At 71.5% G+C, this 56,204-nt stretch carries 52 protein-coding genes, 1 tRNA gene and 1 pseudogene (1 of these 54 running past the window's edge); 29 read left to right on the top strand and 25 right to left on the bottom strand.

Annotated elements, in window-relative coordinates; translation table 11 throughout:
• Positions 1-142 precede the first annotated feature (142 nt).
• From AC1DQF_RS03510 to AC1DQF_RS03520, 3 genes are read right to left on the bottom strand one after another with little or no spacing between them, the layout of a single operon-like run.
• A complete protein-coding gene (locus AC1DQF_RS03510) occupies positions 143-2,290 on the bottom strand; it encodes an alpha-galactosidase (protein ID WP_477523825.1) in 2,148 nt (715 codons plus the stop codon).
• Between the two features lie 21 nt (positions 2,291-2,311).
• On the bottom strand, positions 2,312-3,118 hold the full coding sequence (locus AC1DQF_RS03515; RefSeq protein WP_477523826.1) for a DeoR/GlpR family DNA-binding transcription regulator: 807 nt from the start codon (positions 3,116-3,118) through the stop codon (positions 2,312-2,314).
• Positions 3,118-5,118: a beta-galactosidase gene (locus AC1DQF_RS03520; protein WP_477523827.1), complete on the bottom strand. Its 2,001-nt coding sequence runs from the start codon at positions 5,116-5,118 to the stop codon at positions 3,118-3,120. Before AC1DQF_RS03520 ends, AC1DQF_RS03515 begins: the two co-directional genes overlap by 1 nt.
• Before the next feature lie 166 nt (positions 5,119-5,284).
• Here AC1DQF_RS03520 and AC1DQF_RS03525 point away from each other — a divergent pair, with 166 nt between their 5' ends.
• From AC1DQF_RS03525 to AC1DQF_RS03545, 5 genes are all read left to right on the top strand, one after another.
• Positions 5,285-6,628, top strand: coding sequence for an ABC transporter substrate-binding protein (locus tag AC1DQF_RS03525; protein ID WP_477523828.1), 1,344 nt, complete (start codon positions 5,285-5,287; stop codon positions 6,626-6,628).
• A gap of 4 nt (positions 6,629-6,632) precedes the next feature.
• Positions 6,633-7,571: a carbohydrate ABC transporter permease gene (locus AC1DQF_RS03530; RefSeq protein WP_477523829.1), complete on the top strand. Its 939-nt coding sequence runs from the start codon at positions 6,633-6,635 to the stop codon at positions 7,569-7,571.
• On the top strand, positions 7,568-8,485 hold the full coding sequence (locus AC1DQF_RS03535) for a carbohydrate ABC transporter permease (protein WP_477523830.1): 918 nt from the start codon (positions 7,568-7,570) through the stop codon (positions 8,483-8,485). The genes AC1DQF_RS03530 and AC1DQF_RS03535 overlap by 4 nt, the downstream gene beginning before the upstream one ends.
• 25 nt (positions 8,486-8,510) lie before the next feature.
• The gene (locus AC1DQF_RS03540) at positions 8,511-9,596 is read left to right on the top strand and encodes an ABC transporter ATP-binding protein (protein WP_477523831.1); all 1,086 of its coding nucleotides are present in this window, start codon (positions 8,511-8,513) and stop codon (positions 9,594-9,596) included.
• A gap of 74 nt (positions 9,597-9,670) precedes the next feature.
• Positions 9,671-10,780, top strand: coding sequence for a UDP-glucuronic acid decarboxylase family protein (locus tag AC1DQF_RS03545; protein ID WP_477523832.1), 1,110 nt, complete (start codon positions 9,671-9,673; stop codon positions 10,778-10,780).
• Positions 10,781-10,928: 148 nt separating this feature from the next.
• On the opposite strand, the pseudogene AC1DQF_RS03550 reads toward AC1DQF_RS03545, so the two are convergent.
• The 3 genes and pseudogenes from AC1DQF_RS03550 to AC1DQF_RS03560 all read right to left on the bottom strand — a co-directional run.
• Positions 10,929-11,453: pseudogene (locus AC1DQF_RS03550) on the bottom strand (sulfotransferase domain-containing protein); the annotation flags it as partial.
• Positions 11,440-12,750 (bottom strand): methyltransferase domain-containing protein, encoded by a 1,311-nt coding sequence (locus AC1DQF_RS03555; RefSeq protein ID WP_477523833.1) that lies wholly within the window; start codon positions 12,748-12,750, stop codon positions 11,440-11,442. The pseudogene AC1DQF_RS03550 and the gene AC1DQF_RS03555, both read right to left, overlap by 14 nt.
• Positions 12,750-13,214 (bottom strand): UDP-N-acetylglucosamine--LPS N-acetylglucosamine transferase, encoded by a 465-nt coding sequence (locus tag AC1DQF_RS03560; RefSeq protein ID WP_477523834.1) that lies wholly within the window; start codon positions 13,212-13,214, stop codon positions 12,750-12,752. Before AC1DQF_RS03560 ends, AC1DQF_RS03555 begins: the two co-directional genes overlap by 1 nt.
• A gap of 156 nt (positions 13,215-13,370) precedes the next feature.
• Here AC1DQF_RS03560 and AC1DQF_RS03565 point away from each other — a divergent pair, with 156 nt between their 5' ends.
• Positions 13,371-15,467, top strand: a complete 2,097-nt coding sequence (locus AC1DQF_RS03565; protein WP_477523835.1) for an aminotransferase class I/II-fold pyridoxal phosphate-dependent enzyme — start codon at positions 13,371-13,373, stop codon at positions 15,465-15,467.
• Here the strand turns inward: AC1DQF_RS03565 and AC1DQF_RS03570 are convergent.
• A complete protein-coding gene (locus tag AC1DQF_RS03570) occupies positions 15,430-16,221 on the bottom strand; it encodes a class I SAM-dependent methyltransferase (RefSeq protein WP_477523836.1) in 792 nt (263 codons plus the stop codon). The two genes, AC1DQF_RS03565 and AC1DQF_RS03570, sit on opposite strands and share 38 nt — an antisense overlap.
• Positions 16,218-17,333 carry a radical SAM protein gene (locus tag AC1DQF_RS03575; protein ID WP_477523837.1) on the bottom strand — a complete coding sequence of 372 codons (1,116 nt, stop codon included), beginning with the start codon at positions 17,331-17,333 and terminating at the stop codon, positions 16,218-16,220. Before AC1DQF_RS03575 ends, AC1DQF_RS03570 begins: the two co-directional genes overlap by 4 nt.
• A 207-nt stretch (positions 17,334-17,540) precedes the next feature.
• On the opposite strand from AC1DQF_RS03575, the gene AC1DQF_RS03580 reads away from it, so the two are divergent.
• The gene (locus AC1DQF_RS03580; protein WP_477523838.1) at positions 17,541-18,947 is read left to right on the top strand and encodes a calcium-binding protein; all 1,407 of its coding nucleotides are present in this window, start codon (positions 17,541-17,543) and stop codon (positions 18,945-18,947) included.
• 39 nt (positions 18,948-18,986) lie between these two features.
• Here AC1DQF_RS03580 and AC1DQF_RS03585 read toward each other — a convergent pair.
• Both AC1DQF_RS03585 and AC1DQF_RS03590 read right to left on the bottom strand, forming a co-directional pair.
• Positions 18,987-19,063, bottom strand: a tRNA-Arg gene (locus AC1DQF_RS03585).
• 312 nt (positions 19,064-19,375) lie between these two features.
• Positions 19,376-20,101: a hypothetical protein gene (locus AC1DQF_RS03590; protein WP_477523839.1), complete on the bottom strand. Its 726-nt coding sequence runs from the start codon at positions 20,099-20,101 to the stop codon at positions 19,376-19,378.
• Positions 20,102-20,477: 376 nt separating this feature from the next.
• Here AC1DQF_RS03590 and AC1DQF_RS03595 point away from each other — a divergent pair, with 376 nt between their 5' ends.
• Positions 20,478-20,723 carry a hypothetical protein gene (locus AC1DQF_RS03595; protein ID WP_477523840.1) on the top strand — a complete coding sequence of 82 codons (246 nt, stop codon included), beginning with the start codon at positions 20,478-20,480 and terminating at the stop codon, positions 20,721-20,723.
• 75 nt (positions 20,724-20,798) lie between these two features.
• Here the strand turns inward: AC1DQF_RS03595 and AC1DQF_RS03600 are convergent, their stop codons facing one another.
• A complete protein-coding gene (locus AC1DQF_RS03600) occupies positions 20,799-21,728 on the bottom strand; it encodes an NmrA family NAD(P)-binding protein (RefSeq protein ID WP_477523841.1) in 930 nt (309 codons plus the stop codon).
• A gap of 50 nt (positions 21,729-21,778) precedes the next feature.
• Positions 21,779-23,467, bottom strand: a complete 1,689-nt coding sequence (locus tag AC1DQF_RS03605; RefSeq protein WP_477523842.1) for a SulP family inorganic anion transporter — start codon at positions 23,465-23,467, stop codon at positions 21,779-21,781.
• Between the two features lie 138 nt (positions 23,468-23,605).
• Here AC1DQF_RS03605 and AC1DQF_RS03610 point away from each other — a divergent pair, with 138 nt between their 5' ends.
• The 5 genes from AC1DQF_RS03610 to AC1DQF_RS03630 all read left to right on the top strand — a co-directional run bounded on the left by AC1DQF_RS03610 (position 23,606) and on the right by AC1DQF_RS03630 (position 27,704).
• Positions 23,606-24,088 carry a MaoC family dehydratase gene (locus AC1DQF_RS03610; RefSeq protein ID WP_477523843.1) on the top strand — a complete coding sequence of 161 codons (483 nt, stop codon included), beginning with the start codon at positions 23,606-23,608 and terminating at the stop codon, positions 24,086-24,088.
• A gap of 252 nt (positions 24,089-24,340) precedes the next feature.
• Positions 24,341-24,937: a LysM peptidoglycan-binding domain-containing protein gene (locus AC1DQF_RS03615; RefSeq protein WP_477523844.1), complete on the top strand. Its 597-nt coding sequence runs from the start codon at positions 24,341-24,343 to the stop codon at positions 24,935-24,937.
• A 139-nt stretch (positions 24,938-25,076) separates the two neighbouring features.
• Positions 25,077-26,453 (top strand): HNH endonuclease signature motif containing protein, encoded by a 1,377-nt coding sequence (locus AC1DQF_RS03620; RefSeq protein WP_477523845.1) that lies wholly within the window; start codon positions 25,077-25,079, stop codon positions 26,451-26,453.
• Between the two features lie 61 nt (positions 26,454-26,514).
• Positions 26,515-26,787, top strand: coding sequence for a hypothetical protein (locus tag AC1DQF_RS03625; RefSeq protein WP_477523846.1), 273 nt, complete (start codon positions 26,515-26,517; stop codon positions 26,785-26,787).
• Positions 26,788-26,792: 5 nt separating this feature from the next.
• A complete protein-coding gene (locus tag AC1DQF_RS03630; RefSeq protein ID WP_477523847.1) occupies positions 26,793-27,704 on the top strand; it encodes a hypothetical protein in 912 nt (303 codons plus the stop codon).
• A 66-nt stretch (positions 27,705-27,770) separates the two neighbouring features.
• Here the strand turns inward: AC1DQF_RS03630 and AC1DQF_RS03635 are convergent, their stop codons facing one another.
• The 3 genes from AC1DQF_RS03635 to AC1DQF_RS03645 form a co-directional block, all read right to left on the bottom strand.
• Positions 27,771-29,156 (bottom strand): dicarboxylate/amino acid:cation symporter, encoded by a 1,386-nt coding sequence (locus tag AC1DQF_RS03635; protein ID WP_477523848.1) that lies wholly within the window; start codon positions 29,154-29,156, stop codon positions 27,771-27,773.
• 172 nt (positions 29,157-29,328) lie between these two features.
• Entirely contained in the window at positions 29,329-30,471 is a 1,143-nt protein-coding gene (gene rlmC, locus AC1DQF_RS03640) for a 23S rRNA (uracil(747)-C(5))-methyltransferase RlmC (RefSeq protein ID WP_477523849.1), read from the bottom strand.
• A gap of 14 nt (positions 30,472-30,485) precedes the next feature.
• The gene (locus AC1DQF_RS03645) at positions 30,486-31,895 is read right to left on the bottom strand and encodes an aminopeptidase P family protein (RefSeq protein WP_477523850.1); all 1,410 of its coding nucleotides are present in this window, start codon (positions 31,893-31,895) and stop codon (positions 30,486-30,488) included.
• A 50-nt stretch (positions 31,896-31,945) separates the two neighbouring features.
• Between AC1DQF_RS03645 and AC1DQF_RS03650 the strand changes: the two genes are divergently transcribed.
• The 5 genes from AC1DQF_RS03650 to ettA all read left to right on the top strand — a co-directional run bounded on the left by AC1DQF_RS03650 (position 31,946) and on the right by ettA (position 38,958).
• Positions 31,946-33,064: a PrsW family intramembrane metalloprotease gene (locus AC1DQF_RS03650; protein ID WP_477523851.1), complete on the top strand. Its 1,119-nt coding sequence runs from the start codon at positions 31,946-31,948 to the stop codon at positions 33,062-33,064.
• A complete protein-coding gene (locus AC1DQF_RS03655; protein WP_477523852.1) occupies positions 33,061-34,854 on the top strand; it encodes an ABC transporter in 1,794 nt (597 codons plus the stop codon). The genes AC1DQF_RS03650 and AC1DQF_RS03655 overlap by 4 nt, the downstream gene beginning before the upstream one ends.
• A 40-nt stretch (positions 34,855-34,894) precedes the next feature.
• A complete protein-coding gene (locus AC1DQF_RS03660) occupies positions 34,895-36,550 on the top strand; it encodes a GTPase (protein ID WP_477523853.1) in 1,656 nt (551 codons plus the stop codon).
• Between the two features lie 148 nt (positions 36,551-36,698).
• Positions 36,699-37,172, top strand: coding sequence for a single-stranded DNA-binding protein (locus AC1DQF_RS03665; RefSeq protein ID WP_477523854.1), 474 nt, complete (start codon positions 36,699-36,701; stop codon positions 37,170-37,172).
• A 103-nt stretch (positions 37,173-37,275) separates the two neighbouring features.
• A complete protein-coding gene (gene ettA / locus AC1DQF_RS03670; RefSeq protein WP_477523855.1) occupies positions 37,276-38,958 on the top strand; it encodes an energy-dependent translational throttle protein EttA in 1,683 nt (560 codons plus the stop codon).
• Between the two features lie 95 nt (positions 38,959-39,053).
• Here the strand turns inward: ettA and AC1DQF_RS03675 are convergent, their stop codons facing one another.
• From AC1DQF_RS03675 to AC1DQF_RS03685, 3 genes are all read right to left on the bottom strand, one after another.
• Entirely contained in the window at positions 39,054-39,563 is a 510-nt protein-coding gene (locus AC1DQF_RS03675; protein WP_477523856.1) for a MarR family winged helix-turn-helix transcriptional regulator, read from the bottom strand.
• A gap of 104 nt (positions 39,564-39,667) precedes the next feature.
• On the bottom strand, positions 39,668-40,885 hold the full coding sequence (locus AC1DQF_RS03680; protein WP_477523857.1) for an acetyl-CoA C-acetyltransferase: 1,218 nt from the start codon (positions 40,883-40,885) through the stop codon (positions 39,668-39,670).
• Positions 40,886-40,977: 92 nt separating this feature from the next.
• Positions 40,978-41,568 carry a TetR/AcrR family transcriptional regulator gene (locus AC1DQF_RS03685; protein WP_477523858.1) on the bottom strand — a complete coding sequence of 197 codons (591 nt, stop codon included), beginning with the start codon at positions 41,566-41,568 and terminating at the stop codon, positions 40,978-40,980.
• A gap of 108 nt (positions 41,569-41,676) precedes the next feature.
• Between AC1DQF_RS03685 and AC1DQF_RS03690 the strand changes: the two genes are divergently transcribed.
• On the top strand, positions 41,677-41,859 hold the full coding sequence (locus AC1DQF_RS03690) for a hypothetical protein (protein ID WP_477523859.1): 183 nt from the start codon (positions 41,677-41,679) through the stop codon (positions 41,857-41,859).
• Positions 41,860-41,927: 68 nt separating this feature from the next.
• Positions 41,928-42,788: an acyl-CoA thioesterase gene (locus tag AC1DQF_RS03695; RefSeq protein WP_477523860.1), complete on the top strand. Its 861-nt coding sequence runs from the start codon at positions 41,928-41,930 to the stop codon at positions 42,786-42,788.
• A 21-nt stretch (positions 42,789-42,809) separates the two neighbouring features.
• On the opposite strand, the gene AC1DQF_RS03700 is transcribed toward AC1DQF_RS03695, so the two are convergent.
• Positions 42,810-43,184, bottom strand: a complete 375-nt coding sequence (locus AC1DQF_RS03700) for a globin (RefSeq protein ID WP_477523861.1) — start codon at positions 43,182-43,184, stop codon at positions 42,810-42,812.
• 104 nt (positions 43,185-43,288) lie between these two features.
• Here AC1DQF_RS03700 and AC1DQF_RS03705 point away from each other — a divergent pair, with 104 nt between their 5' ends.
• Entirely contained in the window at positions 43,289-43,714 is a 426-nt protein-coding gene (locus AC1DQF_RS03705) for an OsmC family protein (RefSeq protein ID WP_477523862.1), read from the top strand.
• Positions 43,715-43,755: 41 nt separating this feature from the next.
• Here AC1DQF_RS03705 and AC1DQF_RS03710 read toward each other — a convergent pair whose 3' ends face one another.
• Positions 43,756-44,781: a mechanosensitive ion channel family protein gene (locus AC1DQF_RS03710; protein ID WP_477523863.1), complete on the bottom strand. Its 1,026-nt coding sequence runs from the start codon at positions 44,779-44,781 to the stop codon at positions 43,756-43,758.
• Positions 44,782-44,884: 103 nt separating this feature from the next.
• Between AC1DQF_RS03710 and AC1DQF_RS03715 the strand changes: the two genes are divergently transcribed.
• Complete coding sequence (locus tag AC1DQF_RS03715; RefSeq protein ID WP_477523864.1) at positions 44,885-45,265, top strand: hypothetical protein; 381 nt, start codon at positions 44,885-44,887, stop codon at positions 45,263-45,265.
• Complete coding sequence (locus AC1DQF_RS03720) at positions 45,252-45,650, top strand: DUF5130 family protein (RefSeq protein ID WP_477523865.1); 399 nt, start codon at positions 45,252-45,254, stop codon at positions 45,648-45,650. Before AC1DQF_RS03715 ends, AC1DQF_RS03720 begins: the two co-directional genes overlap by 14 nt.
• 175 nt (positions 45,651-45,825) lie before the next feature.
• Here the strand turns inward: AC1DQF_RS03720 and pepN are convergent, their stop codons facing one another.
• Complete coding sequence (pepN, locus tag AC1DQF_RS03725) at positions 45,826-48,369, bottom strand: aminopeptidase N (protein ID WP_477523866.1); 2,544 nt, start codon at positions 48,367-48,369, stop codon at positions 45,826-45,828.
• A 65-nt stretch (positions 48,370-48,434) separates the two neighbouring features.
• Here pepN and AC1DQF_RS03730 point away from each other — a divergent pair, with 65 nt between their 5' ends.
• Positions 48,435-49,034: a mycothiol-dependent nitroreductase Rv2466c family protein gene (locus tag AC1DQF_RS03730; RefSeq protein ID WP_477523867.1), complete on the top strand. Its 600-nt coding sequence runs from the start codon at positions 48,435-48,437 to the stop codon at positions 49,032-49,034.
• Here AC1DQF_RS03730 and AC1DQF_RS03735 read toward each other — a convergent pair whose 3' ends face one another.
• Entirely contained in the window at positions 49,035-49,709 is a 675-nt protein-coding gene (locus tag AC1DQF_RS03735) for a GOLPH3/VPS74 family protein (protein WP_477523868.1), read from the bottom strand. It abuts the gene before it with no gap.
• A gap of 59 nt (positions 49,710-49,768) precedes the next feature.
• On the opposite strand from AC1DQF_RS03735, the gene metG reads away from it, so the two are divergent.
• Positions 49,769-51,571 (top strand): methionine--tRNA ligase, encoded by a 1,803-nt coding sequence (metG, locus tag AC1DQF_RS03740; RefSeq protein ID WP_477523869.1) that lies wholly within the window; start codon positions 49,769-49,771, stop codon positions 51,569-51,571.
• Positions 51,561-52,031, top strand: coding sequence for a GNAT family N-acetyltransferase (locus AC1DQF_RS03745; protein ID WP_477523870.1), 471 nt, complete (start codon positions 51,561-51,563; stop codon positions 52,029-52,031). Before metG ends, AC1DQF_RS03745 begins: the two co-directional genes overlap by 11 nt.
• A 25-nt stretch (positions 52,032-52,056) precedes the next feature.
• On the opposite strand, the gene AC1DQF_RS03750 is transcribed toward AC1DQF_RS03745, so the two are convergent.
• From AC1DQF_RS03750 to AC1DQF_RS03760, 3 genes are read right to left on the bottom strand one after another with little or no spacing between them, the layout of a single operon-like run.
• Positions 52,057-52,647, bottom strand: a complete 591-nt coding sequence (locus AC1DQF_RS03750; RefSeq protein ID WP_477523871.1) for a TetR/AcrR family transcriptional regulator — start codon at positions 52,645-52,647, stop codon at positions 52,057-52,059.
• Between the two features lie 11 nt (positions 52,648-52,658).
• Positions 52,659-53,669, bottom strand: a complete 1,011-nt coding sequence (locus AC1DQF_RS03755; RefSeq protein WP_477523872.1) for an aldo/keto reductase — start codon at positions 53,667-53,669, stop codon at positions 52,659-52,661.
• 40 nt (positions 53,670-53,709) lie between these two features.
• On the bottom strand, positions 53,710-54,297 hold the full coding sequence (locus tag AC1DQF_RS03760) for a TetR/AcrR family transcriptional regulator (RefSeq protein ID WP_477523873.1): 588 nt from the start codon (positions 54,295-54,297) through the stop codon (positions 53,710-53,712).
• A 94-nt stretch (positions 54,298-54,391) separates the two neighbouring features.
• Between AC1DQF_RS03760 and AC1DQF_RS03765 the strand changes: the two genes are divergently transcribed.
• The 3 genes in view from AC1DQF_RS03765 to AC1DQF_RS03775 are tightly spaced (at most 29 nt apart) and all read left to right on the top strand, a layout consistent with a single transcriptional unit that may run on beyond the window.
• Positions 54,392-55,057, top strand: coding sequence for an NADPH-dependent F420 reductase (locus AC1DQF_RS03765; RefSeq protein WP_477523874.1), 666 nt, complete (start codon positions 54,392-54,394; stop codon positions 55,055-55,057).
• A 19-nt stretch (positions 55,058-55,076) separates the two neighbouring features.
• Positions 55,077-55,943, top strand: a complete 867-nt coding sequence (locus AC1DQF_RS03770; protein WP_477523875.1) for an alpha/beta hydrolase — start codon at positions 55,077-55,079, stop codon at positions 55,941-55,943.
• A gap of 29 nt (positions 55,944-55,972) precedes the next feature.
• Positions 55,973-56,204: the beginning of a ribose-5-phosphate isomerase gene (locus AC1DQF_RS03775; RefSeq protein ID WP_477523876.1), read on the top strand. It continues 278 nt past the right edge of the window; only the first 232 of its 510 coding nucleotides appear in the window; its start codon is at positions 55,973-55,975; its stop codon lies off the right edge, out of view.

A 56,204-nucleotide genomic window follows, 5' to 3' on the forward strand; every position in this document is an offset into this window, starting at 1 on the left:
GCGTAGAACGGACCCGTCGGAAGGACTCCGGTCCGGATGACACGAAGGCCCATCACCTCATACGTGATGGGCTTTCGGCTGTGTCCGGGCTCTGTTCTAGTGGCCCACGCCCGGTCCCGGGCGGAGGCGCGCCGGACGAGGCTCAGGCGCCGGACGCGTCGACGTGCAGCACCAGCGCCGACTCCGGTCCCAGCACCGGAAGGGTGACGCCCGCGACGGCCAGAGGACGTCCGGCCACGACCTGACCGCTCCCGGCCGCCCACCAGGGCGCCAGGTCCGCGGCGTGCCGGTCCGCGGTGGCGGTCTCGTCGCTCAGCCGGTAGGCCCGGTCGGGATCGAGCCCGGTGAGCCGCAGCGGCGCCGGGTGCTGGGTCGCGGTCGCGGCCACCGTCGTGACGACGTACCACGCCTCGGAGCGGTCCGCGGCGACCAGCCCGGTCACCATGACCGCCGGGTCGGGATGGTCGGGATGGACCAGGGAGCCCCGCGCGACGAGCGGGCGGACCCGCTTGTGCAGGGTCAGCCAGCGGGTCAGCTCCTCGAGGGTCGCGTCGTCGAGGCCGGTGAGGTCCCACTCGATGCCGAAGGAGTAGAGCAGCGCGGTCGCGGCGCGGTAGCCGAGGGGGTGGGAGCGCCCGGTGGTGTGGGCCACGGGCCCGCCCACGTGGGAGCCCATGAGCTCGGGCGGGACCAGGAGGGACGTCCAGCGCTGGAGGTGCTGGCGCTCCAGGGGGTCGATCGTGTCGCTCGGCCAGATCCGGTCGGTGCGGGCCAGGACCTCCGCGTCCACGCGGCCACCGCCCGAGGCGCACGACTCGATCTCCAGACCGGGGTGGGCGGCGCGTACCTCGTCGAGCAGGCGGTAGAAGGCGCGGGTCTGCCCGTGGACGGCGGGCACCCCGTCGTGGGTGGCGTCGGTGAGGTCGCGGTTGTGGTCCCACTTGAGGTAGTCGACGTCGTACTCCTCGACGAGGTCCAGCAGGCTGTCCCGCACCTGGGCGTACGCCGCCTCGTCCTGCAGGTCCAGCACCTGCTGCGTGCGCCACGCGAGCGGCAGGTCGTGGCGACCGCGCAGGATGCGCTCGGGGTGGTCCCGGGCCGTGTCGGAGTCGACGTTGATCATCTCCGGCTCCACCCACAGCCCGAACTGCATGCCCAGGCCGCGCACGTGGTCGACCAGCGGGTGCAGCCCGTCGGGCCACACCTCGGCGTCGACCCACCAGTCGCCCAGCCCGGCCGTGTCGTTGCGCCGCCCCCGGAACCAGCCGTCGTCGAGGACGAAGCGGTCGACCCCGACCCGGGCCGCCACGTCGGCGAGCGCCGTCAGCCGCTCCAGCGCGTGGTCGAAGTAGACGGCCTCCCAGGTGTTGGCCACGACGGGGGCCTCGCGCGGGGGACCGGACGCAAGGGAGCGCAGGTGCGCGTGGAGGCGGTGGCTCATCGGGTCCAGCCCGCCGTCGGACCACGAGCCCAGCAGCCACGGGCCGCGGTAGGTCTCGCCCTCGGCGAGGGACACCTCGCCGGGCGCCAGCAGCTCTCCACCACCGAGGAGGCAGTCGCCCTCCGGGGTGCGCTCGGCGTACGTCGTGTGGTTGCCGCTCCACGCGGTGTGCACCGACCAGACCTCGCCCCGCGAGAAGTCGAAGCCGGGTGTCCCCGCCACCATCAGCAGGGTGGCGTCGTGGCCGGTGCGTCCGTGCCGTGCGTCGCGGCGGTGGGTGCCCTGCACCCAGGGGTGCCGTTGCGGGGCGCGCTCCTTGCACCACCGGCCCGTCAGGTCGAGCAGCTCGGTCGCCCCGGCACCGACGGGCAGCGCCGTGCGGGCCGCGGCGAGGTGCAGGGTGCCGCCGAGGGTGTTGGTCACCGACGTGCGCACGCGGACCAGGCCGGCGGAGCTCAGCGCGAGGTCGACGTCGACGGCCCAGCCCGCCTCGTCGTCGGTGCCCGAGAAGCGGGCGGTCGCGTCGCCGCCCTCGGGAGGGTCCTCGACGTGCGTCGACCACGCCGACGGGCTGGGGGTCGTCGCCGAGGCGGTCCCGCCGACGCGGTGGCCCTCGAGGACCGGCGTGCCCGTGAAGCCGCGGACGGGGTCGGGCACGAGTCCGGTACGGCGTGCCGTGTTGAAGGCCGAGTGTGAGATGCCCGGGCGCCGCGCGGCGACGAGGGCCGCCAGGGCGGCGTCGTCGAGGTCGCCCAGGTCGGCGCCCCAGTGCACCACCACCGGTACGCCGTCGTCGTCGGGTGCCACGAGGAGGCTCACGCCGGCCCGGCGGAGGTGGACGGTGCCCACGGAGATGTCGTCCGGCACGGCTCAGGCGTCCCTGCTCGCCTCGGACGAGGCGTCGTCGACGTCGACGAGGACGAGCTCGCCGACGTGGTCGGACAGCACGCCACTGGCCTGGGCGGAGAGGCCGGTGTCGGTGACCAGGACCGAGGCGTCGGAGAGCGAGGCGATGCTGCTGAGCCCGACCACCCCCCACTTGCTGGAGTCGGCGCACACGATCAGGCGGCGGGAGCGCTCGATCATGGCGCGGTTGGTCTCGGACTCGAGGAGGTTGGGGGTGCTGAAGCCGGCGCGCAGGTMCATGCCGTGGACGCCCATGAAGAACGCGTCGACGTGCAGGCTCCGCAACGAGGACACCGCCACCGGTCCCACGAGGGCGTCCGAGGGGGTGCGCAGCCCGCCGGTGAGCAGCACCGAGGTGGTGCTGTCCCCCGCCCGGTGCAGCAGGTCGGCCACCCACACCGAGTTGGTGACGACCGTGAGGTGGGGGATCTTCGCCAGGTGCGCGGTGAGCGCGTGGGTCGTGGTCCCCGCCGAGACCGCGATGGCCATGCCCTCGTGCACGTACTGCGCAGCCCGGGCGGCGATCGCCTCCTTGTCGAGGCGGTGCTGGACCGACTTGGCGGCGAATCCCGGCTCCGCCGACGACGGCTCGGCCACGGCCAGCGCGCCTCCGTGCACCTTCTCCAGGAGCCCGTCGCGGTGCAGCGCGACGAGGTCGCGACGCACGGTCATGTCCGAGACGCCCAGCAGGTCGACGAGGTCGGTGACGCGCACGGTGCCGTCCCGGTCGAGCTCGGCCAGGATGCGACTGCGACGTTGGGCGGCCAGCATCAGTGCTGCTCCTCGCGTACGACGGCGACGCCTCCGGCGGGGACGACGAGGTCCCCGGCCACGGAACGGCCCGAGACCAGGTCGGTCCCGGTCACCGGCACCGGCGCGTCCTCGGTCCCGTGGTTGATGACGAACAGCCAGGATGCGTCGTTCCCGACCCGCCGCGTCACCTCGACGTCGGCGGAGGCGCCCGGCAGGCGGTCCAGCCCGAGCTCGCTCACGAGCCGCTCGGTGAGGTGGTCCGTGCCCTCCGGGGCCAGGCGCGTCGCGACGTACCACGCGACCCCGTCGCCGACCTCGCGGCGGGTGACGGCGGGGCGCCCGCGTGCGGGGCCGTCGGCGTGGTGGGCGACCGCCTCGGCGCCGGCCAGCTCCAGGTCCTCCGTCCACACGTCGGCGCGCACGCCCTCGCCGAGACCCTCGACCGCCACGGACTCGCCCTCGAGGAGCGGCAGGAACTCCGTGGTGCGCACGCCCAGCAGGTCGCGGAAGGCACCGGGGTAGCCGCCGAGGCGGATGTGGTCGTGCTCGTCGACGATGCCGCTGAAGTAGGTGACCACCACGGTCGCGCCGGCCTCGGCGGCCTCCGCCACGGCGGCCGCCGTCTTGTCCGAGACCAGGTAGAGGGTGGGGACCACGACGAGGCGGTAGCGGCTGAGGTCGCTCCCGGGGTGCACGACGTCGACCCCGACCCCGGCGGCGGACAGGGAGCGGTGGAAGTCCTCGGCCCGGTCGCGGTAGGTGACGTCGATGCTCGGGTGCGAGTCGAGCTCGCAGCCCCACCACGCCTCCCAGTCGTAGAGGATGGCCGCCCGGTTGTCGGCACGGCTGCCGCTCACCTCCTCGATCGCGTCGAGGACCTCGGAGAGCTGCACCACCTCGCGCCACAGTCGCGAGTCGGTCCCGGCGTGGGGGAGGAGTGCCGAGTGGAACTTCTCCGCGCCGGCCCGCGAGGCCCGCCACTGGAAGAAGAGCACGGCGTCCGCGCCGTGGGCCACGTGGGCCAGGCTGGAGCGGATGGTCTCGCCGGGCGCCTTGGCGCGGTTGCGCGGCTGCCAGTTGACGGCGCTGGTGGAGTGCTCCATCAGCAGCCAGGGCTTGCCGTCGGCGGTGCCGCGGGTCAGGTCGGCGCTGAAGGCCAGCTCGCGGTGCGCGTGCGGGTCCGACGCCATCAGGTAGTGGTCGTTGGAGACCACGTCGAGCTCGCGGCCCCACCGCAGGTAGTCCATCTCGAAGGTCTGGCGCATGACCATGAAGTTGGTGGTCACCGGCACGCCCGGCGACACCTCGTGCAGCACGTCGCGCTCGACGACGAAGTTGTCGAGCAGCTGGTCGGAGGAGAACCGCAGGAAGTCCAGCTGCTGGGTGGGGTTGGGGAAGGCCGGCGCGGAGCGCGGGGGGAGGACCTCGTCGAAGTCGCCGTACCGCTGGGACCAGAACGCGGTGCCCCACGCCTCGTTGAGCCGGTCCACGTCGCAGTACCTGGCGCGCAGCCAGTCGCGGAAGGCCGCCGCGCTCACGTCGCAGTAGCAGCGCGCGTTGTGGCAGCCGAGCTCGTTCGACACGTGCCACAGCGCGAGGGCGGGGTGGTCGGCGTACCGCTCGCCCATCGTGCGGCACAGCGTCAGGGCGTGCTCGCGGTAGACGGGCGAGCTCGGGCAGAACGCCTGGCGACCGCCGGGCCACAGGGTGCGGCCGTCCTGGGTCACCGGCAGCATCCCCGGGTGCCGGTGCGCGAGCCACGGCGGGGGCGAGGCGGTGGCCGTCGCGAGGTCGACGCGGATGCCCGCCGCGTGCAGGTCGTCCATCTGCGTGTCGAGCCACGCGAAGTCCCAGCGGTCGGGTGCCGGCTGCAGGTGGGCCCACGAGAAGACGCCGAGCGTCACCAGGTCGACCCCCGCCTCCTGCATGAGTTTGCGGTCCTCGGCGTGCACGTCGGAGGACCACTGCTCGGGGTTGTAGTCGCCACCGAGGGCGAGGCGAGGCAACGAGGTGGGCATGACGTCACTGTGACGAGCGTCGCACGTCAAAGTCAACGGATCCGATCGAACTTCCGTTGGAAAATGTCTATATCGCGACCAAAGTGAGACCTCAGACCCTTGACGGGGGTGTGTCGGCCGTCACATGCTGTCGACCTCTGTTCGGTTCTGTGCCCAGGAGGCTGTTGTGTCCCGACCCCGATCTGCCGGTATCCCCGGCGGCAACGCCGTGCCGCGTTCCGCTCTGACGACCATGGCGGCGTCCCGCCGCTCCGTGCTCCGTGGGATGGCGCTGAGCGGGCTCGCCCTCGGGTCGGGCAGCCTGCTCGCCGCCTGTGGCGGTGACGACTCCGGTGGGTMCAGTGGCTCCGGGTCCAGCGTCAGCTTCGGCATCAACGAGGCCGAGGGCTCGGGTCCCGCCTACGACCGGCTCGCGGCCATGGCCAAGAAGTACGGCACGGAGACCGACACCAAGGTCTCGGTCAACGCCGTGGACCACAACACGTTCCAGGAGAGCATCAGCACCTACCTCCAGGGCACCCCGGACGACGTGTTCACCTGGTTCGCCGGCTTCCGGATGGCCCAGTTCGCCGAGGCGGGGCTGATCACCGACCTCAGCGACGAGTGGCCCATCGAGGGGATGGACGACTCGTTCAAGCAGGCGGCCACCGCCCCGGACGGCAAGCAGTACTTCGTGCCGGTGAGCTACTACCCGTGGGCGGTCTTCTACCGCAAGTCGATCTTCGAGAAGAACGGCTGGAAGCCGCCGACGAGCAACGACGACTTCATGGCGCTGATGGACGACATGAAGGGCTCGGGGATCACGCCCTTCGCGTTCGGGGACAAGGACGGGTGGCCGGCCATGGGCACCTTCGACATCCTCAACATGCGCATCAACGGCTTCGACTACCACATGAGCCTGATGGCCGGGGACGAGCAGTGGGACAGCGACGAGGTCAAGGCCGTCTTCGAGAAGTGGCGCACGCTGCTGCCCTACAACCAGGCGGACCCGCTCGGCAGGACGTGGCAGGAGGCGGCCACCGCGATGGGCAAGGGCGAGTGTGGGATGTACCTGCTCGGCACCTTCGTCGTGGACGCCATCAGCGACGTGGACGACCTCGACTTCTTCACCTTCCCCGAGCTCGACTCGAGCATCGGGGCCGACGCCCTCGACGCCCCGATCGACGGCTTCTGCGTCGCGGCGGGCGGCAAGAACCAGGACGGCGGCAAGGCCATGGCCAAGTGGCTGGGCAGCGCGGCCGCCGCCGACGCGGGCAACAACGGTGCCGACGCGCCGTTCATCGCGGCCAACTCCGGCGCGAGCACCTCGACGTACAGCGACCTGCAGAAGAAGTCGGTCGAGGTGGTGGGAGCGGCCGCCAACATCGCCCAGTTCATGGACCGCGACACCAACGCGGACTTCGCCAACACCGTGATGATCCCGTCGATCCAGGAATTCTTGAAGAACCCGGACGACATCGACGGCATCACGTCCAGCATCCAGGAACAAGCCGCCTCGATCTTCGGCTGAGTCGATGGCCACCACCGATGAGGCACCTCGGTCCGCGGAGGCCGAGGGGCCACCGACCCAGCGCCGGGAGAAGCGGCTCGCCCCGCGGGACCGGCTCGTCGTCACCCTGATGCTGCYGATCCCCACCCTCTTCGTCATCGGACTGGTGTGGCTGCCGGCGCTGGGGTCGGTGGTGCTGTCCTTCGGCAAGTGGAACGGGTTCGGCAGCCTCGACACGATCGAGTGGGTGGGGGTGCAGAACTACAAGGACATCGCCACCATCTACCCGCCGTTCTGGCCCGCCATCCAGCACAACCTGATCTGGCTGGCGTTCCTGTTCGTCTTCCCGACGCTGCTGGGCATGCTGCTGGCCGTCGTCCTGGACCGGGAGATGCGGGGCAGCCGCTTCTACCAGACGGCGTTCTACATGCCCGTCGTGCTGTCGGTGGCGCTCATCGGCTTCATCTGGCAGCTCTTCTACTCCCGCGACCAGGGCCTGATCAACCAGGTCTTCAACACCGAGGTCGACTGGTACGGCGACCCGGACATCAACCTCTGGGCCGTCCTGGTGGCCACCGCATGGCGGCACACCGGCTACATCATGCTGATCTACCTGGCCGGCCTCAAGGGCGTGGACGGGACCCTGCGCGAGGCTGCGGCGGTCGACGGCGCGAGCGAGGTGCGCACCTTCTTCCACGTGATCTTCCCGGTGATGCGACCGATCAACATGATCGTGGTGGTCATCGTCGTCATCGAGTCGCTGCGCGCCTTCGACATCGTGTGGGTCATCAACAAGGGCCGCAACGGGCTGGAGCTCATCGGTGCCCTCGTCGGGCAGAACGTCATCGGCGAGGCCACGCGCTACGGGTTCGGCTCGGCCCTGGCCGTGATCATGATGCTGATCTCCTCGATCTTCATCACCATCTACCTGCGCAACGTCTTCCGTGAGGAGCGCGAACGATGACCACCGAGACACCGGTCGCTGCGCCGGCCATGGCACCCCCGCCGAGGCTGGAGGGCGGGGTCATGAGCCGCAACCGCGGCACGGTCGCGACGGTGATCACCGCGGTCCTGGCCCTCATCTGGCTCTTCCCGCTGTTCTGGGCGGTGCTCAACTCGTTCCGGGAGTACGAGTACACCCAGGCCAACGGCTACCTGTCCCTCGGCGGCTGGACCTTCGACAACTACCAGCAGGCCTGGTCCCAGGGCGACTTCGGCCTGCACATGCGCAACTCGATGCTCGTCACGATCCCGGCGGTGCTGCTCACGCTGTTCCTCTCCTCCATGGTCGCGTTCGTGCTGGCGAGGTTCAGCTTCCGGTTCAACCTCGCGCTGCTCGGCGTCTTCCTCGCGGCGAACCTGCTGCCGCCCCAGGCGCTGCTGATCCCCGTCTTCCGCATGTTCCGCGAGATCCCGCTGCCGATGTTCATGAGCGACTCCGGCTCCATGCTCAACAGCTTCTGGGCCCTCATCCTGGTCAACACGGCCTTCCAGCTCGGCTTCTGCACCTTCGTGCTGAGCAACTACATGAAGACCCTGCCGCACGAGATCTACGAGTCGGCCGAGCTGGACGGCGCCGGCGTGTGGCGGCAGTACTGGCAGCTGACCATGCCGCTCGTGCGCCCGGCCCTGGCCGCGCTGGCGACCCTGCAGTTCACCTGGGTCTACAACGAGTTCTTCTGGGCCACCGTGCTCATCCAGCGAGGGGACAAGCTGCCCGTCACCTCGGCGCTCAACAACCTCCGGGGCCAGTTCTTCACCGACACCAACCTGGTGGCGGCGGGATCCGTGATCGTGGCACTGCCGGTCCTGGTGGTGTTCTTCGCGCTGCAGAAGCAGTTCGTCTCGGGCCTGACACTCGGCTCGACCAAGGGTTGAGCGTCCACATGCGAAAGGACTGCACATGGCAACAGTGACCTTCGAGAAGGCACAGCGGTGGTACCCCGGGGCGGACAGCCCCGCCGTACCCGCCCTGGACCTCGAGATCGCCGACGGCGAGTTCATGGTGCTCGTCGGCCCGTCGGGATGTGGCAAGTCCACGACCCTGCGCATGCTGGCCGGCCTCGAGGAGTGCAACCGGGGGAGCATCCGGATCGGCGACCGCGACGTGACCAACGCGGCGCCGAAGGACCGGGACATCGCGATGGTGTTCCAGAACTACGCGCTCTACCCGCACATGTCGGTGCGCGACAACATGGCCTTCTCCCTCAAGATGGCCAAGATGCCGTCCGCCGAGCGGGACAAGAGGGTCGCCGAGGCGGCCCACATGCTCGGCCTCGACGAGTACCTCGACCGCAAGCCCAAGGCACTCTCGGGTGGTCAGCGCCAGCGGGTCGCGATGGGCCGGGCCATCGTGCGCAACCCGCAGGTCTTCTGCATGGACGAGCCGCTGTCCAACCTGGACGCCAAGATGCGCGTCCAGACGCGCACCGACATCGCCAAGCTGCAGGCCGACCTGGGCGTCACCACCGTCTACGTCACCCACGACCAGGTCGAGGCCATGACCATGGGCGACCGGGTGGCAGTGATGGACCTCGGTGTCCTCCAGCAGGTGGACACGCCCCTGGGCCTGTACGACCGTCCGGTCAACCTCTTCGTGGCCGGCTTCATCGGCTCGCCGCAGATGAACCTGCTCAAGGCCCACGCCGACGAGTCCGGGCAGGCCCGCATCGGCGACTACCTGGTGCCGGTCGACCCCGCCGCCGCGTCGCGGATGTCCGGGGCCATCACGGTGGGCGTGCGGCCGGAGTCCTGGCGACTGGTGTCGGCCGACGCGGGTGGCCTGCCGGTCACGGTGAGCGTGGTCGAGGAGCTGGGCGCCGATGCCTTCGTCTACGGCACGAGCGACGTCGAGGGCGTCCCGGGTTCGGTGATCGTGCGGGTGACGCAGCGGGACTCGGTGAGGAAGGGCGACGTCATCCACGTCACCACGGACCCGCGGGACGTCCACGTCTTCGACACCGACACGGGCGAGCGCCTGAGCGCCTGAGTGCTCGTCCCCGATTCGAGGGATGAGCCGCCCATCGCGGTGTGCCGAGGGCAGACCGTGGCCATAGTGGCGCCATGACGCAGCCGCGCGTGGTCGTCACCGGCGGCGCCGGTTTCCTGGGCTCGCACCTGTGCGAGCGGCTGCTGGCCGAGGACCACCGGGTGACCTGCGTCGACAGCTTCCTCACCGGTCGCCCCCAGAACGTGGCGCACCTCGCTGGGCACCCGGGCTTCGACCTCGTGGAGGCCGACGTCACCGCCGGCCTCCCCGTCACCGGCCGGGTCGACATCGTGCTCCACCTCGCCTCACCCGCCTCGCCCGCGGACTACCTGCGGCTCCCGGTCGAGACCCTGCACGTCGGATCGGTCGGCACGCTGCACGCGCTGACCCTGGCGAGGGAGCACGCGGCGCGGTTCCTGGTCGCCTCGAGCTCGGAGGTCTACGGCGACCCCCTCGTGCACCCGCAGCCGGAGTCCTACTGGGGACACGCGAACCCGGTGGGCCCCCGGTCGGTCTACGACGAGGCGAAGCGGTTCGCCGAGTCGCTCACCACCGCCTTCCGGGCCACGTACGGTGTCGACACCGCCATCGTCCGGCTCTTCAACACCTTCGGGCCCCGACTGCGCACCGACGACGGCCGGGCCGTCCCCACCTTCATCCGCCAGGCGCTGTCCGGCGAACCCCTCACCGTCACCGGCGACGGCTCCCAGACGAGGTCGCTGTGCTTCGTCGACGACGCCGTGGAGGGGCTCCTGCGGCTCGTGCGCTCGGGACACCCGGGCCCGATGAACCTCGGCAACCCGCACGAGATGTCGGTGCTCGACCTGGCCCTGCTGGTCCGCGACCTGACGGGCTCCACCAGCGAGGTCGTGTTCGTGCCACGCCCGGTCGACGACCCGACCGTACGACGCCCCGACATCACCCTCGCCGAGCGTGAGCTGGGCTGGCGCCCGGTGGTCCCCCTGGAGGACGCGCTGGTGCGCACCATCACGTGGTACCGCGACCGCCTGGAGACGGCGGCCAGCCCCAACGGTGCGCCAGGTCCAGCCCGTACGTCTCGTCCACCTGTCGTACCTCTGCCGCCAGCGCGGCCTGGACCCGGGTCCGCTCCTCGGCGGTCAGCGCCGGCCGCTCGTCGGCCAGCGGCCGGTACAGGGCACGCTGCACCAGTGGGGCGCTCCTGACCCTGCCGACGAGGTCCCCGCCGTCCCGCTCGCGCAGCACGTGAGCCCCCCAGCTGACCATGCGGGACACCGCCACCGACCTCGCCCGACCGGCCGGGAGCACCGGCTCCCGCTGCGCCGCGTCCAGGACCAGGCGCTCGACGCCGAGCCACGAGGTCACGGCGTCGATGAAGGCCTGGGGGTCGGCCCGGAGGTCGTCGAAGACGGCGACGTGCAGTGCGTCCCTGCCGAAGCGGCTCCGGAACCGCTCGAGCTGGGTGCCGTAACGGCCGTGCTCCAGCAGCTCGGGGTAGCGCTCCAGGGCCTCCAGGAAGGTGCCGGTCCGCCACCCCGACCTCAGCATGTGCAGGTAGGAGGAGAAGGCGCGCTCGGCGGGGTCGCGCAGCGTGACCATCAGTCGCACCGGCTCTCCGGCCAGGAACGTGGCCATCCGCTCGGCCGCCTCGGGGTGGGCCAGGTAGTCCTGGCAGATCTCCCCGCGCACGAGGTGGCGCGGTCCGGCGCCGTCGAACTGGCTGACGTACCAGTCGCGGCCACGCTCGGGGTGGCGGTCGAAGAAGTACAGGCCCTTGGCCGGCGGCAGGAAGACCTGTGGATGCGTCCGGAGGACCTCGTGCAGCCACGACGAGCCGGCCTTGTCCGGCCCGATGTAGACGAAGTCAGGCGTCCCCATCCGCCACCTCCGGTCGAGCCGGCTCGCCGGTGCGGTACGCCGTGAGGAAGAGGTTCGCGCTCCGGAACAGCCGCCCGTCGGCCCGCAGCGGGGCGTCGTACAGCCGGCGGGCGCGGGCGGGGCCCAGGAGGGCCGGGACCTGCCAGAACCTCCAGAACAGGTTGGCGCCGTCCTTGAGTCGAGGCGTCAGCCCGGCCTCCTCGAGCAGCGACACGAGCGCGCTCGTCCCGTAGTTCGTGTGCCACCCCCGCTCCCACGCCATGTCGCCACGCAGCCCGTCGGAGTCGTCGGCGAACCGGGCCTCGTACGTCGACCGACCGAAGCGCGACGAGTAGACGGCCCGGTGCACCCGGGGGAACCGGAACTTCGCGTTGTCGGGGTCGAGCACGGAGAAGACGTGCCGTGCCGGCACCGTGAGCACGAGCAGGCCGCCGGGGCGCAGGACACGACTCACCTCCGCCAGGGTCGCCCGCTCGTCCGCGGTGTGCTCGAGCACGTCGAGCATGCTGATCGAGTCGAAGGCACCGTCGGCGAACGGCAGACGGCCCGCCACCCGGACCAGCGGCACGCCGGGGTGCCGGGCCCGGGCGGCCTTCAGGTAGCCGGCGTGCGGATCCGCCCCCACCAGCTTGAGCGACGTGTGCTCGTGGAGGGCGGCCAGGAGCTCCGCGTCCCCGATCCCGAGGTCGAGGTGCCGTCCGGTGCGTCCCTGCAGCCGGTCGAAGGCCCAGCCGTACCGGGCGGTGGGGTGCTGCCGGAAGGGCCGGGAGCCCGAGCCGCGGCGGCGGGCGTCGTCCTCGTCGGCCAGGGCATCGAGCAGGTCGCCCACCGCGGCGGCGTCGACCGGGGGCAGGCCGGAGCCCGTGCGCAGCAGGGTCCGTTCGTGCTCCGGGTGCCGGGACACCGCGTCCGCCAGGCCCCGCAGGTCGCCGTCGAGGGCGACGACGCGGCCCCGGGCCACCTCGCTGACCAGGTAGGCCACCTGGTGGTCGTTGCGCATCTCGTCGCGAGCGGCCTCGCGCGCGACGGCGATCGGGATCCGGCCGGACCGCTGCACCAGGCGCACGGTGTTGCCGCCGTGGGTGATGACCACGTCGGCCCGGGCGATGCGCCGCTGGGTCTCCTCGAAGCCGAGGAAGGCGGCATGGGGGCACGGCGGGACGAACGTGGAGACGCCGGTCTGCACGAAGACGTCGTGCTGTTCGCAGACCTCCGCCAGGGCGGTGAGCAGCCGGTCGAAGGGCCACGGGCCCATGCCGACGGTGACGAACACGTCGAGCCGGCGAGGTCGGTCCATCAGTAGAGCTCGCCCACGTGGAGGGCACGCGGATAGTCGGCGAGCATGGTGCTGTGCTGTACGACGACCAGCTCCGCCGCCCTGCCGCAGATGCGGGCGGCCACCCCGGCACCGGAGATCACGTTGAGCGTCTCCACCCACCAGGCCGGCACGCCGGCGAGGCGGGCGGCGAGGAAGTAGGGCACGGCGACCCCGGTGCCCGCGGACACCACGAGGTCGATGCGGTCCCGCCGGAGGTGGGCGCGGGCCGCGAGCGTCGTGCGCGCAAGCGCCAGCGGCTGACGGGGGGTGAGCTCCTCGGCCCACGTCACCTGCTCCGCGGCCAGGACCTCGCGCGTGTCCGGGCCGGCCACGGCCACCCAGCTCACCTGGTGGCGCGACCACCACGGTCGCAACGCCATCAGGTCCAGCAGCACGCCACCCGTGCTGCTGATCATCAGGATCCGCCGTTCGGGGCCGTCCATCGCCGCAACGTAGGCGGCGCTCGACGCAGAAGGACCGGCCCCGTCCCGCGGGTACCCGGAATTGGGGGACGGCGGGCACGCCCGCCGTGACGCGGTCCCCGCCGACCTAGCGTGGGGAGATGCCGCAGCCGGACCTGGGTGTCCCGAGGAGCCACGATGGGTGATCTCGCCACGTCGCTGACCGTGGTGGGCGGGGCCGGATTCCTGGGGTCGGCGGTCGTCGACCGCTGCTGGGCGAAGGGCCGGGACGTGGTCTCGGTGGACCGGTACGGATCCTGCGCCGCCGCGCGTCGCGGGGTCACGATCGTGCCGGCGGACCTCTTGACCGACGACCTGACCGCGTCCCTCGCCCCGCTCCCTGCAGGCCCGGTCGCGCTGCTGGCCGGCAACAGCGACCCGCGCTCGGTCCGCAGCTGGCAGCTGGTCCTCGACAACGTGGTGACGACCGCGCGGCTCCTCCCGATGCTCTCGGAGCGCCGCGTCACGCTCGTGTCGTCGGTCGAGGTCTACGGCAACGCCCCGGGCCCCCAGCACGAGGGCACCGTCCCCGAGCTGCCCCTGGACGACGACGCGCTGCGCGCCTGGAACGCCGAGGTGCTGGCGATGGCGGAGCGGCCCTGCCCGCCCTGGCGACTCGAACGGCTCTGCCGCAGCCTGGCCGACCGCGATCCGGGGGGACGCTGGGTCTACGCGCTCGCCAAGCGGGCCCAGGAGCTGATGGTCGCCGACGTCGTGCCCGCCGACCGGCTCACGGTCCTCCGGGTGACCAACCTCTTCGGCACGGGGCAGGACCGGGTGGTGGCCAGGCTGACGCGCCGGGCGCTCGCCGGCCTGCCGCTCACCGTGTCGGACGTCCGGCGCACGTTCCTGTCGCTGGGGGACCTGGCGGACGTCCTGGCCGCCGACCTGCCGGCCGGGACCTACAACGCCGGGGCCGGGTGCCTCGGCCTCGTGGAGCTGGCCGCGCTGATCCTCGACGAGCTCGGCGTGCAGGCCCGGGTCCGGGTTGTCGCCCCGCCCACCGTGGACGCCGCCGGCCTGGTGGACACCGCGCGGTTCGAGGCGCTCACCGGTGTCGGCGCGGACGGACTGGCCCGGTCCGTGCGGTCGTTCGTCCAGCGGCTGCGCGACGAAGGGGCCCCGCCGACCGGTCGGCCGATCCCGGTGGTCGAGCCGCCGCGCCCCGAACGGCCCGAGCTGCTGGCCGAGCGCATCCAGGAGAGCCTGTGGACCGGCTCACTCAAGGACGGTCCTTGGTCCCGGTCGCTCACCCGGGAGCTCTGCGACCGGCTCGAGCTTCCCGACGGGCTGACGCTGCTGCCCACGTCCTCGGGCACGGCCGCGCTGCGACTGGCCACGGTGGCCGTCGCCGGGCCGCCCCGTCCCGGGGACGTCGCGGTCCTGCCGTCCTTCACCTTCGCCGCCACCGGTGAGTACCTCGTCCAGCTGGGCTACCGCTTGCGATTCTGCGACGTCCGCCCGGACACCTGGACCATGGACCCGACCCGGCTGGAGGAGCTGCTCGCCCCAGGGGACGTCCGGGTCGTGGTGGTGGTGGACGCCCTCGGCGCCCCGGCGGACTACGAGTCGGTGATGGCGGTGTGCCGCCGGCACGGGGTGCGGGTCGTCGCCGACTCGGCTCCGTCCCTCGGTGCCCGGACGCGGGGGAGGCCCGTGGGTTCCCAGGCCGACGCCCACGCGTTCTCGATGAGCTTCGCCAAGGTGGTCTCCGCCGCCGGCGGTGGCGGTGCGGTCGTGCTCGCCGAGGCCGACGCCGACCGGCTGCGGTCGACCGTGGACTGGACGCGGTCCACGACGTTGGGGGAGGTGCACGCGGCCGCGGGCCTCGACCTCGTCGAGCGGCTCGACGACCTCGTGGCGCGGCGTACGGCCGTGGCGCAGGTCTACGCCGAGCTCGAGCGGGCCGACCCGCGGGTGGTGCCGCAACGCACGGCCGACGGCGACGTCCACGCCTGGGTGCACTGGGTGGCCCGGTTCACCGGCGTCGAGCGGGACCGACTCGTCAAGAAGCTCGAGGCGCTGGGCATCGGCACCAAGCCGTATTACGCGCCGGCGCTGCACCGCCTGCCGTGGGGCCCGTCGGCCGAGAGCGCGGAGCTGCCGGTGACCGACGTCCTGCACGACCAGGCGCTGGCCCTGCCGATGTCGTCGGAGCTCAGCGTCGGCGAGGCCGAACGCGTCTTCTGGTCGGTGCTCAGTGCCCTCGACGAGGTGGGCGACGACCCACGATGAGCAGCTGCTTGCCGAGGTCGGCCAGCGCCGGCTGCGCGGCGAGACCGCGCTCGACGGCGAGGGCTCCGTCGAAGTTGTCCTTGAGGCGGTGGGTCAGCCCCTCGCGCCCGAAGGCGCTGGCCCCCACCAGGAGGCCCGACACGCGCGCGACCTCCAGGCCCGCGTCGTCGTACGCCCGGCGCAGCTCCGCGGCGTCCAGCAGGTGCAGGTCGGCCTCGACGTCCTCGATGCGCCACACGCCCCGCCGCGTGGCGAGCCGGGTCGCCGCCTCGTCCTCCCGGCCCGCGGCCACCAGCTCGACGGCCAGCGCCACCAACCCGTCAACCAGCACGGCGAGGACCCCACCGGGGCGCAGCCACCCGGCCAGCCGGGCGATCTGTGCGACCGGGTCCTCGGTGTACTGCAGCGAGCCCATCGCCAGGATCGCATCCACGGAGGCCGGGGGAAGGGCGACGTCCTCGACCCTGCTGCGGACGAGGGTCATCGGGGCTGCAGCGTCGGACTGCGATCGCGCGGCCTCCTGCGCCATGCCCGGCGCCGGCTCGATCCCGGTGACCGAGTAGCCGGCGTCCAGGAGACGCCGGGCCCACCGGCCCACGCCGCACCCGACGTCCACGACCACGGCCGGCGCCGGGGGCAACGCCTCCGCGCACACCTCCCAGGCCAGCTGGTCGTAGGCCCGACGGTGCGCGACGTCGAAGTGCTCGACGTACGCCGGTGCCAGGCGGTCGTAGAGGGGGGCGCTGGACCTCATGCCGCGCTCGCGGGGACCAGCTGGCGCCGGCCCATGCGCCACAGCGCGTCCTCGACGTAGGTGCGGGGGCGCCACGCGAGGTTGAGCGCGTAGTTGCTGCCGCAGCCCGAGCACTCCTTGCGGAAGAGGCGCGCGTGCTCCTCGCGGTAGGCCTCGCTGTCGAGGATCTCGGCCACCGGGGTGTCCCGGACGTCGGCCTTGGCATCGTGGCCCCAGCAGCCGCCCATCTCACCGGTGGAGTGGACCATGACCTTGAGCAGCGACTCGGCACACGGGAGGTCCGCCTGCAGGAGGTCCTCGAAGTGGCGTCTCACGTAGGCCAGCTCGGAGTAGCGCGGCACGAAGCGCCGGTCGACCCGCAGCCGGTCCTCGACCTGCGCCATGGCGGCCGAGATCCGGTCGCCGTCGACCCGCGTCTCGATGGAGACCTGGCCGTCGCGGAAGAGGAAGGTCCGGTCCGTCGCGAGGTTGAGGTAGAGCTGCACGTGCAGGTCCTGGGCGAGCTCCATCATGGCCGGGAGATCGTCGACGTTGGACCGCATCACCGTGAAGTTCATCCGGACCCGGAGCCGCAGGTCGTCGCGCTGCTCGACCAGGCGCTCGAGGTGGCCCACGGTCTTCGCGAACGACCCGGCGACCCCGCGCACCCGTTCGTGCACCTCGGCGCGCGGGCCGTCGACCGAGATGTTGAAGCTGCGCACGCCCGCCTCGAGCACCGCCTCGCGTCGCCGCTCGTCGAGGAGCACCGCGTTGGTGTTGACGTGCAGGTTGCGGATGCCTCGCCCGTAGGCGTGGGCCATCAGGCGTGGCGCATCGCTGCGCAGCAGCGGCTCGCCGCCGGTGAAGTTGGCCTTGAGGATCCCGTAGTCCGCGAGCTGGTCGATGACACCTCGCCACTCCTCCTCGGTCAGCTCGCCGCGGGTCACCTTGCGCCAGCAGGCGCAGCTCACGCACTTGAGGTTGCAGTTGTCGGTGAGGAAGAGCTCGGCCACGAGCGGTCGCACGCGCAGACCCGGCGCGACGTGCTCCTTGATCGCCAGCCGCGCGAAGAAGCGGGCGAGCCGGGCCCTGTCGCGGAGGCCGGCCACGGGGGACCGACGTGGTGCCGTCATGGCGAGCGCCCCCTCGTTGCCCGGGGTGTCCCGACGCCGTCGGCGTCCGTCCGGTGGCCCCCGTCGCATGCTCTGGCAGCGTCACACGCGCACGCGGGACGCTCCCGAACCCACGGGCGAAGTCCCCCAAAGTGGGGCTGAGGTCGTCGAGATGTCGGGCCGCGACAACTTCTTGCCCGCCGGCCGCATCAGACGAGCACACCGCCCATGATCGAAGGACACCCGATGCACCGGATCGCCCTCACCTCGCTGGCCCTTCTGGCTCCCGTTCTCGTCGCGCTGCCGGCCTCCGCGGCGGGCGAGACCTGCGACGGTCGCGCAGCGACGATCGTCGTCCCGCTCGAGATGGCCTACCCGACGAGCACGCACCACACCAAGCCGGTCACCGGCACTCCCGGCGACGACGTGATCGTCGGGACCGCGCTCGCGGACACCATCGACGGCGCAGGTGGCGACGACGTGATCTGCGGCCTTGAGTCCGAGGACACCCTGACGGGCGGGGACGGCGACGACCGCCTCTTCGGCGGCCTCGACGGGCGTGAACGCGACGCGGACCCCGCGTCGAACTCGTCGCTCGGTGACCTCCTTGTCCCCGGACCGGGCGACGACTTCGTCGACCTCGGCCTCGACCCGGCCGCCGACGCCTTTACCTACCGTCCCGATCAGGTCAGGTACGACGAGTCGGCGACCGCGGTGGACGTCGACCTCACCCCGGTCGACGGTGTGGGCGGCGCCGTCGGCCAGGGCACGGACACGATCGTGGTCGTCGGACCGATGACCGTCGTGGGCAGTCCGTACGACGACCACGTCGTCGGGTCGCCGTACGGGGACGTGATCATGTCCGACCGCGGCAGCGACGTCATCAGCGGAGAGGGTGGCGACGACCGGGTCTTCCCCGACATCGCAGGCTTCGACGTGATGGAGACGGTCGACCCGGAGGACGCGGACCACGTCAGTCCCGACACCGTCGACGGAGGTCCGGGAGACGACTTCATCGCCTCCAGCTGGGGCCCGAGCGACGTCRTGGGCGGTGACGGGGACGACTACGTGGCTGTGTCCACCGGCGAGGTGTGGGGCTCCTACGGCAGCGCCGACGGCAGTCACATCGATGGCGGTGCCGGCGACGACACCATCTTCGCCGCGCTGGTCCGAGCGCTGCGTGTCAGTGGAGGAGGCGGCGACGACGAGATCACCCACGACGTGTTCCCGCGGGGCGGCCGGACGATCACCGACGGTGGTCGCGGGGACGACGTCCTGGCACTCGGCAGCGGGACCACGCTGGCCCCGAGGGCCAGCATCACCGTCGATCGCCGACGGGCCCGCATCCGCGTCGAGCGCACGGTGGCCTCGATGCGGGGCTACGAGCACCACCGCCTGTCCGGACCCGGACTGAACTGGGTCTATCTCGGCACGAACGCCGAGGACGACGTCATTGCCCCTCGCAACCGGAGCCTGCGTGCCAGGACGTTCGCCGGCCGGGACCGGGTCGAGGGCACCAAGGGTCGGGACGTCCTCGACCTGGGACGCGGTGTGGACCGGGCCGACGGGGCTCGGGGCAGGGACACCTGCATCGATGTCGAGCGGGCCAAGAACTGCGAGGTCCGGCGACGGTGACGTGTGGCAGCCGAGCCTCCTCGGACCTGCGAAGAGGTGTGGCGCCCCCGGCAGGATTCGAACCTGCGACCGGCGGATTAGAAGGCCGCTGCTCTATCCAGCTGAGCTACGGGGGCCGGGGGTCGGAATGACAGTCGGGAGAACCATCGGACGACCCGCTTGTGGTTCGCGCTGCTTCCGCTCCGTCGGTCAGTATGCCCGAACGGCTTCTTGTGGAGAGACGCACCACCCCGCGCGGCTCGTCGTACGTTGCTCACTGGGTACCCCACTGGTCAGCTTGGTGGCGCCACCTTCAGCGCTGCCGCCCTCAGGCACCCACGCTGCCGGAACTCCGCTCCCTTCTGCGTCTTGAGACGGACGGATGCCAGATCCGGATGTCATGGCAGGCCCGTCGCCGGATTGCACGTGGCGCCGGCCCGAGCCCCGTGTCACGCCGAGGGCGCTGCCGGGCAGTGGACATGGCGCGARCTCGTCGGACCGCAACCTGGGTCAACGGCGGGCTCGGAATGCTCATCGTGCCCATGTTCGGCCGCACCCGTGTCGCTGAGGGACGAGATCAGGCCCCACAAGGCCACCGCGCTCAGCACACCCGCGAGCACCGTGGCCGCTGCCATTCCCGCTCGGTTCAAGCCGCCTGGAGCAGGCTCTCGCTGCGACCAGCGCCGGAGGGCCCACGGTGCGACGAGGGCCGCCGCAGCAAGCTCGAGCACGCAACACGCCAGGTCTGGCGCGCCCACCGCTTCGGTGGATCGAAACTCCGCTGGCCCGAAGGGCAGGCCGACCGTTCGTGACACCAGCCAGACCACCACGGTCCCCATCGAAGTGACGACAACCGCGATCGCCGTGAGTTGCGACCACGCACCGATGACGGCCAGGGCCAACAGGAACTCCGTGAGGGTGATGATGACGAAGAACCAGCCCGCGAGAGGCCACTCGTCCAGATGTTCGCGGACGACCGTGGCATGGACTGCAGCGGACCCCGTCAGCGCGGCGACAGCTCCCACACGCGCGACGAGGGCCGCTGAGAGGTCGCCGCGATACCAGCTGACCGGGAAGCTCTCGCTCATTCGGAGATTGTCACCCGAGCGCTCCACCGAGGCCCGCCCCGAAGAGGCGAATTCACCATGACGAGGGACGATGGCGAGCTGGTCCATTCGCCGAGCGCCTCGTTCATCTGGTCGAACCCGTCACGAGTGCGCTCAAGCATGGAGCCCGTGAACGGGACGGGAGCGCGATGACCGCGCCGACCCCGCCTGCGCACCGGTTGTCTGTACCGGCCGCGACGAATGAGCCAAGGACCACACCGGCTCCTGAGCCGCTTGCTAACTTGTCGACGTGTCGACCACCCAGTCCTCTCCGCCCCGCAGGCGCAACCGTCTTCCGCTCATCGTGGGCGGGCTCGTGGTCGTCCTCGCCGTGGCTGGTGCAGCTGGGTGGCTCCTTGCTCCCCGGGGGCTCCCGACCCACGCGGACAAGGCCTCGTTCTGTTCGTGGGTCGACCAGGCAATGACGACGGACAGTGACGCCACAATGCGCAACGCCATCCAGAACATCAAGGACGATGGCGTGCCGGCAGAGCTGGACGGCACGACCGCCCAGCCCGGCGTCGAAGTGTTCATCGACATGACGGACAGCGTCGGTGCGGCGGGAGCCGACTACTGGTCGGACCAGACCGTCGCCGAGAACCGCACCGGTCAGGACCGTGTCGACCTCGCTGCGTTCCTCTACTACGCCTACACCGAGTGCGGCGCCCCCAGCCTTCCCACGTCGTCCTAGACGCGGCCTGCTTCGTCCGACGGAGCCGGCACGGCGGCCACCATGCGGATCATGGCGGCCTCGCCCGCGTCCGGATCAGGCAGGGGCAGTCGTCCGACGGGCGGGGAACGCATTGCTGACCGCGAACCGGTCACGGACAGAGGTCCACGACAGGTCGGGGTACCGGTTGTTGTCGAGGGGGTCCAGCCGGACGCGACCGTCGAACATGTCGCGGGAGTACTGCATGCCCTGCCAGGCCGGGAACACGGCGTCATCACCGGGTGCCAGCCTCTTGGTCACGCCGATGAGGGCGCTCATGCTGGCCAGGGTGCCCGCACGTAGGGGCCGGTAGGCGCTGCCGGTCGTCTCGGTCAGGACGCTGGCCATCTCCCTGGCGCTGAGGGAGTCACCGGCGATGCGCAGGATTCGCGGCGTGGTGGGGTCCATGGCAGCGGCGGCGGTGTACGCCGCGACGTCGTCCTTCGCTGTGAAGTCGAGTCTCTGGTCGGAGTCGCCCCAGAACAGGACGCGTCGGATGCGCGACTGGATGAGCGGCATGTCGCCGTCCAGCAGCTCCATGAACGCTCCGTTGAGGATGGACGTGACCCCGATCGGGGCACGGTCGGCTCGACCCATGAACTCGCGCCGTAGGTCGAAGTTCCGGTTGCGACCTGCAGGAGTCCTTGTGTAGTCCGCAGAGAAGTCCGAGGGGATGAACCGTGGGACGCCAGCGCGTACGGCTGCGTCGATGAGGACGCTCTGCCGATCGAGGATGACGTCGCCCAACCCGTTGAGGGCAGAGATGACACACGCGGCACCGGCGCACGCGGCGGCGACGGACGTCACGTCCCGTGCATCCGCCGCTGCCACGTCGAGACCCTGTGCGGTGAGTCTGTCCCGTGCGACATCGCCGGCATCGTGACGGACCAGCGCACGGACCGATGCGCCGCGAGCGAGGAGAGCGTGGGCGATGCGACCACCGAGGTCTCCCGTGGCTCCGGCAACGACGATGGTGGTTTGGCTCATGGGCTCAGTCTCCCGGGTTCGACCAAGACCGGCCGCTTCCGTGGTGTGCGCTAGAGCTCGGCGGCGTCCGGAGCCTGAGCCTGTACCGCTCGGAAGACGTTGCCGTGGATGCGGTCGGGACCGAGGAGGTCGAGGACCCCGTCGCGTGCCAGGGTCGCCGCGACGGCCGGCTTGAGCCTGGCGAGGCGCAGCGTGATCGTGGCCCGGTCGGTGAGGTTGACGATCTCCCGCATCTTCGCCGACCCCTGTGAGTCGAGGAAGTTGATCCCCTCGCAGTCGAGCACGATCCCGGTCAGGCCCGGAGTGGAGTGGATGACTCCTCGGACCCGGTCCTCGAGTGCGTCCGCAGTCGCGAAGAACAGGCCGCCGTCCATCCGGATCACGACGACGCCGGGGAACTCCTCGTCGCCCGGGTGCTCGTCGAGCTCGCGAAAGACCTGCGTGCCTGCCTGGCGTCCGAGGGTGGGCATGCCGGGGCGGGTCGCCACCGAGACGAGCCACAGCAGGGAGAGGCCGATCCCGATGACGACTCCGGCGAGCACGCCGAAGACGAGGGTGCCCATGATCGCCGCCACGGCGACCCAGAAGTCGAACCGCTGCACCCGAGCGAGCCGGCGCATCTCGGCGACATCCATCATCCCCATCACGACCGCCTCGATGATCAACGCCGCCAGGACCGGCTTGGGCAGGTCGGAGAAGAGAGGCGCGAGCACGAGCAGGGTCAGCAGGACCATCAGCCCGGACGTGAGCGACGCCAAGCCAGACCGGGCGCCCGAGTGGTCATTGAGCGAGCTCGCCGACAGGCTGGTCGAGACAGGCATCCCCTGGAGAAGCCCGGCGCCGACGTTCGCCGCCGACTGGGCGAGGGACTCCTGGTTGACGTCGATCTGGTAGTCGTGCCTGGCTGCGAACGACCGGGCGTCTCCGGCCGTCTGCGAGAAGCCGATCAGCACCAGGGCCACTGCGGCGACGGCCACGGTGGCCGCGTGGTCCCACATCAGGGCAGCGTCGGGGAGGTCGACGGACGGCAGCCCCCTGGGTACGTCGCCCACCAGGGCCACGCCCCGTGCCCCCAGGTCGAAGACCCAGGACGCCGTGAGTCCACCGACCACCAGGACGAGCGCGCCGGGGACCCGCGGATACCTGGCGCGGAGTCCGAACACGACGAGGAGAGCCACGAGGCCCACGACCAGCGTCGGCCGCTGGGTGTCGGCGAGGGTGCCGAACCAGGACCTCAGCTCCTCGAAGGACGTCGAGCCGTCGGCGTCGGTGCCGGTGAGCTTGGGGAGCTCGCCGATCACGACGTCGATGGCGGCTCCGAAGAGGAAACCGGTGACGACCGCCCGGGACAGGAATTGGGCGATCCACCCCATGCGGAGCACGGCGAGCAGGAGGAAGAGGACACCCGACGCGATCGTGATCCCGGCCACGAACGAGGCGACCTCCTGCTCCTGCGTGATGCCGGCCGCCAGCACGGCGCTGGCGGCCACCGCGGCGAGTCCCGAGCTCGGTCCCATCGAGATCTGGCGGCTCGTGCCGAAGACGGCATACAGGATCGCGGCGGCCATGGCCGCGTACAGACCGTTCTGCAGCGGTATCCCCGCGATGCCGGCGTACCCCAGGTTCTTCGGGACGATCAGTGCGGCGACGGTGAGACCCGCAACGATGTCCCCGCGCAGCCACCGTCGGTCGTAGGAGGCGATCCAGCCGACGATGGGAAGGAAGCGAGAGGCTGCCACGGCGCTCATTCTGCCCACACGGGACCCGTGCTCGTCGGTGAACCGCCCAACCGACGTCTGGTGCGTCCGCGACGCCATCCGGTATACGTGGAGTTCCGTACGAGGGTGACCGGACGGCGCCCAGCTGGAGGAGCAGAGATGCCGGACGAGGTGGAACCGGTGCTGGTCGGGGGCGCGGACGCGGTCCATGGCCTGGCCGGTCAGTTCCTCGGGCCCTCACGGTGGATCGAGATCACCCAGGACAACGTGGATGCCTTCGCCCGCTCGGTCGAGGACTGGCACTGGGCCCACAACGATCCCGACCTGGCTGCCCGGGGTCCGTTCGGCGCTCCCATCGCCCACGCCCACATGACCCTCGGCCTCGTCCCGCACCTGCGCGAGTCCGTCCTGGCATTCGTCAGCGGGGAATGCATGTTCTACGGCTACAACCGGGTTCGGTTCCCTGCGGCGGTCCCCGTCGGCGCCCGGATTCGTCTGGTGGCAACGGTCGTCCAGGTCGACGACATCCCCGGGGGTGAGCAGCTCACCCTCGACCTCGTCCTCGAGATCGAGGGTCAGGAACGCCCGGCCTGTGTCGCGCAGGCCGTCTTCCGTCACTACGACCTGGACCCGCCCACCTAGGGCGTCCGGGGATTGCCCGGTGGACACCCGCAGCGTCCCGGCGGATCCTGAAACCTCCTCGCCCGAGCCTCCGCCGACGCCCGTGAGCACGTACCGCTGTCGGAGGCCATCGCCACGACGCGGGCCGTGCCGTAGCCGCCTCGTGCCCCCTCTGGGGGTGGGGAGAACTGTCATCGGCCACGGTGCGCCCCTAGGTTCGAGAGCGGTCCGTGTGACGGGTTCTCCCGTCCGGCCCCAACGAGAGGAATCCGCATGTCTTTGTGGGACAAGCTGAAGGACGCCATCACGACCGACGACGCCGAGGCGGCCGAGGAGGCGCGCCAGGAGGCCGAGCAGGCCCAGGCCGAGGCAGACAAGGCGAAGGTCGAGTCCCAGGCCCGCGCCGACGAGGCGCGACGCAAGGCCGACGAGGCCGCGGAGAAGGCGGGCCTGCCGTCCGCCACCGCCGAGGAGAAGGCGCAGGCCGACGAGGCTCGCCAGCAGGCCGAGGCCGAGGCGAAGGCCGCCCAGGAGGCGCAGGCGGAAGCTGACCGCAAGGCCGAGGAGAAGGCCCAGAAGGCCATCGAGAAGGCCAACGCCCGGCGGGAGAAGCGGCAGGAGGAGCGTCAGGAGGCACGCGAGGAGCGTCAGGACGCTCGTCAGGAGGCCCGCCAGGACGCCCGCGAGGAGCGCCAGGAGGTCCGTCACGAGGCGGCTGCCGAGGAGATCTACACCGTGAAGTCGGGCGACACCCTCTCCGAGATCGGTCAGCGCTACGGCGTCGACTGGCGCGAGATCGCGCGGATCAACAACGTCGAGGACCCCAACCTGATCTTCCCGGGCCAGAAGTTCCGGATCCCGAAGAAGTGACCTGATCCAGGTGTGACCGCATGTCGTGCGAGGGGCTGTGACCGGTGAGGTCACGGCCCCTCGTCGCTCCACCGAGAGCGTTGTCCCCAGAGTCGCGAACGACCTTGACGTCGAACAGGTGTTCGAGAGATCATGGGGCATGCCCTCGGCCACCGCCTCCGACGTCGCGCTGATCGCGCGGGTCCGTGAGGCGGATGCCGAGTCCCGCGCCGCGCAGACCAGGGTGTTCCTGCTCGCCRCCGAGTGGGCCGACGCGCACCGGGACCCCGATTCGCCGGCACCGGGCGGGGAGTGCCTCCACGGCTGTCTCGCCGCCGACCGGCACGACGTCGAGGTCGGCGACTTCGCCGGCGGGTGTGCACACGGCTGCGTGGGTGACCCGGACGGGTTCCACGACCCCTTCATCCCGGTGGTGCGTTGGGACGCCGCGSCCCCGTTCGGGGCCGCCATCGGGCGCACCAGCCAGGCGGGATCGCTGATGATCCGCGACGCGCTCCTCACCCGCGAGCGACTGCCGCGGGTGTGGCGGCGGGTCGAGGCCGGCGAGGTGGAGCCGCACAAGGCCCGGATGCTCGCCCAGTCGATCATCGGTCGCCCGCGGGACGTCTCCGACCACCTCGACCGACACCTGGGACCGGTCGCCCACAAGATCGGTCGGACGGCACTCGAGCGGGCGATCGACGAGGCCATGCTCCGGCTCTACCCGGAGCAGCGCGAGGCCGAGCAGCTCGAGGCCCTCGATCGGCGTTTCGCCACCCTCCACGTCGACTCGATCAACCACGTCGGGATCGCCGACATGTCGGTGCGCGGCGACTGGAAGGACCTGCACGACTTCGACCGGGTGCTGTCCAGGGTGGCCGTCGCCCTCGCGGCACAGGACGTGGCCGGTGGCCTGGTGCCCGAGAGCCTCGACGTACGCCGCTCGCGTGCGGTCGGCGTCCTGGCCGACCCCGCGGCGGCGCTGGCCCTCCTGTCCGGCAAGGATGCGCCGCCCCCGTCCAAGCGGGCGGAGCTGGTCCTCACCATCTCGGACGGCAACCTGGGCGGCGATCCGGTGGCCGGCAACTCGACGACGGGGCGCGCCGTGATCGAGCAGGCCGTTCGCGAGTGGTGCGGCCGCACGGACACGCACCTCCAGGTCCTGCCCGTGCTCGACCTCGCCGGCCACGACGCGACGGACGCCTACCGTCCCAAGGACGCCACCGTCCGGCGCGCGGACCTGGTGGCCCGGCGGTGCGTCTTCCCCCACTGCTCACGGCCGGCGACCTCGTGCGACCACGACCACGTCGTTCCCTACGACCACCACGACCCGGCCGGCGGTGGTCCGTCGTGCGACTGCAACATCGCGCCGCTGTGCCGACATCACCACCAGCTCAAGACCCACGCCGGCTGGGGCTACTCGGTCCTCGACACCGGTCTGTGGCTCTGGTCCGACCCGCACGGCCAGCAGTTCCTCTGCGACCGCGTCGGCACGACCGACGTCACTCCCGCGCGACCGTGTCGTCAGCGGGAGTGACCGGTCGGGTCCGGCCGAGCGGCGGCTCACACCGAGACCGCGCGCTGACGTGGCCGGCGGGATGAGCGCGGGACGCGGGGAGTCGTTGGCGGCCCGGGTGGCCGCGACGCAGGAGCGCCGCAACCCGACGGTCGAGCCCCCCGACCCGCCGCCGGACACGCGTCACTGCTGGTACGACGGACCCCACGGCCGGCAGGCAGCCCTGCTGCTGGAGTGGCGCCGGGTGGGCGGCGGCTGGAGTGGGCGCATCGCGGTGGCGGCCCCCGACCCGGGCGGCTGGGCGCTCGTCGAGATGTGGGTCGACCCCGGTCTGCTCGCGCCTGGACCACAATGACGCCCATGACGACGTACGCCGGGGGGACCGGAGCGCTGCCGGTGGGGATGACGCCTGGAGAGCCGCAGGGTCGCGGTGCCGTGTTCTGGATCCGCACGGTCGCGGCCGCTGGGATCGGGATCGCTGCTGCCGGACTGCTCACGCTCGCGGGGGTCCTGGCTGTCTTCGCCCTGGTGGTGGTGTCCCCCGAGCAGCCGGGCCGGTCCCTGTCGACGCTGCTGTCGGTGCCCGAGGTGCGCCACGACGCGGCCGAGTCCCTGGTCGCCGACGTCGAGGAGTCGCGCGGCACCGACTTCGAGCCCGCCACCCGGAGCATCCTCGTGGAGGCCGCCGACGAGGCGCTCGGGGACCCGGCCGTGCTGGAGTCGCTCGCCTCGGTGCAGATCGTCGACGGCCGACTGGACCCCACGGAGTACGTCGAGTCGATCGCCGGTGAGCTCGGCGCCCGGGCCCGCGCCACGGACGACGCGGAGGCGCGGCGGGTGCTGTCCACCTTCGCCGAGGAGCTGCCCGCCGTCGCCGCCGAGTCCGACCTGGGCGGCGAGGGCGACGGCGACGCGGCCGACGCCCTGGACTTCGCGTCCGGCCTCGGCACGGTGCGCCAGTACGGCCTCGTGGCTGCGGCGGTCGTGGCCGGGGTCGGCCTCGTGGCTCTGCTCGTCGCCGTGGCCATCGCCGTACACCGCGGCCTGACGGCGGTGGTCGTCGTGTCCTCGGCCCTGGTCGCGACCGCCCTCGTGCTGGCGCCGGGCGAGTGGCTGCTGGCGCGGGGCGACGGGGTCGGCGGCGCGCTCGCCCGGGTCGTGGCCGCGGCCGGGGAGCTCGCCGGCGGCGGTCTGGTGTGGTCGCTGCTGCTCGCGTCCCTGGTGCCGCCGGCGCTGTGGTGGGCGATCCGCAGCACCCGTCGTACGGGCTGAGGCGAGGGCTGACGCAGCACGGCCCGCCCCGCAGACGCGGGACGGGCCGTGAGGGAGGCGGAGGGCTCAGGCGGGGACGAGCACCTCGTCCGGAGCGTCCTCGCGCCACGCCCGACCTGTACGGCGAGCGTTGTAGGCCTCGAGGTCGAGGATCCCCTCGCGCTTGGCCACGATCRTCGGCACCAGCGCCTGGCCGGCCACGTTGGTGGCGGTGCGGCCCATGTCGAGGATCGGGTCGATGGCCAGCAGCAGGCCCACGCCCTCGAGCGGGAGGCCCAGGGTGGAGAGGGTCAGCGTGAGCATGACGGTGGCGCCGGTGACACCCGCGGTCGCGGCCGAGCCGATGACCGACACGAACGCGATCAGGACGTAGTCGGTGACCGACAGGTCCAGGCCGAAGAACTGCGCCACGAAGATCGCCGAGATCGCCGGGTAGATCGAGGCGCAGCCGTCCATCTTGGTCGTCGCCCCGAGGGGCACGGCGAAGGACGCGTAGGACCGCGGGACGCCGAGGTTGCGCTCGGCGACCGACTGGGTGACCGGCATGGTGCCCACCGAAGAGCGGGACACGAACGCCAGCGAGATCGCGGGCCACGCGCCGGAGAAGAACTGCTTGACCGACAGTCCGTTGAGGCGCAGCAGTGTCGGGTAGACGCCGAGCAGCACCAGGGCCAGGCCGAGGTAGATGGCCACGGTGAAGGTGCCGAGCGACCCGAGCGCGTCCCAGCCGTAGGTGGCGACCGCGGTCCCGAGCAGGCCGACGGTGGCGATCGGGGCGAGCAGGATGACCCACCACAGCACCTTCTGGACCACGGTCAGCGCGGAGCGTACGACGCCCAGGAACGGGTCGGCGTCCGCACCGACCTTGAGGGTCGCGATGCCCACGGCGATGGCCACGACGAGGATCTGCAGCACGTTGAAGGACAGGCCGACCGACCCGTCGTCGCCCGCGCTGCCCTCGAGGCCGAGCACGTTGGCGGGCACGAGGCCGGTGAGGAAGTCGAGCCAGGAGCCGGTGGTGGACGGCGCCGACGCGGCGTCGGCGGAGACGCTGGCGTGGTCGCCGGGCTGGAGCACGAGGCCGAGCGTCATGCCGATGGCCACGGCGATGAGCGCGGTGATGGCGAACCACGCGAGCGTCTTCCACGCCAGGCGGGCGGCGCCGGTCACGTCGCGCAGGTTGGCGATGGACGCGACGATCGCGAGGAAGACCAGGGGCGGCACGATCGTGCGCAGGAGGGTGACGAAGACGCCGCCCACGGTGGTGAGGGTCTCGGTCAACCAGTTGGGGTCGGCCACGCCGGCGGCGTCGACCGAGTCGGGGCCCATGGCGCGAGCCACCAGGCCGAGGACGACACCCAGCGCGAGTCCGATCAGGACCTGGACGCCGAAGGACGGGAGACGGAGGCGCAGGCGGCGGGTGGGCCGCTGCGCGGTTGATGCGGTAGTCATACTGAAGAGAGAGCCTTTCGAGGACGCGAGTGTGCTGACGGGGTCAGCGACGACAGCGCGAGCTCTGCGTGCGCAGCAGGTCCACGAACAACCGGCGCGTCAGCATCTCGCCCGGGCTGTGGGGTGGGGGGACCAGTACGGGCACACCCAGTCCAACGAACCGGGTGGAGTGCTATTCCTGACTGGCGCCGATGTGGCCGAGGCCACGTCGATCGCGTGCCAAGAGCACGATCACCTCGTAGTGGGTGGTCTGCGGGAACATGTCGAGCACCCGTGCCTCGACCGCTCGCAGTGAGGGCATCAGGGCCAGGTCCCGGGCCAGTGACTCGGCGTGGCACGACGAGTAGATGACGTACGACGCCTCGCCGGCCTCCAGCCAGCGCGCGAGGTCCTCACCGATCCCGCGCCGCGGCGGGTTGACGACGACGAGGTCCGGCGCGGCCGGCTGGGCCAGCGCCCACGCCGTCGCGTCCGCGGCCAGGAACTCGACGCCCGCGGGCGCGGTCGCCTGTGCGGCGGCCACCGCCTCGGCGGACACCTCCACGCCGGTGACGGCTCGCCCCGGTCCGGCCACCGCCAGCGCGAAGCCGCCGACGCCGCAGTAGAGGTCCCACGCGGTCCGGACGCCGGGCAGTCCGGCCACCCAGTCCCGGGCCTGGGAGTAGAGGGAGGCGGCGACGAGGGTGTTGGTCTGGAAGAAGCCCCGGGGTCTCAACGCCAGGTCGAGGCCCTCGAGGCGCATCGGGAGCGTCGCGTCCGGGGTCAGCACGATCTCGCGCTCGCCCTCCAGGACGGCCGCGTGCGAGGGCTGCACGTTGAGGGAGGCGACCCGGAGCGTCGGGAGCGCCTCYAGCAGCCACGGCAGGTGCTTGCGGATCCTGGTCTCGTCGGCGGTGGAGCGCACCACGAGGCGCAGCATCAGCTCACCCTCGGGCGACTCGGTGAGCAGCACGTGCTTGAGCTCCCCGCGACGCGTCGTGACGTCGTACGGCGTGAGGTCGGCGCGGGTGATGAACGCGGCGACGACCTCCAGCGCGGCCGTCAGCCCGGGGGAGTGGAGTCCGCAGTCGCGCAGGTCGACGCCGGTGCGGGTGCGGTCCAGGATGCCCAGGGTCGGCGCGGCCGACGTACCGCCGACCGCCATCTTGGCCTTGTTGCGGAACCCGGCGTCGGGTCCGGCGACCGTGGGCAGCCAGACCGGCGAGGGCACGAGCGAGCGCGCGTGTGCCTCCTTGTCGGAGAGCTGCTGGGCGCGCGGCACCTCCAGCAACGTGCACGAACGACAGCGGTGGGCGTCGTAGTGGTGGCAGTCCACGCCGGGCAGGCTCCTCAGCCGCGCAGCCGGCCCATCCACTCCTCGACCTCCGCCGAGGTGCGGGGGAGCGCGGCAGAGAGGTTCTGCGAGCCGTCGGCGGTCACGAGGATGTCGTCCTCGATGCGGATCCCGATGCCGCGCAGCTCCTCGGGGACGAGGAGGTCGTCCTCCTGGAAGTACAGCCCCGGCTCGACGGTCAGCACCATGCCCTCGGTCAGGTCGCCCTTGGGGTAGATGTCGACGGAGGAGCGGCCGCAGTCGTGCACGTCCATGCCGAGCATGTGCGAGGTGCCGTGCAGGGTCCAGCGCGCGTAGACCTTCGACTCGGGGTCGAGGGCCTCCTGCGCCGAGACCGGAAGCAGGCCGAGGTCGGCCAGGCCGTGGGCCAGGATCTCCATCGCCGCGTTGTGGGCGGCCAGGAACGGCGCGCCCGGCCGGACGGCGTCGATGCCGGCCTGCTGGGCGGCGTGCACGAGGTCGTAGAGGTCGCGCTGCACCGGCGTGAAGCGGCCGTCGACGGGCAGCGTCCGCGTCACGTCGGCGGTGTAGAGGTTGCGGCCCTCCACGCCCATGTCGAGGAGCACGAGCTCGCCCGGGGTGATCGGGCCGGTGTTGTCGATCCAGTGCAGCGTCGTGGCGTGCGCGCCGCCGCCGACGATGGAGTCGTAGCCGATGTCGTTGCCCATGGTGCGGGCACGGCGGAAGAAGGTGCCCTCGATCCAGCGCTCGCCGTGCTCGAGGACGCGGTCCCACTCGCGCACCGAGTCCTCGAAGCCGAGGGTGGTGATGTCGCAGGCCTCCCGCAGCTCGGCGACCTCCCACTCGTCCTTGACCAGTCGCAGCTCGTCGGCCACGCGGGCCAGGTCCTCGTCGGAGTGGAGAATTCGCGTCTTGCGGCCCTCGTTCGTCTCAGGGTCGAAGGACGGCAGGTCCTGCACGTGGCGGACCTCGATGCCGAGCGAGTCGGAGATCTCGCGGGCCGAGGGGCGGCGACCGGCCCACAGCTCGCCGTACTGGCGGTCGCGGAAGAACTCGTCGCTGTCGCGCTCGGAGCGCGGTCGCGCGTAGAGGACCGCCTCCCCGTCGTCGATCACCAGCACCGCGTCGGAGGTCTGGTTGCCGGAGAAGTAGGTGTGCGCGGTGTCCGGACGGAACCGGTAGTCGGTGTCGTTGGCCCGCACCTTGAAGGTGCCGGCCGGCAGTACGAGGCGCTCGCCCGGGAAGGCGGCGGCCAAGGCCTCGCGGCGGCGTGCGGCGTGCTCGGTGATCGGGTGCCGCGGGACGTCGAGCTCGCGCTCGCCCCACCCGGTGCGCATGAAGGCGGCGTACGCCGCGGGCACGGCCGGGTCGTGCGACTCGGTGGCCAGCGGCGCACCGGTCTCGGAGGTGGCGACGTCGGGCTCGGTGGGCTGCTCCTCGTTCACGCGGTCACTGTACGCCGGGGCGACGGAGGTGCTCAGTTAGGCTTCCGCGCATGCCGAGACGCCGTCGCGACAGCGTTGCCTTCACCGTCGTCGTGACGGGGTTGGTGCTGCTCGGCGCCCTCGTGATGGCCCTGGTCATCGCCCTGTCGGGTGCCCCCGGGTCCCTGGCCCTGGCCGCGCTGCTGGCGGCTCTCCCGGTGGGGCCGCTGGTCGGGTGCTTCATGTGGCTCGACCGCTACGAGCCCGAGCCACGCTCCCTGCTGGTGGCCGGCCTGCTGTGGGGAGCCTTCGTGGCGACCGCAGCGGCGCTGACCTTCCAGGGCATCGGCATCGCCGGTGGCGCGAGCGACAGCGAGAGCCTGTCCGTCCTGGCGCCGGTTACCGAGGAGCTGACCAAGGGAGCCTTCCTCGTGCTGCTCCTGTGGTGGCGCCGCCACGAGCTCGACGGCGTCCTGGACGGCATCGTCTACGCGGGCATGGTCGGCATCGGCTTCGCCTTCACCGAGAACATCCTCTACCTCGCGGCGGCGTACGACGGCACCGACGGCCTCGGGCCGGGTGGCACCGACGCCCTGACCGGCACGTTCATCCTGCGTTGCATCGTGAGCCCCTTCGCGCACCCCTTCTTCACCGCCTTCATCGGCGTCGGGGTCGGCCTGGCCGTGACGTCGCGCAGGATGTCCAGGCGAGTGCTGCTGCCGGTCCTCGGCTACGTCGCGGCCGTGCTCGCGCACAGCCTGTGGAACACCGCCACCCTGTCGGGCACCGACAACTTCCTGGTGCTCTACGGCACCCTGATGCTTCCGGCCTTCCTGGGGTTCGTCGCGTTCGCGCTCTACCGGCGCCGCTCCGAGCGCGGGATGATGCGTGCCGCCCTCGAGGACGCCGCCGACCGCGGACTCATCCCCGCCACCGACATCCCCTGGCTGGTCGACCTGCGGGCCCGCCGCCACGCCCGTGCGTTCGCCCGTAGGGGTGGGGGAGCCCACGGTGAACGCGCCATGCGCGAGTACCAGGCCGCCGCGATAGAGCTCGCCTACCTCCATCACCGCTATCTTCGCGGGACGGCACCACGCGACTTCGCCGAGCGGGGGCACGACTACCTGCAGCAGCTCAACGCCGTACGCCCCTACATTGCCTTCCCCGGACAGGTGGTACCCACCCGATGACCGAGCTCCAGTCCCGACAGGAGAGCGCCGACAGCACGAAGATGCTGACCGCTCTCGTGCGGCTGCGCGGCGCGCTGCAGGAGGTCCGGCTGCCGCTGGAGCTGCCGTCGGCCCCCGACCAGCGGGTGGCGCAGGGGGAGATGGTCGACCAGCTCGAGGACTACGTCATCCCGCGCCTGATGACGATCGACGCGCCCCTGCTCACCGTCGTCGGCGGTTCCACCGGTGCCGGCAAGTCCACGCTGGTCAACTCGCTCGTCGGCACCCGGGTCACCCAGCCCGGCGTGCTGCGCCCGACGACACGGTCGCCGGTCCTGGTGCACAACCCGGCCGACGCACAGTGGTTCGGCCAGGACCGCCTGCTGCCCGAGCTCGAACGGGTCTCGCGCAGCACCAACGACCCCGAGGCGCTCCAGCTCGTGTCATCCGAGACGGTGCCGGCCGGCCTGGCCATCCTCGACGCCCCCGACATCGACTCGGTGGAGGAGCGCAACCGCACGCTGGCCGCCCAGCTGCTCGCCGCCGCCGACCTGTGGCTCTTCGTCACCTCGGCCGCGCGGTACGCCGACCAGGTGCCCTGGGAGTTCCTGCGCAAGGCCGCGGAGCGATCGGCCGCCGTCGCGATCGTGCTCGACCGCACCCCGCCCGAGGCCGTCGAGACGGTGTCGACGCACCTCGCCCGGATGCTCGCCTCCCGCGGTCTCAAGGACTCGCCGCTCTTCACCGTCACCGAGGGCGGGGTGACCGAGGACGGGCTGCTGCCCCGTGAGTCGGTCGCCGACATCCGCGCCTGGCTGGACTCCCTGGCGGCCGACTCCGAGGCCCGTTCCGCCGTGGTCCGCCAGACCCTGGAGGGCGCGATCCGCACCCTGTCGCGTCGTACGCACTCGGTCGCCGATGCCGCGACCGAGCAGGTCGACGCCGTACGCCGCCTGCGCGAGGACGTGAACCGGTCCTACGACCAGGCCGTCGAGGCGGTCTCCGAGGCGTCGGCCGACGGCACGCTGCTGCGCGGCGAGGTGCTCGCCCGCTGGCAGGAGTTCGTCGGCACCGGGGAGCTGCTCAAGTCGCTGGAGACCCGGGTCGGGTGGCTGCGCGACCGCGTGGTCAACGCGGTCAAGGGCAAGCCCCAGCAGGCCGAGCGCGTGACCGTGGCCGTGGAGTCGGGCCTCGAGACCCTGATCCTCGAGCACGCCGAGGCCGCAGCCGAGCGGTCCGAGGCCTCGTGGCAGTCCACCGCTGCCGGGCAGATCCTTCTGTCGCAGGGCGGCGAGGACCTCGGCCGGGCGTCGCGCGACTTCCGTCGTCGCGCGGAGCGTGCGGTCCGCGACTGGCAGTCCGACGTGCTCGACATGGTGCGCACCGAGGGCGCCGACAAGCGCTCGACCGCCCGCTTCCTGGCCTTCGGTGTCAACGGTCTCTCGGTCGCGCTGATGGTCGTCGTCTTCGCGCACACCGCCGGGGTCACCGGCGCCGAGGCCGGGATCGCCGGCGGCTCGGCGGTGCTCGGGCAGAAGCTCCTCGAGGCCGTCTTCGGCGACCAGGCCGTGCGGTCGCTGGCCGACCGGGCCCGGCGCGACCTCGAGGTCAAGGTGAGCGACCTGCTGGAGGGGGAGCGCCGACGCTACCTCGAGCTCCTCGACGGCCTGGAGATCTCCCCGGAGACCCCCGAGAAGCTGCGCACGGCGGCACGTCGCGTCGATGACCTGCGCTTCGCCGCGAGCACGGCGGGGACGCCGCAGGTCACCCCGGAGGGTGCGGAGGCGGCTGCGCCGACCCCGGACGCTTAGGGTGGGACCCCGATCCAACCTGCAGTCGACGAGGGAGAACATGTCGTCCTTGCTCGAGGGGGCCAAGAAGCGCCTCTCCCGGAGTTCTGACATCGGTGCACGCGTGCAGGGCCTCGAGCAGGCCGTGGACGGCGCGCGCGGACGCGTCGACGACGCGATCCTCGACGACGCGCAGGGTGTCGTCGACCGGGCCTCCAGTCGCCTCAAGCTGTCCGCCGAGCACACCGTGGTCGCCCTGGCCGGGGCGACTGGCTCCGGCAAGTCGTCCACCTTCAACGCGCTGACCGAGCTCGAGCTGTCGGCCGTCGGGGTCCGGCGGCCCACGACCTCGTGGGCGACCGCCTGCGTGTGGGGCCGCGACGGTGCCGAGGAGCTGCTCGAGTGGCTCGGAATCCCGGCACGCCACCAGGTCACCCGTGACTCCATGCTCTCCCCGGGCCGCGAGGACCCCCAGCTGCAGGGCGTCGTCCTGCTCGACCTGCCCGACCACGACTCCACCGAGGTCTCCCACCACCTCGAGGTGGACCGGCTGGTCAAGCTGGCCGACATGCTGGTGTGGGTCCTCGATCCGCAGAAGTACGCCGACGCCGCCATCCACGACCGCTACCTCGCGCCCCTCAACGCGCACCGCGACGTGATGATGGTCGTTCTCAACCACATCGACACCGTGCCCGAGGACCGCCGCGAGGGCATGCTCGCGGACGTACGCCGCCTGCTCGAGGCCGACGGCCTGGCCGGGGTGCCGGTGGTCGGCGTCAGTGCCCGCCACGGCATCGGGATCCCCGACCTCCGGGCGGCCATCGCCGCGAAGGTGGCGGAGAAGAAGGCCACCCGCGCCCGCCTCTCCGCCGACATCCGCAGCGCCGCCGAGCGCGTCCAGGAGGCGTCGGGGACGGCCAAGAGCCGATCCCTGTCCGCCGAGCGGGTCGCGGCGCTCGACGACGCCTTCGCCGACGCCGCCGGCGTGCCGACCGTGGTCCGGGCCGTGGAGACGTCCACCCGGATGCGGGCCAACCGGGCCACCGGCTGGCCGGTCGTCGCCTGGTTCTCCAAGCTCAAGCCGGACCCCCTCAAGCGGCTCCACCTCGACCTCGGCTCCGCGGGCAAGGAGCTCACCGGTTCCGCGCGCACCTCGGTGCCCCAGGCCACCGGCGTCCAGCGGGCCCGGGTCGACACCGAGGTCCGTGCGCTGGCCGACCAGGTCACGGAGGGCATGGCCCCGGCGTGGACGAGCGCGATCCGCCGGGCGTCGGTCTCGCGGCTGCCCGACCTCGGCGACCGGCTGGACAAGGCCGTCGCCTCGACCGACCTCGGGGCGGACCGGATCCCCGCTTGGGCCGGCCTGGTCCGGCTGTTGCAGTGGGCGCTGATCCTCGTCGCGGTCGCCGGCTTCGTGTGGCTGGGCGCGCTCTTCGGGGCGGCCTACCTCGGCTTCGACGGGGGCTCCACCCCCGAGTGGGGCGGCATCCCGATCCCCACGGTCATGCTGCTCGGCGGGATCGCCGTCGGGGTGTTTCTGGCGCTGGTCTGCCGGCTGCTCGTCTCCCTCACGGCCAGGAAGCGCGCCCGCGCGGCCGACAAGCGGCTGCGCGACGGCATCTCGGGGGTCTCCCAGGAGATCGTCGTGGAGCCGATCCGGGCCGAGCTCGCGTCCTACACGACGGTGAGCGAGGGCCTGGCCGCCGCGCTGACGTAGCACCGTCGCGGGCCGTTGGGTCTCCACAGCCACCCGGCGACCCCGTCCCCTCCACAGGGAGCGGGCGTCGTACGACGTGGTGTCGGTGCGGTTGCGCAGCCTTGGGTCCACGGGGGCGGACGTGCCGCCCCACCCGAGGAGGCATGAGATGAACGAGACCTACGTGACCCTGAACGGCCGGGTCGGCAGCGAGGTGCAGCTCCAGGACGCCGGCGGCCAGGCGCTCGCGACCTTCCGCGTGGCCAGCACGCCGCGGCGACGCAAGGACGGCGAGTGGGGCGACGGGGACACGACGTGGTTCAAGGTCAAGGCGTGGCGGCGGCTGGCCGGTCACGTCAAGGAGTCGCTGCGCGTGGGCGACCCGGTGCTGATCACCGGGCGGCTCGAGGCCGACGTGTGGGTGCGTGAGGACGGCACCTCGGGCACCCAGCTCGTCGTGACCGCGACCTCCGTGGGCCACGACCTGGCCCGAGGCACCTCGCTCTACACCAAGGCGACCGCCCAGGACGACCGGGTCGCGGGCAGCGACCCGTGGGACCCCGCATCGGCACCGACGTCGGGGGACACGTCGGGGGAGGCCGTCGAGGTCGTCCCGGACGAGGAGCCGGCCGAGGCCGCCTGAGCGAGGCTCACGACCGGGGGCACGACCCGGGCACCATCCGGCCGGTGCTGCCCGGGCGTCCTCGGTTGTCCAGCGGGGTGCCGTGACCCGTAGGCTCGGGGCCATGGCTGAATACGTCTTCACCTTGCGCAACGTGCGCAAGGCCCACGGTGACAAGGTCGTCCTCGACAACGTCACCCTCTCGTTCCTGCACGGCGCCAAGATCGGGGTCGTCGGCCCCAACGGCACCGGCAAGTCGTCGCTGTTCAAGATCATGGCCGGGCTCGACAGGGCCAACAACGGCGACGCGATCATCGACCCCGGCGCGACGGTGGGGATGCTCCAGCAGGAGCCCCCACTGACCGAGGGCAAGACCGTCCTGGAGAACGTCGAGGAGGCCGTCCACGAGATCAAGGGCAAGCTCGACCGCTACAACGAGATCTCCGAGATGATGGCCGACCCCGACGCGGACTTCGACACCCTGCTGGCCGAGATGGGCGACCTCCAGACCGACCTCGACCACGCCAGCGCCTGGGACCTCGACAGCCGTCTCGACCAGGCCATGGACGCCCTGCGCTGCCCGCCGCCCGAGGCCCTCGTCGACAACCTCTCCGGTGGTGAGCGCCGCCGCGTCGCCCTGTGCAAGCTGCTGCTCCAGCAGCCCGACCTGCTGCTCCTCGACGAGCCCACCAACCACCTCGACGCTGAGTCGGTGCAGTGGCTGGAGGGTCACCTCAAGGACTACCCGGGCGCCGTCCTGGCCATCACCCACGACCGCTACTTCCTCGACAACGTCGCGGAGTGGATCCTCGAGCTCGACCGGGGCAAGACGCACCCCTACGAGGGCAACTACTCGACGTACCTCGAGACCAAGAAGGAACGCCTCAAGATCGAGGGTCAGAAGGACGTCAAGCGCGCCAAGATGCTCGAGAAGGAGCTCGAGTGGGTGCGCTCCAACGCCAAGGCCCGCCAGACCAAGTCCAAGTCGCGGCTGGCCCGCTACGAGGAGATGGCCAACGAGGCCGACAAGGCCCGCAAGATCGACACCGCCGACATCAACATCCCGCCGGGCCCGCGGCTCGGTGACGTGGTGCTCGAGGGCCGTCACCTGGTGAAGGGCTTCGAGGGCCGCACGCTGTGGAACGACATCTCCTTCACGCTGCCCCGTGCCGGCATCGTCGGCATCGTCGGTCCCAACGGTGTCGGCAAGACCACGCTGTTCCGGATGATCACGGGTGATGAGAAGCCCGACAGCGGCGAGCTCGTGGTCGGGCAGACGGTCAAGCTCTCCTACGTCGACCAGAGCCGCGGCGGCATCGACCCCACGAAGAACGTGTGGGAGGTCGTCTCCGACGGGCTCGACTTCATCAAGGTCGCCAACTTCGAGATGAACTCGCGGGCGTACGTCGCCTCGTTCGGCTTCAAGGGCCCCGACCAGCAGAAGAAGGCCGGTGTCCTCTCCGGTGGTGAGCGCAACCGTCTCAACCTCGCGCTGACGCTCAAGCAGGGCGGCAACGTGCTGCTGCTCGACGAGCCCACCAACGACCTGGACGTCGAGACGCTCTCCGCGCTCGAGGACGCCCTGCTCGACTACCCGGGCTGTGCCGTGGTCACCTCGCACGACCGGTGGTTCCTGGACCGCGTCGCCACCCACATCCTGGCGTGGGAGGGCGACGACGAGGACCCCGCCAAGTGGTTCTGGTTCGAGGGCAACTTCGCCTCCTACGAGGAGAACAAGATCGAGCGCCTCGGCGTCGAGGCCGCCCGTCCGCACCGGGTGACGCACCGCCGCCTGACGCGCGACTGACGCACCCGCAAGACCCAGGACGAGCACGTACGACGGCCCGGCACGCATCGCGTGCCGGGCCGTCCTCGTGCGGTGCCCCCAGGTGACCGGGTGGGTCAGGAGCCGGCGGCGCCGTGGCGCAGGTCCATCTCCGGGTGCGCGCTGATGAGGTGGTCGGTGACTGCGTCCATCGCGCGGCCCACGGCCGCGAAGTCCGTGCCGTCGACGCGGTCGACGAGGTGGGCGCGGACGCCCTCGACGTGGCGGGGGGCCGCTTCCACCAGCAGCTCGTAGCCCTTGTCGGTCATCGTCGCGACGATGCCGCGGCCGTCCTCGGGGGTGCTGCCACGGACGACGTACCCGGCCCGCTGCATGCGGTCGACCGTGTGGGTCACCCGGCTGCGGGAGTGGGCCAGGGCGTCGGCGAGCTGGGCCATCCGCAGGGACCGCCCGGGACGCTCCGAGAGCCGGACGAGGATCTCGTACTCGGTGAGCGAGATGTTGAACTCCCGCCGGAGGTCGTCGTCGAGGCGGTCCATGAGGAGGGTCGTGCCGACCACGAGGGCGCGCCACGAGCGCTGCTGGTCCTCGTCGAGCCACTGGGGCTCGTGGGCTACGGGGGACATGGTGGCGTTCTCCTTGTGCGGTGTCGGGGGACGGGACCGTGCCCGTCGGCCTCGACCCTAACCATGGCGGTCCGGCCGTGCAGCCGAACCGCCCGGGGCGGGCCTCAGCCGATGCGCTCGAGGATCAGCGCCATGCCCTGGCCGCCGCCGAYGCACATGGTGATCAGACCGGTGGTCTTGTCGTGCCAGTCCAGCGAGTTGATCATCGTGTTCTGGAGGCGGGCGCCGGTCATGCCGAAGGGGTGGCCGACCGCGATTGCGCCGCCGTTGACGTTGAGGCGGTCGATGTCGATGCCCAGGTCCTGGTAGGACGGCACCACCTGGGCGGCGAACGCCTCGTTGATCTCGACGAGGTCGATGTCGCCGATGCTCATGTTGGCGTGCGCCAGCGCGCGCCTGGTCGCCTCGACGGGGCCGAGGCCCATGATCTCGGGGGACAGGCCGGAGACGCCGGTGGAGACGATCCGCGCGAGCGGGGTGAGTCCGAGCTCGGCGGCCTTGGTGTCGGACATGACGACCACCGCGGCGGCGCCGTCGTTGAGGGCGCAGCAGTTGCCGGCGGTGACCACGCCGTCCGGGCGGAAGACCGGCTTGAGGTCCTTGATCGCGTCGTAGGTGACGCCGGCCCGCGGACCGTCGTCGGTGGACACGACGGTGCCGTCGGGGGTGGTGACGGGAGTGATCTCGCGGGCCCAGAAGCCGTCGTTGATGGCCTTCTCGGCGAGGTTCTGCGACCGCACGCCGAACTCGTCGAGCTCCTGGCGCGACAGGCCGCGCATGCGGGCGACGTTCTCGGCCGTCTGGCCCATGGCGATGTAGGCGTCGGGGAGCTGGCCGTCCTCGCGGGGGTCGTGCCAGTCCACGCCACCCTCGGCGGTCTTCGCGGTGCGCGTCTGGGCGTCGCCGAAGAGGGGGTTGACGGTGTGGGGGATGTGGTCGGAGGTGCCCTTGGAGAACCGGGACACCGTCTCGACGCCGGCGGAGATGAAGATGTCGCCCTCGCCGGCCTTGATGGCGTGGAAGGCCATCCGGGTGGTCTGCACCGAGGAGGCGCAGTAGCGGGTGATGGTCGCGCCGGGGACGTCGTCCATGCCGTTGAGGACGTTGACGACCCGGCCCATGTTGTTGCCGCTCTCGCCACCGGGCAGGCCGCAGCCGAGGTAGAGGTCGTCGACCGTGTGCGGGTCGAGGTCGGGGATCTTGTCCAGCGCGGCCCGCACGATCAGGGCGCTCAGGTCGTCGGGCCGGAAGTCCACCAGGGACCCCTTGTTGGCGCGGCCGATGGGGGAACGCGCTACGGAAACGATCACTGCCTCAGGCATGGGAACTCCGGATCTCGGGGACGGTCGGGTGTCGCGTGGCTCACCCTAGACGGGCTCGCACACAGGTGGAACACGTTCTCGTGTGGTCTGGGTCATGCGGGAGCCGGTGGCTCGACCAGCGACCCGAGGAGCAGCTCCAGGCTCGAGCGCAGGAACGCCGGCCGCTGTCCGGCGGGGCGCTGCAGGGCGGCGAGGAGCACCCCGTCCAGGGCCGCCACGATGGTGGCGGCGTGGGTGGCGTCGTCGGGGCGACCGCCGGCCCCGAGCGTGCGTCGTACGAGCTCGACGAGCTGTGCGCGCCAGGAGGTCATCGCCACCGCCAGCTCGTCGTCGCGGGTCGCGGCGAGGGTGAGCTCGAGACGGGCCAGCACCAGCTCGGGGTGGGAGAGCCAGCGGCGGAAGAGCGCCCCGGTCTCGAGGACCGCTTGGGCCACGCTGTGGTCGCCGGCGGCCAGGGTGTCGGACAGGTCGGCGACGTCCTGGACCAGCCGGTCCGAGACGTGCTCGGCCACGGCCTGCTGGAGCGCGGCACGGCTGCGGAAGTAGGCCGACGAGCTGCCCTCGGGCAGTCCGGCCTGCCGGTCGATGCCCCGGTGGGTCAGCCCCTTCAGTCCGTGACCCGCCAGCACCACGACGGCGGCGTCGAGGATCTCGCGGCGACGGGGGGACTGCGGTGCGGGCAACGGACCTCCTGGGGTGAGCGACGACACTACCGCCGCATTTGTGGACCCGGCGGGGGCGGCGTAGTCTCTACAAATGTAGAGATTCTACAGATGTAGAAAGGACTTGCCATGACCTTCCAGATGCTTCCGAACATCGCCCCCTTCGTCACCGCGTTCTTCGTCGTCGCCGCCGTGGCCCTGGTCGCCGTCGTCGCCGTCGCCACCGACTTCTTCGTGGTCAACCACCGCGTGCGCCTCGCCCGCTCCGAGTCGATCGGCACCTACTACGGCCAGCTGCACTTCGCGCACTGATCGATCCCCACTGATCCAGCGGGCGGCGCCACGCGCCACGCGGCGCCGGACTCTGCGACCATCGAGTCGTGCGCCATCGCTACGAGTGCCCCCTCCGCTGGGCCGACCTCGACCTCCTGGGCCATGTCAACAACGTGGTGTACGTCGACTACCTGCAGGAGGCGCGGGTCGACATGCTGCGCCTCCACGCCCCTGACGCGCGGGCCGACGACCTGGCCGAGGGCGTCGTGGTGGTGCGCCACGAGGTCGCGTACCTCGCTCCGCTGACCTTCCGCTTCCGACCGGTCAGCATCGAGTGCTGGGTCACCGAGGTCCGCGCGGCCAGCTTCACGATGGCCTACGAGATCTTCGACGAGGACGCGGACGGCGTCCGCACGACGTACGTCCGGGCCAGCACCGTCCTGACGCCGTACGTCTTCGCCATCGAGCGCCCTCGACGCCTCACACCCGAGGAGAAGGGCGTGCTCGCGCCCTTCCTCGAGGAGGGCGGTCCCGGGAGCCCGCGGCTGCGCCCGGTGCAGTCCTGGGAGCCGGGCCACTTCCCCCTCCACGTGCGCTTCTCCGATGTCGACGTCTACGGGCACGTCAACAACGTGAAGTACTTCGAGTACCTCCAGGAGTCGCGCATCCCGCTGATGCGCGACCTCGTCGAGCACATGCCCGGTGCCGGCGAGACCCGGGTCGTGGTCGCCCAGACCGACGTCGACTACAAGGTTCCGATCCTCTTCCGTCCGGAGCCGTACGACGTGTGGTCGCGGGTCACCCACGTCGGGACGCGGTCCTTCACCATCGAGTCCGAGATCCGCGACGGAGACCTGGTGCTCTCCCGGGCGCGGGTGGTGCTGGTCTGCTTCGACCCGGTCACCGGACGCTCGGTCGACCCCGGTCCCGAGCACCGCGCGGCGATGCTGGCCGCGCTGGAGGCCTGAGCGCCCGGTCGACGGCCGGCCTCACTCCAGGGTGTTGACCATGAACTGGGCCGCGTGGGTGACGTAGTCCCAGAACCGGGCGTCCTGCTCGGGCGGCAGCGACGCCTTGTCGAGCCCGGCGCGGAAGTGCACCAACCAGCGCTCGGCCGCGAGCGGGGTCACCGCGAAGGGCGCGTGCCGCATCCGCAGCCGGGGGTGCCCGCGCGTGTCCGAGTAGGTCGTCGGCCCGCCCCAGTACTGGACCAGGAACAGCGCGAAGCGCTCCTCGGCGGGAGCGAGGTCCTCCTCCGGGTAGAGCGGGCGAAGCACCTCGTCCTGCGCCACGCCCTCGTAGAAGGTGTGCACGATCTGGCGGATCGTCTCCTCGCCGCCGATCTCGTCGTAGAAGGTGCTCACCGGGCCATTGTGCCGAGCGGAGGGTGAGACGGCCGCATCGGGAGACGTGGGTGGGCGTGGAAGACTCCGGAGGAACCGTGTCCCCGACGCAACAGGAGCTCAGCATGCCCACGACCCGCACTGCGACCACTCACTGGGAGGGCACCCTCTTCGAGGGCGCCGGCAAGGTCACCCTGGAGTCCTCCGGGATCGGCACGTACGACGTGTCGTGGCCCTCCCGCGCCGAGGAGGCCAACGGCAAGACCAGCCCCGAGGAGCTCATCGCGGCCGCCCACTCGTCCTGCTTCTCGATGGCCTTCTCCAACGGCCTGGCCAAGAACGACACGCCGGCGACCGCGCTCGACACCCAGGCCGCCGTCGACTTCACCCCCGGCACCGGCATCACCGGCATCAAGATCACGGTCCGCGGTGTCGTCGAGGGCCTCGACAACGAGACCTTCGTGAAGCTCGCCGAGGAGGCCAAGGCCGGCTGCCCGGTCTCCCAGGCGCTCTCGGCCGTCCCGATCACGCTGGACGCCGCACTCTCCTGACCCGGACGGCAGGGTCCGGGACCCGTCCGGGCTGGGCACGCCTAGCCCTGGGGTTCCGGACCCGCGTCGCTCCCCGCGTGCGTGGCGGCGGCGGGAGCACTTTCCTGCCACATGACGCGCTGCGCCACGGCGAGGTTGATCCCCTCGTGCTCGAAGCGGGCCTTGATGCGTGCCCGCATCTCCCGCGCCACGCCCCACTGCTCCAGCGGTGCGGTCTTGAGCGTGACCCGGACGACGATCCCGTCGACGCCGAGCGACTCGACGCCCCACACCTCCGGCTCCTCGATCACCAGGCCGCGGAAGTCCTCGTCGTCCCACAGGTCGTGGGCGACCTCCTGCAGGACCCGCCGGACCTGCACCAGGTCCTCGGTGTACCCGACGGTGACGTCCAGCACGGTGCGCGCCCAGTTCTGGCTCATGTTGCCGACACGGAGGATCTCGCCGTTGCGGACGTACCAGACCGTGCCGTTGACGTCGCGCAGGCGCGTGACGCGCAGGCTGACCGCCTCCACGGTGCCGGAGGCCTCGCCGAGGTCGACGACGTCCCCGACGCCGTACTGGTCCTCGAAGATCATGAAGATGCCGGACAGGAAGTCCGAGACGAGGCTCTGGGCGCCGAAGCCGAGCGCGAGGCCCAGGATCCCGGCGCTGGCGATGATGGGCGCGATGTTGACGCCGATCTCGCTCAGCATCATCGTCACGACGATCGCCAGGATGATCCCGGTGACGATGCTCTTGAGCAGTGTCCCCATCGTCTGGGCGCGCTGCACCCGCCGCGTGGCTCCGGCGGCCTCGTGGAGGTTGAGGGCCGTGCCCACCTTTCCGCCGGTGACCGCGCGGCTCACCCGGGTGGGGAGCATCCCGGTCTCGGCCCGCTTGACGAGACGGTCGATGACCCGGTGCATGACCCACCGGACGATCAGCCCCACCAGGGCCAGGCCGAGCAGGGCGAGGGGCTTGCCGACCACCCAGTCGGCGATGTTCGCCGCGACCGTGCTGTCGGTCTCGGAGTAGACGAAGTTGCAGATGGATGCGTCGTCGGCGCAGGGTCCGTTGAGCGAGAGCATCGGGCCAGTATGGCGATCTGAGCGGCCAACCCAAGTCCCCGCGACGGTGTGTGACCGATCCGACGGGAGGACGGCGACGAGCGCGGGAGCAGGAGCCGATATCGTGTCCCTCGTGATCACGTCCGAGCCCTCGTCCAGCCTCTCCGTCCGTCGGCGTTCGCGCCGCGTGGCCCGCGCCGCGGCGGTCTCCGCAGGTCTGGCCGTGATGGCTCTCGCGGCTCCGGCGAGCGCGGACGTCCCCGAGGGCTGGAGCGACCCCGAGCAGGTCGACACGCTGCACGCCCTGATGATCCTCGCCGGCATCCCGATGCTCCTGTTCGTGGGCATCGTGGTCCTCACCTACCTCCCGGCGATCATCCGCGGCGAGAAGATCGCGCCGGGCGCGGCCGACGACCAGTGGTTCGGTGGCCCCCGCCAGGGCGCCAAGGAGCTCGAGGCCGGCGCCACCACCGACGAGACGGGTGGAGCCCGTGGCCGCTGGTGACAGTCGCTCCCGCGAGCTGAGCTCGCGGGAGARCGCCGAGATCGACCGGTCCATCCGAGCCGCCGAGGCGCTGTGCCGCTTCGAGTTCTCGGTCTTCATCGGCGCGGTCGAGGGAGACTCGCGCGCCTACGCCCAGCGCCTGCACGCCAGCCTGGTGGCGCCGAGCCGCAGCCTGATGCTGCTGGTCGACCCGACGGCTCGCGTCATCGAGGTCGTCACCGGCACCGAGGTGCGCCGCCACCTCACCGACCCCGAGGTCGAGCTGGCCGTGCTGCAGCTGGAGTCGGACTTCGCGGCCGGCGACTTCGTGGGTGGACTCACGCGCGCCATCGCGATGCTCGCCGAGCACGCACGCCCGCAGAACACCCTGCACGCCGGCAGCTGACCGGCGTACCGTCGCCCGACTCGCGGGCAGCGGTGAGCCACCCACATTCCCGCCGCTGATCTCGAGGCTGGATCACCGCCACCTCGGCGCGTCCCCCCGACATGCCGACAGGGCGGTCACTCACCCACGTTCCCCGTCCGGGAAATGTGGCTGAGTCACCGCCCTGTCGGATGGGTCAGCGGGCGTCGCGCTCCTGCGCGGCCAGGGCCCGGGCGATGTCGGCACGTGCCTCGCCGACGTAGCGCACGGCACCCGTGGGGGCGTCGGGCGACGCGGCGAGCCACTCGTCGAGGCGGGCCACGACCTCGGGGGAGCCGACGGCCAGCGGGAAGCCGTACTCGAGCACGACCGAGGCCTTGTGGAAGCCCAGCCTGTCGATGACCGTGTGGGCCGCGTCGAGGAACTCCTCCACGTACGGCGCAACGACCTCGTCCTGGTCGGACCGGAAGATGGAGAAGACCATCTCCCGCGAGGTCTCGTTGGCCGTGGCCGGGTCGAGGATCGCCGACCAGCCGGCGGCCTTCGCGTCGGCGGTGGGCTGGGCGACCCGGGCGGCGGCGGCCTTCTCCTTGCCGGAGATGGTGTTGTCGCGCCCGAGCTCGGCGTCGATCTCGGCCTCGCCGATGCGCCCGCCGCGGGCCAGCGCGGTGATGAGCTCCCAGCGGAAGTCCTGGTCGACCGCCATGCCCTCGACGGTGAACGAACCGTCGAGCAGGCCCTGGAGGTCGTCGTACGCCGCGTCGCTGCGGGCGGCCGCGGCGTAGGCCCGGGCGAAGGTCAGCTGGTGGTCGCTGCCGCTCTCGGCGTCGAGGAACAGGCCGCGCAGGCCCTGCTCCCACTCGGCCTTGAGGGCGTCCCTGTGCGCGGGGGCCGAGTAGCGGTTGACCGCCATCGCGGCCATCGAGGGGATCCGCGTGACGCCCCACGAGTCGGTCTCCGAGCCGATGTTGGCCAGCACGAGGCGGACCCAGTCGGAGGCCGCCATCTCGGCGTCGCGGGTCATGTCCCAGGCCGCACCCCAGACCAGGGCTCGGGCCAGCGAGTCCTCGACGCGGGAGAGGCCGTCGATGACCGTGGCCAGCGAGCGCTCGTCGAGGCGGATCTTGGCGTAGGCGTGGTCCTCGTCGTTGAGCAGGAGCAGCGCCGGCTGGGCGGTGCCGACGAGCGCGGCCACGTCGGTGGTCGCACCCTCGACGTCCACCTCGAGGTACTGGCGCCGGACGAGGGCTCCGTCGACGTCGTCGTACAGGCCGATGCCGAGGCGGTGGCGGCGCAGCGTCGGCCAGTCCGGGTGGGCGGTCTGGGTGACGGAGAAGGACGTGTAGCTGCCGTCGGCGTCGAGCTCGAAGGCCGGGGCGAGGGTGTTGACGCCCGCCGTCTGCAGCCACTCCTGCGCCCACGACGTGAGCTCGCGGCCCGAGGACTTCTCCAGCGCGGCCAGCAGGTCGGAGAACTCGGTGTTGCCGAAGGCGTGGTCCTTGAAGTACTGCCGGATGCCGGCCACGAACGCGTCCAGGCCGACCCACGCGACGAGCTGCTTGAGCACCGAGGCGCCCTTGGCGTAGGTGATCATGTCGAAGTTGACCTCGACGGCGTGCAGGTCGACGTTGTCGGCCGCGATCGGGTGCGTCGAGGGCAGCTGGTCGGCGCGGTAGCCGGTCTGCTTGCGGGCGTTGGCGAAGCCGGTCCACGCGTCGGTGTACTCGGTGGCCTCGGCCTCGCACCAGTAGCAGGCCCACTCGGCGAAGGACTCGTTGAGCCAGAGGTCGTCCCACCACTTCATGGTGACGAGGTCGCCGAACCACATGTGGGCCATCTCGTGGGTGATGACGGAGGCGCGGAACTCGAAGAACGAGCGGGACTGGCGCGAGCGCGGGAGGTACTCGTCGCGCAGGGTCACGCAGCCGGCGTTCTCCATCGCGCCCATGTTGTACTCCGGCACGTAGAGCTGGTCGTACTTGTGGAACGGGTAGGGGAAGTCGAACTTCTCCTCGAAGAACTCGAAGCTCTGCTTGGTGAGCTCGACGAGCACGTCGGTGTCCATGTACTCCACCAGCGACTGGCGGCAGTAGTGACCGAGCGGGATCTTGCCGAACTTGCCCTCGTACATGTCGAGCACCTCGTGGTACTCGCCGGCGACGATCGCGGTGATGTACGTCGACATCCGCTCGGTCGCGGGGAAGCTCCAGACGGCGGTGCCGTCACCCTGCGCCGTCGGCGCGGGGGTCGGGGCGTTCGAGACGACCTTCCAGGCCTCGGGCGCGGTCACGGTGAACGTGAAGGTGGACTTGAGGTCGGGCTGCTCGAAGGTGGTGAACACGCGGCGCGCGTCCGGCACCTCGAACTGGCTGTAGAGGTAGACCCGGTCGTCGGCGGGGTCCACGAACCGGTGCAGGCCCTCGCCGGTGTTGGAGTAGGTGCAGTCGGCGCGCACGACGAGCGTGTTGGTGGCTTGGAGGTCGTCGAGCTGGATGCGGCTGTCGGCGTACGCCGTCGCGGGGTCCAGCGAGCGACCGTTGAGGGTGATCTCGTGCACGGTCGCGTCGACGAGGTCGGCGAAGGTCGCGCTCCCCGGCTCCCGGCAGGTGAACTCCAGGGTGGTGGTGGAGCCGAAGGTCGTCTCATGGGTGGTGAGATCGAGGTCGACGGCGTACGACGTGATGTCCAGGAGGGCGGCGCGGGTGGCGGCCTCGTCCCGGGTGAGGTTGGTTCCAGGCATGTCGGTCATCCAACCACTCGCCGCCAGCGGGAATCGAGTGACCCGTCGTGTGGTTGATTGACGACATGACGAAGGCAGACTTCTGGTTCGACCCGCTGTGCCCGTTCGCCTGGATCACCTCACGGTGGATCCTGGAGGTCGAGCAGCAGCGCGACATCGACCTCACGTGGCACGTGATGTCCCTGGCGTACCTCAACAAGGACAAGGACATCCCCGACTCCTACCGCGAGATGCTCGCGCCGGCGTGGGGCCCGGTGCGGGTCTGCATCGCCGCCGAGGAGCGTCACGGCAACGCGCGACTCGTCGACCTCTACACCGCGATGGGCAACCGCATCCACCTCCAGAAGGCCGACCTGGACCGCGAGATGGTCGTGGCCTCGCTCGCCGAGGCCGGCATGGACGCCGACCTGGTCGACGCCATGGACGACACCTCCCTCGACCAGGCCGTCGCGGCCTCCCACCACGAGGGCATGGACGCCGTCGGCGACGACGTCGGCACGCCGACCATCCACATCGAGGGTGCGGCGTTCTTCGGGCCGGTGCTGAGCAAGATCCCCCGCGGCCAGGACGCCGTGGACCTGTGGGACGGCGCGGTCGCGGTCGCGAAGTTCCCGTACTTCTACGAGCTCAAGCGCAGCCGCACCGGAGACCTCGACTTCACCTGATCAGCTGCTCGACGCGGTGACGGTGGTGGCGACGATCGCCGCCGTCACCGCGGCCTGGGCCGCGACCACCGCGTCCTTGACGGCCGTCGCCGCCCAGGCGCCCTCGGAGACCTCCTTCGCACGCCGCTTGGCCTCGCGGGCCGGTACGTCGCCGAGGTCGACGACCTTGTGCGCGTGGTCGATGGCGGACAGCAGCGCGATGAGGGCCGAGGTCCGCGGGTCGGGGGTGAGGCCCTGGACCAGGGCGCCCTGCAGGAGCGCGCGCACCGACTCCTCGTGGCGGGCGTCGCGGGCGGGCCAGGTGGTGTGCGGGAACAGCCCGAGCAGCCTGCCGTCGTGCCGCTCCACGAGGCCGCGGGCGGCCAGGCGGTCGAGCAGTGCGTCCTTGGTGCCCTTGCCCAACCGGGTCACCAGGTCCTGCGCCGTGCGCGGCTTCTCCGCCACCCGGGCCCACGCCGCGTCGAGCACCGGCTCGCCGGGCGGCGTACCGATGGCGGCGACCTTCGCCGTGCTCCACCGGCTCGACTTCTCGCTCACCTCGACCCGTCCGTCCAGCGCCAGCTCGAGGAGCAGCGCGCCCCCGAGCAGCGGCTGGACCTTGTCGGAGGCGGCCAGGGTCCCCTTCTCGTCATCGAGCAGGAGCAGCAGCAGGTCTTCCGCGATCAGTGTCTGCATGGTCTCGACGCTAGCGACCGGGGGAAACGCGCTGGCGAGGGCTCACTAGGATTCGGGGCATGACCCATGTCCTCTCCGCAGTTGCCTGGCCGTACGCCAACGGCCCGCGCCACATCGGCCACGTGGCCGGTTTCGGTGTGCCCTCCGACGTCTTCAGTCGGTACATGCGGATGGCGGGTCACCAGGTCCTCATGGTCAGCGGCACCGACGAGCACGGCACCCCGATCCTGGTCACGGCCGACCAGGAGGGCGTGAGCGCCAAGGACCTCGCCGACCGCAACAACGCGATCATCGTCAAGGACCTCAGCGACCTGGGCCTGTCCTACGACCTGTTCACCCGCACGACGACCGGGAACCACTACGGCGTGGTGCAGGAGATGTTCCGCACCGTGCTGGCCAACGGCTACATGGTCGAGCAGACCACGCAGGCCGCCATCAGCCCCTCGACGGGCCGCACCCTGCCGGACCGCTACATCGAGGGCACCTGCCCGATCTGCGGGTACGGCGACGCGCGCGGCGACCAGTGCGACAACTGCGGCAACCAGCTCGACGCCACCGAGCTGATCAACCCGCGCTCGAAGATCAACGGCGAGACGCCGTCGTTCGTCGACACCCAGCACTTCCTGCTCGACCTGCCCGCGCTGGCCGACGCCCTGGGGGAGTGGCTCCAGGAGCGTGCCGCCAGCGGCACGTGGCGTCCCAACGTCATCAAGTTCAGCCAGAACATCCTCAAGGAGATCCGACCGCGGGCGATGACGCGCGACATCGACTGGGGCATCCCGGTGCCGGGCTGGGAGGGCCAGACCACCAAGCGCCTCTACGTCTGGTTCGACGCGGTCATCGGCTACCTCTCCGCCTCCATCGAGTGGGCGCGTCGCCTCGGAGAGCCCGACCGGTGGCGCGACTGGTGGAACGACCCCGACGCCCTGTCGTACTACTTCATGGGCAAGGACAACATCGTCTTCCACTCCCAGATCTGGCCCGCGGAGCTGCTCGCCTACAACGGCCAGGGATCGCGCGGTGGCGAGCCGGGGGAGTACGGCGTCCTCAACCTGCCGACCGAGGTCGTCTCCTCGGAGTACCTCACGATGGGTGACCAGCAGTTCTCCACCTCCCGTGGCCACGTGCTGTACGTCGGAGACTTCCTGGAGCGCTACGGCCCCGACCCGCTGCGCTACTTCATCTGCGCGGCCGGGCCCGAGACCTCCGACGCGGCGTTCACCTGGGCCGACTTCGTCACCCGCAACAACTCCGAGCTCGTCGCCGGCTGGGGCAACCTGGTCAACCGCACGGCCACCATGCTCGCAAAGAGCTTCGGTGAGATCCCGGCCCGCGGTGAGCTCGAACCCGTCGACGAGGCCGTCCTGACCGCCGTGCGCACCGGCTTCGAGACCATCGGCGACCTGCTGGGCCACCACCGCCTCCGGGCGGCCACCGCGGAGGCGATGCGCGTGGTGGGCGAGGTCAACAAGTACCTCACCGTGACCGAGCCCTACAAGATGAAGGACGAGTCGCAGCGCGAGCGGCTCGCCACCGTGCTGCACGTCGCCGCCCAGTGCGTCTCCGACTGCAACATCCTGCTCTCGCCCTTCCTGCCGCACGCCGCCAACAAGGTGCACCGCGTCCTCGGCGGCGAGGGCGACCTCATGCCGATGCCGCGGATCGAGCAGGTCGACGAGCTCGAGCCCGACAACGGTGCCGGGCTCACGTCGTACCCCGTCATCACCGGTGACTACAGCTCCACCCCGGCCTGGGAGTCCCGACCGGTGACGGTCGGCGCGAGGATCGACAAGCCGACGCCGGTCTTCACCAAGCTGGACCCGTCGGTGGTCGAGGAGGAGCTGGCCCGCCTTGGCGGCTGACGTCGAGCTGCGGGTCGACGCCGCCGACTCGGCGGAGTCGGTGCGGATGCTCGCGGCGTACGAGGCCGAGCTCGTCGGGCTCGGCGTCACCCTCAACCACGGCTGGTCCGGCGGCGTGACCCCGGACCAGCTCCGGGCCCCCCTCGGCGCCTGGCTTGTGGGCTGGCGCGGCGACGAGGCGGTCGCCTGCGGCGGCGTGCGCCTGCTGGCGCCCGGCGTGGCCGAGCTCAAGCGGATGTTCGTCGACCCGTCGGCGCGCGGGGGCGGGTTGGCCCGTCGTCTCGTCACTCGGTTGGAGTCCGAGGCGGTCGCGCTCGGGGCCACCGTGGTCCGCCTCGACACCGGGCGGGACATGGCGCCCGCCGTCGCGCTCTACCGCTCGTCGGGGTACCGCGAGGTCGAGGACTACAACGGCAACCCCGATGCCGGCTGGTGGTTCGAGAAGCGGCTCGGGGCCTGACCCGCGTCACGGGCACGGGCACGGATCAGCGTGGCCGGAGACCGTCCAGCAGGAGTCGGATGACGGCCTCCAGCTCCTCGGCGAGGCCGTGGCGTCCCCACTCCGCGGCGAAGGCGGGGTGGTGGAACCGTGCCGTGGCGTGCAGGACGGCCCACCCGTCGCGGTCCGCGTCGCCGGGGACGAGCTCCCCGCTCTCCATGCCGGACGCGATGATGTCGCGCAGCTGGCGGGCCAGGTGCTCGACGTGCGCGTCGACCACCTCCCGGGCGGCGATCGTCAGCTGGTGGAACGTGGCGAAGAGCTCCGGGTCGTCGGCCGCCATCGACTGCTTGGTCGACGACAGCGCCACCAGCCAGTCGTGAAGGCGTCGGGTGGCGCTGCCGGGACCCTCGACGATCGGTGCGAGCGGGGCCGAGACCCGGTCGAGCCACCGCTCGGTGACGGCATCGCGCAACGCCGCCTTGCTGGCGAAGTGGCGGTAGACGGTCCCGTGGCTCACCTCCAGGGCCCGCGCCACGTCGACGACGGATGTCTTGGCCGGCCCGTGGCGTCGCAGCACCTGCTCGGCCGTGTCGAGGATGGCCTCGGCGGTCAGCGGTCCTGGTGTCGTGGTCATGGAGCGCTCCGTCACCGCTCGCTGTCCAGGTGCGACATCTGGGCGGCGTCGTAGCGGTCGCCGGCCGCGGCCCCGGCGGGGACCGCCGCCGCGATGGCGGCCAGGTCGTCGTGGTCGAGCACCAGGTCGCGGGCCGCGAGGGACTCGGACAGCCGCTCGCGACTGCGGGCGCCCACCAGCGGCACGATGTCGTCGCCCTGGGCCGAGACCCAGGCGATCGCCACCTGTGCGACGGTCGCGTCCTTGGCCGCCGCGATCTCGCGCAGGGCCTCGACGAGCGCGAGGTTGCGCTCGAGGTTGTTCCCGGCGAAACGGGGGAGGTGACTACGGAAGTCGGCGGTGTCGCGATCAGCGGTCCAGTGACCGGAGATGAGGCCGCGCGAGAGCACGCCGTACGCCGTGATGCCGATGCCGAGCTCACGGGCGACGGGGAGGATGTCGTCCTCGATGCCCCTGGAGATGAGGGAGTACTCGATCTGGAGGTCGCTGATCGGGTGCACGGCCTGGGCCCGACGCAGTGTGTCCGCGCCCACCTCGGAGAGACCGATGTGGCGGACGTAGCCGGCCTGCACCAGCTCGGCGAGGGCGCCCACGGTCTCCTCGACGGGAACCCGGGGGTCGAGGCGGGCGGGGCGGTAGATGTCGACGTGGTCGGCGCCGAGGCGACGCAACGTGTAGGCGAGCGCGTTCTTGATCGCGACGGGCCGGGTGTCGACCCCGTTCCAGCTGCCGTCCGGCCCGCGCAGCACCCCGAACTTCACGCTGAGCACCGCGCTGTCGCGGTCGCGTCCTCGGAGCGCGTCGCGCACCAGGAGCTCGTTGTGGCCCATGCCGTAGAAGTCGCCGGTGTCGAGAAGGGTCACGCCCGCGTCCAGCGCCGCATGGATGGTCGCGATGCTCTCGGCCTCGTCGTTGGGGCCGTAGAGGTCGGACATGCCCATCAGGCCCAGTCCGAGGGAGGACACGCGAGGACCGGTGGTGCCGAGGGTGCGAGGGGACGTGGGCAGGTCGTGAGTGGTCATGCCCTCAGACTGCCCGAGGAATGACAGAAATCAAAATCTGTCAGTTCGTGGGAGCGGCCACCGCCCCGGCCACCAGGACCTCCGCCGCGGCGCGGGCCGCGGCCGGGGCGTCCGGTCGGGCGTCGAGGGCGCCGCTCGCCAGACCACCGTCCAGCAGCAGGGTGAGGGTCCGGGCCAGGCCCCCGGGGTCGGGGGCGCCCGCCTCGCCCGCCAAGGCGGTCATCCAGGTGCGCACGGCCTCCTTGTGGGCCAGGGTCCGGTCGTGGACGCGGCTGCCGGCGGGGTTCTCCGCGGCGGCGTTGATGAAGGCGCACCCGCGGTAGCCGTCGCGACGGCACGCGGTGCCCAGGGCGTCGAAGGCGCCGACGAGCTGTGCCGACGGGTCCGGTCCGGCGGCGGTGGCCGCGGCGTGCAGCTGACCGGTCCAGGCCTCGTCGACGCGGTCGAGGTAGGCCAGCACCAGGTCGTCCTTGGCCGGGAAGTGCTTGTAGAACGTCGCCTTGGCCACGCCGGCCTCGTCGATGATGCGATCGATCCCGACCCCGCGGATGCCGTGCGCGTAGAACAGCGCGAACGCGGTGGTGAGGATGCGCTCGCGGGCGGGGGAGGCCGTGGCGGTCGTCGTCATGACGGCCAGTCTACCTTGTGGGCAGACCGGTCTGTCTGTTAACGTCGTCGACAGGTAGACAGATCTGTCTGCAACCACGATCCCTGGAGGAACCATGAAGTACGCAGTGCTCGGCACCGGCGCGGTCGGTCGCACCGTCGCAGCCCGCCTCGCCGAGCTCGGCCACGAGGTCGTCATCGGCACAAGGGACCCGGAGGCCACGCTGGCCCGCACCGACGGTGACGCGCCGTACGCCGCCTGGGCCGCCGATCACTCCGGCGTCTCGCTGGCGACCTTCGCCGACGCCGCCGCCGGCGCGGAGGTCGTGGTCCACGCGGGCAGCGGCCTGGCCGCGCTCGACCTGCTGGGCTCGGCCGGCGCGGAACACCTGGCCGGCAAGGTGCTGGTGGACATCAGCAACCCGCTCGACTTCTCGGCCGGCTTCCCGCCCACCCTGTTCGTGAAGGACACCGACTCGCTGGGGGAGCAGATCCAGCGCGCGTTCCCGCAGGCCCGGGTCGTCAAGACGCTCAACACCCTCACCGCGGACCTGATGGTGCGCCCCGACCTGCTGCCCGAGACCAGCAGCGTCTTCGTCTCCGGCGACGACGCCGAGGCCAAGGCGATCGCCACCGCGATGCTCACCGAGTTCGGCCACACCGACGTGATCGACCTCGGCGACCTCTCCACCGCGCGCGGCACCGAGATGCTGCTCCCGGTGTGGCTGCGACTGATGGGCTCGCTCGGGACCGCGACCTTCAACTTCAAGATCGTGCGCTGACCGCGGCAGACTGCGGGGCATGTACCCCGAGGTGAAGGCGGCCGTGCAGGCCGGTGCCGGTCCCGACTTCCGCGCTCCCGGCTTCGACCTGGCCGCCCACCGCGAGGCGACGCGGCAGGCCAGCCTCCGGGAGCCGCGTGAGGACGTGGCCGCGGTGGACGACGTGGACGCGGACGGCGTGCCGTGCCGCCTCTACGTCCCCGACGGGGCGGCGGACGGCGTCGTCGTGCACCTGCACGGTGGCGGCTTCGTCTTCAACGACATCGACGTCCACGACGGCTTCAGCCGCCGGCTGGCCAACCGGTGCGGACGCCGCGTGCTGAGTGTCGAGTACCGACGCCCACCGGAGCACCCCTTCCCGGCCGCGCCCGACGACGTCGACACCGCGCTCGGCTGGCTGGGGCGCCAGGACCTGCCCGGCCGCTGGGCGGTCCACGGCGACTCGGCCGGCGCCAACCTCGCCCTGGTCGCCGCGCTGCGACACCCGGGCCTGTTCGCCGCGGTCGCGCTGGTCTACCCGTTCCTCGAGCCGCACGGTGGGCACCCGTCGTACGACGAGGGCGCGGCCAGCGGCTTCGACCCCGCGGACGCGCGCTGGTACTGGGAGCAGTACGCCGACGTCTCGGCCTGGGACGAGCCGGACGTGGCCCCGCTGCGCTCGGAGCGCCTCGCGACGCTGCCGCCGACGTTCGTGGCGACCGCCGAGCACGACCCCCTGCGCGACGAGGGGGAGGAGCTGGCCCGGCGGCTCGCCGAGGAAGGGGTGACCACGGTCGGCGTCCGCTGTCTGGGCCAGACGCACGGGTTCTACCGGCACGCGCAGTTCACGGCGTCCGAGCCGTTGGTGAGGCAGGTCTCAGGCTTCGTGGACCAGCACCTGGCCTGAGGGCTCGTCCGGGCTGAGAGACTGGTGCCATGCGCGTACACCTCGGTTCCGACCACGCCGGCCTCGAGCTCAAGGACCACCTCATGACGTGGCTCGTCGACCACGGCCACGAGGCCGTGGACCACGGCCCCTTCGTCTACGACGCCGTCGACGACTACCCCTGCTTCTGCCTGCGGGCCGCCGAGGGCGTCGCCGCCGACCGCGCCGAGGGCCTCGACAGCCTCGGCGTCGTGATCGGCGGGTCCGGCAACGGCGAGCAGA

The sequence above is a fragment of the Nocardioides sp. P4_G4 genome (assembly GCF_056401085.1).

Coding starts and splice junctions, on each gene's coding strand:
- AC1DQF_RS03630 (WP_477523847.1), top strand. CDS start 26,793: ATGACGACGTACGCCGGGGGGACCGGAGCGCTGCCGGTGGGGATGACG.
- AC1DQF_RS03770 (WP_477523875.1), top strand. CDS start 55,077: ATGTACCCCGAGGTGAAGGCGGCCGTGCAGGCCGGTGCCGGTCCCGAC.
- AC1DQF_RS03560 (WP_477523834.1), bottom strand. CDS start 13,214: ATGGACGGCCCCGAACGGCGGATCCTGATGATCAGCAGCACGGGTGGC.
- metG (WP_477523869.1), top strand. CDS start 49,769: ATGACCCATGTCCTCTCCGCAGTTGCCTGGCCGTACGCCAACGGCCCG.
- AC1DQF_RS03705 (WP_477523862.1), top strand. CDS start 43,289: ATGCCCACGACCCGCACTGCGACCACTCACTGGGAGGGCACCCTCTTC.
- AC1DQF_RS03615 (WP_477523844.1), top strand. CDS start 24,341: ATGTCTTTGTGGGACAAGCTGAAGGACGCCATCACGACCGACGACGCC.
- pepN (WP_477523866.1), bottom strand. CDS start 48,369: ATGCCTGGAACCAACCTCACCCGGGACGAGGCCGCCACCCGCGCCGCC.
- AC1DQF_RS03650 (WP_477523851.1), top strand. CDS start 31,946: ATGCCGAGACGCCGTCGCGACAGCGTTGCCTTCACCGTCGTCGTGACG.
- AC1DQF_RS03765 (WP_477523874.1), top strand. CDS start 54,392: ATGAAGTACGCAGTGCTCGGCACCGGCGCGGTCGGTCGCACCGTCGCA.
- AC1DQF_RS03540 (WP_477523831.1), top strand. CDS start 8,511: ATGGCAACAGTGACCTTCGAGAAGGCACAGCGGTGGTACCCCGGGGCG.
- AC1DQF_RS03520 (WP_477523827.1), bottom strand. CDS start 5,118: ATGCCCACCTCGTTGCCTCGCCTCGCCCTCGGTGGCGACTACAACCCC.
- AC1DQF_RS03655 (WP_477523852.1), top strand. CDS start 33,061: ATGACCGAGCTCCAGTCCCGACAGGAGAGCGCCGACAGCACGAAGATG.
- AC1DQF_RS03660 (WP_477523853.1), top strand. CDS start 34,895: ATGTCGTCCTTGCTCGAGGGGGCCAAGAAGCGCCTCTCCCGGAGTTCT.
- AC1DQF_RS03575 (WP_477523837.1), bottom strand. CDS start 17,333: ATGACGGCACCACGTCGGTCCCCCGTGGCCGGCCTCCGCGACAGGGCC.
- AC1DQF_RS03535 (WP_477523830.1), top strand. CDS start 7,568: ATGACCACCGAGACACCGGTCGCTGCGCCGGCCATGGCACCCCCGCCG.
- AC1DQF_RS03675 (WP_477523856.1), bottom strand. CDS start 39,563: ATGTCCCCCGTAGCCCACGAGCCCCAGTGGCTCGACGAGGACCAGCAG.
- AC1DQF_RS03690 (WP_477523859.1), top strand. CDS start 41,677: ATGACCTTCCAGATGCTTCCGAACATCGCCCCCTTCGTCACCGCGTTC.
- AC1DQF_RS03665 (WP_477523854.1), top strand. CDS start 36,699: ATGAACGAGACCTACGTGACCCTGAACGGCCGGGTCGGCAGCGAGGTG.
- AC1DQF_RS03735 (WP_477523868.1), bottom strand. CDS start 49,709: ATGCAGACACTGATCGCGGAAGACCTGCTGCTGCTCCTGCTCGATGAC.
- AC1DQF_RS03755 (WP_477523872.1), bottom strand. CDS start 53,669: ATGACCACTCACGACCTGCCCACGTCCCCTCGCACCCTCGGCACCACC.
- AC1DQF_RS03545 (WP_477523832.1), top strand. CDS start 9,671: ATGACGCAGCCGCGCGTGGTCGTCACCGGCGGCGCCGGTTTCCTGGGC.
- AC1DQF_RS03625 (WP_477523846.1), top strand. CDS start 26,515: ATGAGCGCGGGACGCGGGGAGTCGTTGGCGGCCCGGGTGGCCGCGACG.
- AC1DQF_RS03600 (WP_477523841.1), bottom strand. CDS start 21,728: ATGAGCCAAACCACCATCGTCGTTGCCGGAGCCACGGGAGACCTCGGT.
- ettA (WP_477523855.1), top strand. CDS start 37,276: ATGGCTGAATACGTCTTCACCTTGCGCAACGTGCGCAAGGCCCACGGT.
- AC1DQF_RS03750 (WP_477523871.1), bottom strand. CDS start 52,647: ATGACCACGACACCAGGACCGCTGACCGCCGAGGCCATCCTCGACACG.
- AC1DQF_RS03570 (WP_477523836.1), bottom strand. CDS start 16,221: ATGAGGTCCAGCGCCCCCCTCTACGACCGCCTGGCACCGGCGTACGTC.
- AC1DQF_RS03555 (WP_477523833.1), bottom strand. CDS start 12,750: ATGGACCGACCTCGCCGGCTCGACGTGTTCGTCACCGTCGGCATGGGC.
- AC1DQF_RS03595 (WP_477523840.1), top strand. CDS start 20,478: ATGCGCAACGCCATCCAGAACATCAAGGACGATGGCGTGCCGGCAGAG.
- AC1DQF_RS03610 (WP_477523843.1), top strand. CDS start 23,606: ATGCCGGACGAGGTGGAACCGGTGCTGGTCGGGGGCGCGGACGCGGTC.
- AC1DQF_RS03730 (WP_477523867.1), top strand. CDS start 48,435: ATGACGAAGGCAGACTTCTGGTTCGACCCGCTGTGCCCGTTCGCCTGG.
- AC1DQF_RS03565 (WP_477523835.1), top strand. CDS start 13,371: ATGGGTGATCTCGCCACGTCGCTGACCGTGGTGGGCGGGGCCGGATTC.
- AC1DQF_RS03760 (WP_477523873.1), bottom strand. CDS start 54,297: ATGACGACGACCGCCACGGCCTCCCCCGCCCGCGAGCGCATCCTCACC.
- AC1DQF_RS03710 (WP_477523863.1), bottom strand. CDS start 44,781: ATGCTCTCGCTCAACGGACCCTGCGCCGACGACGCATCCATCTGCAAC.